Genomic DNA, 57,501 nt, shown 5'->3' with positions numbered 1-57,501 from the left:
AGCCGTCGGAGAACACCGCCGAGTTCAGCGTCGCGTAGAAATTGTCCGAGGTCGGAACCACCGAGCCCAGATATTTCTGCACCAGCTCGGGATGCTCGCGGATCGCCTCCGAGATCGGCATGAAGATCACGCCGGCCTTCTTCAGCTCGGCCTTGAACGTGGTCGCAACCGAGACCGAATCGAAGACCGCGTCGACCGCGATCTTGCGCCGGGCCGGATCTTCCTCGCCGGGCTTCGGCTCGACGCCTTCGAGCATCGCGACTTCCCGCAGGGGAATGCCGAGCTTCTCGTAGGTCTTCAGAATCTCCGGATCGATCTCGTCGAGCGAGGTGACCGTCTTCTTCGGCTTCGGCGCCGCGTAGTAATAGAGGTCCTGGAAGTCGATCTTGGGATAGTCGACGCGCGCCCAGGTAGGCTCGGTCATGGTCAGCCAGCGCCGATAGGCCTCGAGCCGCCACTGGAGCATCCAGGCGGGTTCGTTCTTCTTCTCGGAGATGAACTTGACGGTCTCTTCCGACAGTCCCTTGGGGGCCTTGTCGGACTCGATCAGGGTCTCAAACCCATAACGATACTGATCGACGTCGATGCGCTTCACGCGCTCGACCGTCTCTTGCACGGCTGGCATTCTATCCTCCGCTCGCGGTTTCAAGGACCGCGGTGGATCACAAACTTGGACGAGTATTACGATGTTTTTCGGCAGAAAGCACGCGCTTAGAACCGTTCAAGCCGTGTTTCGTCGCTTAGGCTCTAAGTAGGGTATTACCAAGCTTTCGCCAAGCCTCTAACGTCCTGTTGATGTCATCTGGTTCCGTGGACCAGCCCAGACTGAGACGCACCGCTCCCTGGGCAAGGGTGGCATCATACCCCATCGCCGACAGCACGTGAGACGGCTGCACCTTGCCTGATGAACAGGCCGAGCCCGAGGACACAGCCACGCCTTCGAGATCGAAGCCGATCACGGCGGTTTCGGCCTTCAGGCCGGGGGCAGTGAAAAGGGTGGTATTTGGCAACCGCTTGATGTCATCCGCGAAGACCATCGCCCCGGCAATCCCGCGGATACCATTTTCCAAGGAATCTCTGAGGGTTGCCATCCGCTCCGCATCCTCCGGCAGAGCCTGAAGGGCCGCTCTCACCGCCGCCCCGAAGCCGGCGATGCCGGCGACATTCTCGGTTCCCGCGCGCCGGCTCAGCTCCTGCCCGCCGCCCCGCAGCACGGGTTCCAGTCCGGCGATCCCCTCCGCCAGGACCAGCGCGCCGACGCCCTTGGGGCCGCCGATCTTGTGCGCGGAAAAGGTCGCAAGGTCTGCGTCCACAGTCTTGATATCGAACGGGATTTTCCCCAGCGCCTGGATCGCATCGACGTGCAGGAGCCCCCCCGCCTCGTGGACGATACCAGCAGCCTCTGCGATCGGCTGAATTGCGCCGGTCTCGTTGTTCGCAGCCATGATGGAGACCAGCGCCGGTGGGCCGTCACCGAGCAAAGCCTGCAGACGGTCGAGGTCGATCACGCCGGCGCGTGTGACCGGGATCTGGCTGACCTTCTCCGGTGGGAATCGGCCGCCCGACAGCACCGAGGCATGCTCGACGGCCGAGACCAACAGGCGCTCGACGGGGCCGCCGGACGCCCCCCGCAGACCGGGCGACAGCGCCAACGCATTGGCCTCGGTTCCGGCTGAGGTGAAGACGACGTTCCTCGGCAATGCACCGACGGCTGCCGCGAGCGTGGCGCGGGCTTCCTCGACCAGCCGGCGAGCCTCGCGACCCTCGGCATGAACCGAGGACGGATTGCCGATCAGCTCCCAGGCTGCAAGCATCGCGGTCCGCACTTCGGCGCGGAGCGGCGAGGTCGCATTCCAGTCGAGATAGACACGACTCTGCATGAGGTATTATGTTACTCCATGGATCAAGCTGGTGTGCCCGTCCTGGAGCCCGACATGGGCCCCCGTGGAGCGCTTGGCAACTCGATTCCGAATCCCCACCGTTCAATGACGCCGCCATGACGCGCTAACATCTTGAGCCCATTGCGGGATGTTCAAGATGCTTGCTTTTTGACCCTCGCCTCATGTTAGAACGCCCGCGTCAGTTCACCGCGCGCCGCTCGCGCACCATCCGAGGGCGCCGCTCCACTCTTCCATTCGCGGTTTGATCGGCACAGCAGTCGATGAAGTCCGCACAATCGGTTGATTGCTGAAGAGCGTCTTCAAGGGATCAATCAAGAGATCATCATGCCTGAAGTCATTTTCACCGGCCCTGCTGGCCGTCTCGAAGGCCGCTATCACCCGGCCAAGCAGAAGAACGCGCCGATCGCGATGATCCTGCATCCGCATCCGCAGTTTCACGGCACGATGAACCATCAGATCGTGTACCAGTGCTACTACGCCTTCGCGCATCGCGGCTTCTCGGTGCTGCGCTTCAACTTCCGCGGCGTCGGCCGCAGCCAGGGCTCGTTCGACCACGGCACCGGCGAACTGTCGGATGCTGCCGCAGCCCTCGACTGGGCGCAGACCATCAATCCCGAAGCACGCGCATGCTGGGTCGCGGGCTTCTCGTTCGGTGCCTGGATCGGCATGCAGCTGTTGATGCGCCGTCCCGAGGTTGAGGGTTTCATCTCGATCGCGCCGCCCGCCAACCTCTACGACTTCTCGTTCCTGGCGCCCTGCCCCTCGTCGGGGCTGATCGTGCATGGCGAGAAGGATGCGGTGGTGCCGCCCAAGGACGTCAACACGCTGGTCGAGAAGCTGAAGACGCAGAAGGGCATCGTGATCGACCAACAGGTCATCCCCGGCGCCAACCACTTCTTCGACGCCAAGCTCGAGCCGCTGATGGAAACCATCACGGCCTATCTCGACATGCGCCTCGCCAACGTGCGCTAAGGCCTCAAATGGGCTCCTTCGTCGCCTTGCTGCGTGCCGTCAATGTCGGCGGCACCGGCAAGCTGCCGATGAGCGAGCTCAAGGCCATGTGCGAAGAGCTCGGCTTCGCCGCCGTGCGCACCTATATTGCGAGCGGCAACGTCGTCTTCACGAGCCGCAAGTCGGAAGCTGCAATCAAGACCGCCCTCGAAAAGCGCCTGCACGCCTACGCCGGCGCGCCGGTCGGGGTGCTCGTGCGTAGCGCCGCCGAGATGGCGCAAGTCTCGGCCGACAATCCTTTTCCAAAGGCTACGCCCAATCGCACCGTCGCGATCTTCCTCGACAGGGCGCCACCTGAAGACGCGCTTGCCAACATCCGCGGCCGGAACAGCGAAGAGCTCCGCCTCGGCCGCCGCGAGATTTACGTGCACTATGGCGACGGCATGGGGACGTCGAAGCTCGTCATCCCCGCCGCCAAGACCGGCACCGCGCGCAACATGAATACCGTCGCAACGCTCGCGAAGATGGCCGCGGAGATCTAGGCCAGCTTGAGCGCGGCGATCCCCATCAGCACGAGCGCGATGCCGGCAAGCTTCATCGCGCTCAAGGTCTCGCCGAACAGCACGACGCCCAGCAGGAAGGTGCCGGCCGCGCCGATGCCGGTCCACACCGAATAGGCGACGCCGACCTCCAGCACCTGCAAAGCGCGTCCGAGCAGGAAGACGAAGGCGGCGAGCAGCACGAGCGAGACGATGCTCCAGCCTGCGCGCGTGTAGCCTTCCGCATATTTCATCGAGATCGCCCAGCCGACATCGAGCGCACCGGCGATCACCAGCATCAGCCAGGCCATGGATTGCGACATTGGCGTGCGCTCAGGCCGCAAGCTTCAGCAGATGCGCGTCGTGGCGCACCAGGAAGGCACGCAGCAATTGCGGATAGTCCGCGCCGACCGCGGCGCGCACGCTCGGACGTCTCGCAAGCTCCACGCGCCACGCGCGGACCTTCGGCAGATCGCTGAAGATGCCGTGCTCGGTCAGTTCGTCGAACAGGTCGAAATAGCGGAAGATCGGGGCGAAGACCGCGTCCACGAGGCTGAACGCATCGCCTGCGAAGTAAGGCCCTGCGCCGAGCGCTGCCTCCACGCGCGCGAATTTCGCCGCAACCGCCTGGCGCTTGCTTTCGAACGTCGCCGGATCGGTCGTGGTCTCCAGACCCCAGAGGTCACCGAGGATCGCCGAGCCGAACTCCATCCAGGCGCGATGTTCGGCGCGCTTCAATGGATCCGCCGGATGCAGCTTGAGGCCTGCCTGCGTCTCCTCGATGTATTCGCAGATCACGTTGCTCTCGAACAACGCGACCTCGCCCTTCTCCGTCGTCACCACCAGGACCGGCACCTTGCCGAGCGGCGAGAGTTTCAAAAACCAGTCGGGCTTGTTGGCGAGATCGATGTCGATCCGTTCGAACGGCACGCCTTTCTCGTTGAGCGCGATCACGGCACGCTGCACATAGGGGCAGAGCTTGTGGCTGATGAGTTTCAGTGAAGCGGTCATGGCAATGATCCCGGCGGTTTGATGCAACTGCATCAAATATAGATGCAATTGCATTCACACGTCAAGATCGATGCATTTGCATCAACCGTCCTTGGATCCTAAGGCCCGGACCTCAGGGCCGCGCCATCACGCCGCCCGTCATCGGCATCGGCACGCCGGTGGTGGCCGGGTAGGACAGCGGCAGGCCCTTGAGGCCGCGGGCGGCCAGGAAGCCGAAGGCCTGCGCCTCGATGGCGTCGGAGGCCCAGCCGAGCGTCTCGGCGGCCTCGACGGTGGCCGACCCTACCCGCTCCCGCAGCATACGCAGCATGGTGAGGTTGCGGGCGCCGCCGCCGCAGACGATCCAGCTCCGCGGCCGGCGCGGCAGGAGCGAGATGATCCGGGCGATCGCCGCCGAAGTGAAGGCGGTCAGGGTCGCGGCGCCGTCGGCCGGCGGGACGTCGCCAAGCTTCAGCGCGGCAAAGTCGTTGCGGTCGAGCGATTTCGGTGGCGGAGCCGCGAAGAACGGCAGTTCCAGCGCCCGCGCGATCCAGGCTTCGTCCGCCTTGCCGAGCGCTGCGAACTTTCCTTCCGCATCGAAGGCCTGGTTCATGGTGCGGTACATGAAATCGTCAAGCAGCGCGTTGCCCGGTCCGGTGTCGCAGGCGATCAGCGTGTCGTTGCCGTCGATATAGGTGATGTTGGAGACACCGCCGATATTGACGACGACGATCGGCCCTTCGCGCTCCAGCGAATGGACGAGCGCCCGGTGGTAGACCGGCACGAACGGCGCGCCCTGCCCGCCGGCCTCGACGTCGGCGGCGCGGAAGTCGTGCATCACGGGGATATGGATCGCCCTGGCCAGCGCCGGCGCATCGCCGATCTGGACCGTCAGCCGCTTCTCGGGGCGATGCAGCACCGTCTGGCCGTGGAAGCCGACGATGTCGATGTCCTCCGGCTTCATCCGGTTTTGGGCGATGAAGGCTGCCACAGCCTCGGCATGGGCCAGCGTCACCGCGCGCTCGGCCTCGGCCAGAACGCCCGGGCGGGCGTCGCGTCGCGGCAGGTGCACGGCCTCGCTCAGCGCCTGGCGCAGCAGATTGCGCTCCGCCGGGCTGTAGGCCCGGTAGCCGGACGGCCCGAACGCCTTCACTTGCTTTCCGTCGGTTTCGATCAGCGCGACGTCCACCCCGTCCAGCGAGGTGCCGCTCATCAAACCGAGTGCCGTCAACATCATGGATCAGCGTCCTCAAGAGCCCCCTCCGGCATGCCGATCTTGTGCCAGAGGGACACATCTTATAATGCCACAGGCAAAGTGGCGGGTGGCAATCGAGTTCCCACGGGAGACCCTTAAATTGCACCCGAAACAGTAAACCAAGAATTGTCAGGCTCGCCGACAGATGACTGCATTTAAATCGGATTTCCTCAATACCCTGCAGGAACGTGGTTTCATCCACCAGTGCTCCGATTTCGAGGGGCTGGACGCGCTCGCCGCCAAGGGCGAAGCGACCACCTATGTCGGCTACGATTGCACCGCCCGCTCGCTGCACATCGGCAACTACCTGACCATGATGATGCTGCACTGGCTCCAGCAGTCCGGCAACAAGCCGATTACGCTGATGGGCGGCGGCACCACCATGGTCGGCGATCCCTCCGGCAAGGACGAGACCCGCGCGATGCGCACCGTCGCCGAGATCGAGGCCAACAAAGAGTCGATCCGCGGCGTGTTCGCAAAGGTGCTGCGCTACGGCGACGGCAAGAGCGACGCAATCATGCTCGACAATGCGGAGTGGCTGACAAAACTCAACTGGATCGAGATGCTGCGCGACGTCGGCCGGCATTTCTCGGTCAACCGCATGCTGACCATGGACTCCGTGCGGCTGCGCCTCGAGCGCGAGCAGGAGATGAGTTTCATCGAGTTCAACTACATGGTCTGCCAGGCCTACGACTTCGTCGAGCTCGCCAAGCGCACCGGTTGCAAATTGCAGATGGGCGGCTCGGACCAGTGGGGCAACATCATCATGGGCGTCGATCTCGGCCGCCGCATGGGCACCCACCAGCTGTTCGCGCTGACGACGCCGCTGCTGACGACCGCATCCGGCGCCAAGATGGGCAAGACCGCGCAGGGCGCGGTCTGGCTGAACGCCGACCAGTTCTCGCCGTATGATTTCTGGCAATACTGGCGCAACACCGAGGACGCCGACGTCGGCAAATTCCTGAAGCTGTTCACGACGCTGCCGATGAGCGAGATCAGGAAGCTCGAGGCGCTCGGCGGCTCGGAGATCAACGAGGCCAAGAAGGTGCTTGCGACCGAGGCGACCGCGCTCTTGCACGGCCGCGACGCGGCAAACCAAGCGGCTGAAACCGCGCGCCGCACCTTCGAGGAAGGCGCGCTGGCCGAAAGCCTGCCGACGGTGGAAATTCCGCGCGGCGAGCTGGACGCCGGCCTCGGCGTGCTCAACGCCTTCGTCAAGGCAGGCCTGGTTGCCTCCAATGGCGAGGCACGGCGCCAGATCAAGGGCGGCGGCCTGCGCGTCAACGACGAGTCCGTCAGCGACGAGAAGATGGCGCTGTCTGCGGCCAATCTGACGCCCGAGGGCGTGATCAAGCTGTCCTTCGGCAAGAAGAAGCACGTCCTGATCCGGCCTGCATAGGCGTATGAGCTTTTGATGCTTGTCAGGGCGCGCCGAAGCGCGCTCCCTGACCGGCAATGGATCAGAACACGCCCAGGGAAGCTTCGAGGGAACAAGACGAACGCACGCAGCGAGATGCGGTGCGCACCGCACTCGTCGTGCTCGCGCTGTGCTTCACGCTCGCCGTCCTCGGCCGCGGCCTCAGCGAGAGCTTCACTGTCTTTCTCAAGCCGATCTCCGAAAACTTCGGCTGGGACCGTGCGCAGGTCGTCTCGATCTACTCACTGACGTGGTTGATCAGCGGGCTGACCGCGCCACTGGTCGGGCGCCTGTTCGACCATTCCGGACCGCGCATCGTCTACGCACTCGGACTTTTCCTGCTCGGCTCGGCCTTCCTGATCGCTGCGCACGCGCAGGCGCTCTGGCAATTTCAGCTCTCGATCGGCCTCTGCGTCGGCATTGGCGTCGCCTTCATCGGCATTGTGCCGAACTCGATCCTGCTCGGCCGCTGGTTCGGGCCACGGCTGCCGACCGCGATGGCGGTGGTCTATTCGGCGATGGGCGGCGGCGTGCTGGCGCTGCTCCCGACCTCGCAGCTTTTGATCGATCATCTCGGCTGGCGTGAAGCCTATCAGGTCTACGGCTTCGCCGCGCTCGGTTTGCTCGTGCCGCTGCTGCTTCTGCCCTGGCGCATGTTCGCGCTCGGCTCGCCGCGTGTCAGCAAGAAGACCGATCCTGATTTCATCGACAACGGCTGGACGCTTGCGAGCGCGATGCGCCACCACGCCTTCTGGGCGCTGTTCTCGACCTTCTTCTTCACCGCGGTCGGCATGTATTCGATCGCCGCGCAGATCGTGGCCTATCTCATCGACGCCGGCTTTCCGCCGCTCCAGGCCGCGACCGCCTGGGGTTTTTCGGGCGTGGTGCTGGTGTTCGGCATGCTCGGCGTATCCGCGCTCGACGGGCTGATCGGGCGCCGGCCCTCGGTGCTGCTCAGCTACGCGATCTCGATCATCGGCATCGTCCTGCTCTGGCTCTTGCAGTATTATCCGAACATCATCCTGCTCACCGGCTTCGTCGTCTGCTTCGGCAGCATGATGGGCTCGCGCGGCCCGCTGATCACAGCGACCGCCATGAAGATTTTTCGCGGCAAGCGCGTCGGCACGATCTTCGGCACCATCTCGATCGGCAGCGGATTGGGCTCGGCGTTCGGCTCATGGAGCGGCGGCCTCATCCACGACTTCACGCACGGCTACAATCTCCTGCTCGTCTTCGCACTTGCGAGCGTGATCCTCGGAATGATTCCATTTCTGATTGTCCCCGCCTTGCGGGAGTAGGTCTCCCCGACGTAACCTGCATCCCTCCGCGTCACCGGGAAATTACGGGCGACACACGCTCCGCCGCGTGCGAAACCGTCGGGCGCAACCGGAGTTAAGGGACGACCTGCGATATTTTGTCCACATGACAAAAATGTCAGCGCCGAATTGACCCCGGGTGGCTTGCGAGGCCGAACTGAATACGGTCCAAGTCGCCCATTGGATGGAGGGCACAAACCAATGAACTTTCCCTATCTCACTCGCTTTGAACCGGTTCTCCTGAGCCTGTTCCGCTTCATCACCGGCCTGCTGCTGTTTCAATTCGGCGTGGCCAAGCTTTTCAAGTTTCCGCCTTTGCCGATGTTCGCGAAAGTCGAACTGATGTCGCTTTACGGCGCGGCCGGCACGCTTGAACTGGTGCTTGGCGCGCTGTTGATCCTCGGCCTGTTCACCCGCCTCGCCGCTTTCATCCTCTCCGGTGAAATGGCCTTCGCCTACTTCATGGGGCATATGCTCAAGGGCGAGACGCCGGTGCTCCTGCCGCTGCTCAACAACGGCACGCTTGCCATCCTGTTCTGCTTCGCCTGCCTCTATCTCTCGGCGGCCGGCGGTGGCCCGATCAGCGTCGATGCGGCGCTGGGCAACGAACGCGCCTCGACCGGCGGCGCATTTGCGCGACGCTGACGCGCGCAATTGACGCGCAAGTCACGGATGACACCGGCAGCTTTGCCGGTGTCATCTACCGCGAGCCCAGCACGTTCCAGATCAGGACGAGGGCCGCGACGAGCAGCGCGGACATGATGATGCGGTGAACGAATCGGTTCATTGCCGCTCCCGCCAGGCTCGATGACCACCGAAGTCCAGGATCGATCTTCTCCAGCATACGCGCTGACGTGCGCCGACGCATGTCGCTTTGCCTGCACGGTTGCGCATCAGGCTGCGAACGGTCACGCGCGCGGCCGGCGGCCGCATGCCTATGTTCATGATTGGTAAGAACTTCATGCTACCGATGCGAGCAATAACAACCATTTCGTAGAGGCTGCGATGAAGCTGCTGAGCCATCTGAAGATCCGCACCAAGCTTACCAGCATGGTCTGTCTTGCGGCTCTCACAGTCACAGCCATCATCGCGGTATCGGCCTTCCTCAGCAAGAGCCGCATGATGGAGGACCGGGTCCAGCAGATGAAGACCGCGGTCGACATGCTCTACAATCTCGCCCAGTCGGTCCAGGACGACGTCACCGCCGGCAAGCTGACGCAGGCCGAGGCCAAGGCCCAGTTCCACATGCGCGGACGGCGCATGACCTTCAACGGCAACCAGGGCTATCCGGTCGTCTACAACGCCGACACGTCCCTCCTCGTCAACGGCGCCAACCAGCAGCTCGAAGGCAAGATCACCGGCGCGATTGACGCCAACGGCGTCCTCATTGCCGACGCGATCCTCAAGGCCGGCGAACAGAATGGCGGCGGCGTGGCCTCCTATCTCTATCCCCGCCCCGGCCAGACCGAAGCGGTGCGCAAGACCGTGTTCGCGCGCAAGTTCGCTCCCTGGAACGCGACGATCAGCTATGGCCTCTATGTCGACGACATCGACGCCGATGTGCGCGCGCTGACGCTCGAGCTTGCCGCGGTCGGCTTCGGCCTGATGCTGCTGATGGCGACGTTGTCGTGGCTGATCGCCCGCGATGTGCTCGGCGCGCTCGATCGCCAGAAGACCCGCATGCAGGAGATTGCCGACGGTGCCATCGACAAGCCGGTCGAGGAGACCGGCCGCGGTGACGAGATCGGCCGCATGGCCGAGACCCTCGAAATGCTCAGGCAGACCGCTTTGACGGCGCGCACGCTGGAGTCCGAACAGGTCGCCGCCAAGAGCCGCAGCGAGCAGGAGAAGCGTGACGCGCTGATCTCGCTCGCCGACCGCTTCGATGCGTCCGTCGGCCAGCTCGTCGGCCTGATGGCCTCGGGCTCCGGCGAGCTCGAGACCACCGCCAAGTCGATGTCGTCCACGGCCGAGGGCACCAACCGCCGCGCCGCCGTGGTCGGCTCGGCCGCCACCGAAGCCAGCCAGCGCGTCCAGACGGTCGCGGCTGCCGCCGAAGAGCTCTCCTCCTCCATCACCGAGATCAGCCGCCAGGTCGCGCAATCCGCCGAAGTGACCGGCCGCGCCGTGGACAGCGCGCGCCGCACCGACACCATCGTCCGCGCGCTCTCGGACGGCGCCCAGCAGATCGAGCATGTGGCCGAGCTGATCTCCAGCATCGCGGCACAGACCAATCTGCTCGCGCTCAACGCCACCATCGAGGCCGCGCGCGCCGGTGAAGCCGGCCGCGGCTTTGCCGTCGTCGCCTCCGAGGTGAAATCGCTGGCGAGCCAGACCGCGGAAGCCACCCGCGAGATCGGCGACAAGATCGCCCAGATCCAGGGTGCGACCAAGGAGGCCGTGGACGCCATCGGCGGCATCACCGCCACCATCGAGGAAGTCAGCCGTATCGCCACCTCGATCGGCGCGGCCATCGAGGAGCAAGGTGCCGCCACCGCCGAGATCGCCCGCAGCGTCTCGCAGACCGCTGAAGCGACCAAGGAAGTCACCACCAATATCGGCGGCGTCAGCACGGCGGCGAACGAGACCGGCAATGCCGCCGGCATGGTGCTCGCGGCCGCCAGCAATCTCTCCAAGCAGGCCGAACAGCTCTCCGGCGAAGTCGGCACCTTCCTGGCCGGCGTGCGCGCGGCGTAAGCTTCCCGACGCCAATCCCTCCACATGCGTCATGGCCGGGCTTGTCCCGGCCATCCACGTTTTTATAGCCGCTCTGCACGAAGAACGTGGATGCCCAGGCCTTCGTCGCGCCGAAGCGGCTTCGGCCGCGCAGCCGGGACGAGCACCTGCGAATTTTAGTGGGTTATCGCCGCGCGAGGGTGCAGCCGCTCGAGAGCTGGCGCGTCGATCCGGTCGAGCCGTCGTTCGACTGCGACGGGAATTCCTCGAACGGCGTGTTCTGCTTGCCGGTGTTGAATTCGAAGATCTTGCGGAACACACCCGGCACCATGGCCGAAACCGGATTGACGCGCATCACCGGCGCGGCCGGCGTACCGACGACCTCGTAGGTCACGCCGATCAGGCCTTCCTTGTCGCCACCGCCCAGGAACAACCCGAGCACCGGAATCTGTCCGAACATGTTGTTCAAGCCGTACATCGGCACGAAGGTGCCGCTCATGCAGACCTGGTTGCCGGGATAGTCGATCGAGCCCTCGATGGTGGCGCCGATCATCGGGCCCTTGACGACGCCATCGCGGATCGTCAGCGCGCCGTTCTGGCGCGTGAACTCGGCGCGCAGCGCGCTGAAGGAGACGCCGTTCCCGGTGCCGTTGGGCGCGCCGGCGGCAACGCGTTCGAGCTGCGCCTCGCCCTTCACCGTGAAGTCGCGGACGTTGATGAGGCCCTCGCGCATGGTGTTCGGCTCCGACGTCGGCGGCTCCATCGCCACCACCATCTGGCCGCCGCTCGCCTTGGTGTAGGTGTCGGTGAAGCGCAGCAACGCGCCGGCATCGTTGGTCTGGAGGTAGATCACCTCGCGATTGCCCTGGGCGCGGCCGCCGCGCAAATCGGCTGCCACCGGCGTGTCGCGGCCGATCTTGCCGTTCAGCGTGAAGGCTTTGACGGTGCCGTTGCGCCGCGACATCTTGCCGTCGACGCTGCGCATCGCCTCGCCGTTGAAGCCCGCGACGGCACCGAGCTTCACGTCGATGTCGAAATCGACGTTCTTCATCTTGTTCTTGGCGTCGTCCTTGGAATTGCCCGAGATCGCCGACTTCAGGAAACCGCGGCCGTCGAACACATCCCCGCGCATCGTGCCCCGCACCACCCCGTCCTGGCCACGCTCCACCTTCAACGAGGCCTTGTCGCCGTCGGACGGAGCGTAGGTCGGGAAGTTCGCGTTCATGAGGTCGCCGTTCGGATCGACTTCAAGCGAGCCCTTGATCGAGGCGCCGCCGCCTTCGACGACGATGTCCTCCAGACGCGTTGATTGCGCCGTCGGCACCACCTTGAAGCTGGCCTTGGCCGATTTGCCCGGCAGCTTGACCCAGCCGGGCAGGATGTTGTCGAGCTTGACCGAGGTCAGGTCCGCCTCGACACCGAGCTTCGTCGTCTGGTCGGGACCTCCGGCGATCTTGCCCGACAGCTTGATCGGCAGCGATCCGCTCACGGCAGGGCTGAGGTCGAATCCGAGACGCGCGCGGCTCGCATCGTCGAGCGTGGCCTGCAATTTGACGTCAGCGTCGCCCTCGGTCGGCTTGCGGTAGTCCAGCGAAGCCGCCTGCCCGTTGATCTTGACGTCGCCCTTGACCTGATAGCCCTGGTTGTTGGCTGATATCTTGAGGTTGTTGGCCTCCAGCTTCTGATTCATCACCAGCTTGTCGGCGGCAAAGCCGCTGAGGTCGGCGCTGACGGCGTAGCTGGTGTCGCCCTTGGTCAGCGCGCCCTTGACCGGCAAGCCGAGCTGGATGTTCGCCGAGAACGTTCCCTTGCTGGTGTTGGGATCGACGAACGTCGCCGACAGATCGCTGAGCCGATCATTGGAAAGGATTTCGGCGGCTGCCGCCACGGGGCCGTCGGCGCGGAACCTGGTCCGCGATGGCGACGGCTTGGGCGCCATATCCGGCACCTCGAAGACGAAGTCGGAGATCGTGACCTTGCGGCCCGCCGGCGTATCGGCAATGCCCTGCCCGATATTCACGGTCGCGGTGCGCCCGGTCACACGCGCCTTCAAATCGGCATCGTGCACCACCGGCATGCCATCCACGGGGCGGACCGCGACGCCACTCGCGACGATGTTGACCGACAGGCCATCGTCGGGAATGGGCGGGCCCTTGCGCGGGAGGTTCTTCGTCGGCGAATTGACGCCGATCTCGATGCGCTGGAGCGTGCCGCGCTCGATCCGCTCGATCACCCATTCGCGCAACTCGGGAACGACGAGCGTCGGCCACATCCGCTTGAGCGCGGAGGCCGACATCGGCGTTCCCGCAAAGCCCAGCGTCAACCGCGGCTCGCCCGAATAGTCGATGGCACCGGTGCCGGCGACGCCGATCTCGCCATTGCTGATATCGGCTTGCGTCAGCAGCATGCGCTTGTGGTCGGTATCGAAGCGGAAGCCGATCGCGATGCGGTTGAAGACCAGCGGGGGCTCGTTGTCGATGCCGCCCAGCAGGATCGAGCCGCCGCTGAAGCCAAGCTGCCAGTCGTTGATGGTGCCGTTGGGCGGCTCGAGATGGGCCAGAAGCGTCAGGCGGTTCGCGCCCGAGAGAATCTTGAACGGAGCGACCAATACCCGCCGGTTCGAATCCCACTCGACGTTGATCTCGGCCGAGTCGATCGCCATCGGATAATCTGGCGTGTCGGTGTCGATGATGTTGCCCGCACCGACCGCGATCTTGCCGCGGAAGAAGGTCGGCACGCCGTCGCGGCTGAGCTCGCCCTTGAGCTCGCCGGTCAGCGGCAGGTCGGCGGTGTAGGTGAAGTCCTTCACCCGGAGCGCCAGCAGGATGTTGGCGGTGGAAAGCTTATCGGCGCGGATGTCGACCGAACGCACACCATTCTCGGCAGGGCCGATCGTGGCGCGCAGCGACCACGGGCGCGCGCCCTCCTCGCCGAGACTGAGCGCGACGCCGCCATGGCTCGGCCGGCGCAGGCTGAGCGTGATGTTCTCAAAGCTCCATTTGCTGCCGCGCTGCTGATCGTCGACGATCAGATTGCCGTTCTTCAGACCGATCTCGTTGAGGTTCTGGCCGTCGAGGCCGGTCATACTCAGACTGTCGAGCCAGTCGAGGCCCTGAAGAATGCCGCTCGGGGCAGCGGCCTGGGGAGCGGCCTGCGATGCGTCCGGGCTTGCAGGTCCGGTGGCGAATGGCGGCGGCGGGACACCGTTGCGCGGGAATGTCGGCGGCAGGCCCGCTTCCTTCTTGGATGCGACGCCGGTTGCCAGCGGTTTTGCGGTGTCGCCGGCGGACACGGTGACGGTGCCGTCGGGCGCGATGCGGATCGCGAGCTCCGCGTCCACGAGATTGAGGCTCTCGGCGCGCAGGTGCCCCATCAGGAGACCTGCCCCCGACAGCTTCACCTCGGCCTTCGGCGCGGTGGCGACGATGGCGTGGTCGTGGTCGCGGACGACGATGTCGCGGATGCGCACGGCGATGCGGATCCGCCCGGCCCGCTCGATCTGGGTGCCGCCGACCTCCACGGTGTTGCCGTGGCCGATATTGTCCTCGATGGCAGCAGCGAGCCAGGGTGTCGCGATGTCGAGATTGATGGGACCCGCACCAAGCCGCCACCACAGCGCGCCGAAGCAGCCGACGAAAATAACGGCGAGGGCCCCGACCACGATGGCCAGCCGCTTCAGCCAGCGATCAGCCGCCAGCCAGCGGCGCATTGACGCAAACCCGTCACCGAAACGATGGAAGCCTGAATTGGAACGCGACAACAGCCGGCGCGCCCGATAGCCCGCCGCTGCTTCCTGATCCGGATCCCAGTCGGCGTCGTCCCATTCCTGCGGCTGCTGTTGACCGCCGCGCCGATCGAAATCCCGATTGTAATCCTGGGGCGACGTATTCCTTGCCATTGCCTCTCGATACAGGCGCCCATCGTAGGATTGAGCACCGCCGGGACCGCAGCCGTCCGCGGGAAGCGAAGCTCCCCGCGCCGGCATTGCCGCCATACCTCGAATGTTCCTGCTGTTCGTCATTTCGCCCCGGGCGCGCGTTCAACGAGCAGTGGGGTGGTGCGTGGAATTCCTTGTAACCATACCCCGGCGTCGCCAGACTTGCCCAGACGAGGGCGATTCCGGCACACCGGACGAGAGCTGCAATACCGCTTTGGTTGACCCGCCGAAAGCGACGAAAGGAAGGCGTATGTCCAAGAAATCCCGAAAGAAATCGTCCAAAACGCCCTCCGGCATCGCAACGGCTAAAAAGAAGACCCCGACCAAGCGGGCAACGACTCAAACAAAGTCCGCAAAAACACAGCGGACGCAGGCGAGCAAATCAACCAGGACCGTAGCAAAAGCAGGATCACATAAGGCCGCATCGAAACAGTTAAATTCCTCCAAATCGGCCTCCGCGCCCGCGAAGGCGAAGCCGGCCCTGACCGAAGGCCAGAAGGCGCCCGCCTTCCGGCTGCCCCGCGACGGCGGCGATGTGGTCTCGCTCGCCGACTATGCCGGTCGGAAGCTCGTCCTGTTCTTCTACCCCCGCGCCGACACGCCCGGCTGCACCCGGGAGGCGATCGATTTCACGCGGCTGGCGGACGCTTTCAGCGCTGCCGGCACGGCCCTGCTCGGCATCTCCGCCGATCCGTTAAGGGCCCAGGAGAAGTTCCGCGACAAGCACAGCCTCGGCATGCCCCTCATCTCGGATGAGAAACACGAGATGCTGGAGGCGTACGGCGCCTGGGGCGAAAAATCCATGTATGGCAAGAGCTTCCTCGGAGTTCTTCGCACCACGATACTGCTTGGCCCCGACGGCAAGGTAGCCAGGGTCTGGCGCAATGTCCGCGTCGACGGCCACGCCGACGAGGTGCTGGAAGCGGCAAGAGGCCTTTAACCAATCCGTTAAATTCGAGTGGTTCCATTTCCGGAAAATTAACCATGACTGGCCCAGATTGCTGCGGCAATTAGGCCGTACGGACTCATCCGACCGGCGCGGGAGTGCCGATGTCGAAAAGTTCTGCCCAATATTCGCAGTACCCCCAACATCACGCGCACGACCACGGACGGCCCCTCCATCGCCGTCCTGCCGCCGCCGTGGCTGCAGCCGCGATCCCTCTTCCCTCGACCGACGACGCCTACACCATCGTGCACCACGGCAAGCAGGTCCGCCTCGGACCTGTGGTGTTCTGGATCGTGGTCGGCACCGTCGTGCTGCTCGGACTCTGGTCGGCCGCGACCGCGACCTATTTCGCCTTCCGCGACGACGTCCTGACCCGGCTGATCGCGCGCCAGGCCGAGATGCAGTACGCCTACGAGGACCGCATCGCCGAGCTGCGCGCCAAGGTCGACCGCACCACCAGCCGGCAGCTGCTCGATCAGGAGCAGTTCGACCAGAAGCTCGACCAGATCATGAAGCGCCAGACGGCGCTGGAGTCCCGGGCCACGGCGCTCGGGGCCATGCCCGACGTGACGGGATCAATCCCCCGCGTGGCTCCGCAGCGCGGCGATTCGAGCCAGGGCGCGACGCAGGGTACGCCGAAGCCGTCGCCGATCAGCGACACCGTGATCTTTGTGGCACCGCCCGATCGTGAAGCGCGGCTTGAGTCGCGCGCGCCGACCGTCGCGGCACCGCCGACCAGCCAATTCGCCAAGAACCAGGGTTTCGACAACGTCCTGGTCCGGCTCACGACCTCGCTTGACCAGGTCGAGCGTCGCCAGATGGCAACGCTCAGCGCGGTCGAGGAAGGCATGGATTCACGCATGCGCCGGATGCGCGGCGTCGTCAGCGACCTCGGCCTCAATCTCGCCAGCCTCGAAGCCGCCGTGCCGCGCTCTGCGATGGGCGGTCCTTTCGTGCCCGTCAAGCTGACGGCCAATGCCGGGCCGTTCGAGAAGCAGCTCAACCGCATCAATGTCACCCGCGCCGAGATGGATCGGCTCAATCGCACGCTGGCGCTGGTGCCCTACCGCAAGCCCGTCATCGGCGAAGTCGAATTCACCTCCGGCTTCGGCGTGCGCAGCGATCCGTTCCTGGGCCGGCCCGCGATGCATACCGGTCTCGATTTCCGCGCCGCGACCGGCGATCCCGCCCGCGTCACCGCCAACGGCAAGGTGGTCTCGGCTGGCTGGTCCGGCGGTTACGGCCGCATGGTCGAAGTCGATCACGGCAACGGGCTGTCGACCCGCTACGGCCATCTCTCCGAGATCAACGTCAAGGTCGGCGAGATCGTGAAGCTCGGCCAGGTCATCGGCCTCGTCGGCTCGACCGGCCGTTCCACCGGCCCGCACCTGCATTACGAAACCCGCATCGACGGCGAAGCGGTCGATCCGCAGAAGTTCTTGCGCGCCGGGGTGCGGCTCAGCGCGGGCTAACAAGCCCGCGCCACGCGCTTTCAGCGTGGCCGCGCCTACCGCCGGCCGCCGCCCATCCCGCCTCCGGGACCTCCGAAGCCGCCACCGCCCATTCCACCGCCGGGTCCCATGGGCCCACCGCCGGGCGAACCAAATCCACCGGGGCCTGACGGCCCGCTCGGGCCCGTCGGCGCGGAGCCGGGATTCGCACTTGGGCCAGGTCCTGGGCCAGATCCCGGCGCAGGTCCACCACCGGGCGCGCCGGGCTGGCCACCGCTCGGAGTGGTGGCGCCGCGGTTCGGATGCAGGATCGAGCCGCCGGGCGACCGATTGGGATTGCCGCCACCGGATGGAGGGGCTCCCGGCCCCTGGCCTATGGCCTGAGCCGACTCCACCTGGAAGCCGCGCGAGCGATCGAACACGCCGTTGACCACCATGCGGGCTTCGCCGGCGGCCGGGCCGAAGCGCGAACCGTCACGAGCCACGAAGCCGGAGCCGAGCTGGAGGTTCGATCCCACGCGCTGCACATAGGCCTCGATCGAGAGGCGGCTTGCGCCGACGAGATCCGAGAAGTCGTCGATGCGCGTGCGCGCAGCCTGCATCGTGCCCTGGCTCGAACGGCCCTCGATCTGGGCGCGCTGGCCAACCAGCAGTGGATCGACCCCGCTCAGCCTCAGCCCGCCAATATGCAAGCCGTCAGGCCCGCGCTCGACGAGACCGGTGACACGCTCGGTCGCCTCGCGCCGCGGCTCGATCAGGCTTGCGACGATCACGCCGTCGGTCCGGCGCAGGCCGTAGACGGCCACCTGCGTGCCCGCACGAAGCTTGCTCTCCTTGTCGCTTGTGACGATCTTCTGGCCGAGCACCGTCAGCTCGTTGCCCTTCACGGCTTCGATCGGACCTGCGACCTCGCTCGCGATCGTGATGTTGCGCGTCACGAGCGTGCCGTCGGCCTGACGGGTCGCGACCACGCGCGCGAGCTGACCGATGCGCAGAGCCTTGGGGCTCGCGGCCTCGCCGTCGATCCGGACCGGCACGTCGCTCGCATAAGTGACGCGCTCGCCGTTGACGTAGATGCTGCCAAAACGCTGGATCACGCCGACGATGCCGGTGCCGCCGATGCCGTGGTCGTCACCGCGCCTGATTCCGGTGCCGCCGATGCCCTGATCGGTGCCGCGCTTGACCTGCGCGTGGGCCATCGCCGTACCGGCGAGCCAAAATCCTGTCAGCAGCAGACGGCGGGAGATCAGCGGCGGCCGGCTCATGAAGAACCACCCTCCTTGCCGCTTTCCTTGCTGCTGTCCTTGCCGCCTTCCTTGGCCTCTGCCTCGCCATCTGCATCTTCGCTGTAGATGTAGATGCCGAAATTCCAGCGGGCGTCACCGCCCTTGTCCTTGCCGAGCGCGCGGTTGGCCTCGCGGTTGGCGGTCTTCAGCGCGTCCATCGCGAGCTCGCGCGAGCGTGCCTCGAGGCGCTTGGCAAGCTTCGGCGAGATGTTGTTGTAGTGCACCGCGCGCTCGAGGAAGCGCGGCGCCGCGCCTGAGACGTTCTGTGCGGCGGCCGCGATATGGTCGTGCAGATTGCGGCCGAGATAGTGCCACTTGCTGTCGTCCTCGCCGCTCGGGACGAAGGCCGCCTCGACCAGCTCGATCTCGTCGGAATCGTTGATGGTGACGAGCTTGCGGTCGACCCATTCGTCGAGCACCGCGCGCGGCCGCACGTCCTTGGTGACCGAGGCGACCAGCTGCTCGAACGACGGCGCATCGCCCTCGGCCGTGCGCGGCAACGCCAGCGGCTCACCCTTCGCATCGGTGAATTCGGGCGCAGCAAGCCAGCGCGCGATCACGGCGCTCGTCAGCGACACCGCGGCCGGCGCCTCGTGCACCGGCGCGCCGGCACCGCGCAGCCGCGCCACCTCCTTGCGATGGATCCCGGTGAGCAGGCTGACACGGCTGTCGGTCTGCTCCTTCCCCTCCAGCGCAAAATCGTGCTCGGCGACGTTGACGAACAGCTCGCGAAGCAATTTCGCCAATGCCGGAAAGGTCATGCCGCTGCGAATGCAGAGCCGCACAAGCGGGCGCAGCAGCCGCGCCAGCGGCGCGTGCAGCTTCGCGGCAGTCGGCTGCGGAGCCGCTGCTTTGGACCCGGACTTGGCATTCATGTCCGAACTGTACCCGCGCCCCACGTGGGACACAATCCCACTTTTTTCTCCCTTCCGATTGACGTGGTAAATTTTCCCACATATACGGGACACCACTGAGGGCGCGACGTAAAGGGACTCACACCCATGGCTGACCGCTTGGTCCGCAATTCCAACTCACTGCGTGCTGTGCCGGCTCCTGACTGGGGGCACGGCGCAATCGAGCCGATGCTGCCGGCGCTGTTGCGCGGCGTGATCTTCATCTCGGTGCTGGCCGCACCGTTCGTCGCGGCCCTTCTCGCAGGCTGACACCATCATGCATCACACCAGCGAAACTCCGCGCCGCCCGTCGGTGCTGCACATCTTCAAGATCTATTATCCCGACCTGTTCGGCGGCACGCTGACCGTGATCCGCGACATCTGCGCCAGCCTGAAGGACAGCTTCGCCTCCGCCGTGCTGGTCTGCTCGCAATCGGCCGAGCGGCGCGAGATCGTCGTCAATGACGTGCCGGTCGAGCGCGTCCGCTCCTTCGGCAATCTCCTGTCGCTTCCCGCCGCTCCTACCTATCCCTGGCGGCTCTGGCGCAAGATCGCCGAGCACGATTTGCTCGCGCTCCATGGCCCCTTCCCGCTCGCCGACCTCGTTTTCGCCTTCGGCTTCGGCGCCAATCGGCCGCTTGTGGTGCATTGGCATGCCGACATCGTCACCCATGCCGGCCTGCGCTGGTTCATCGAACCGTTGATGCGGCGGACACTGCGCCGGGCGACAGCGATCATCGTCTCGGACCATGCGCTGATCGAGAACACGCCGTTGCTGCGGGAATTCATCGACAAATGCCACGTCGTGCCGTTCGGCATCGACACCTCAGGGTACGACTGGCCGAAGATCGAGCCGCACCACGTGAACGATCGCGGCCGGCTCGTGCTCGCCTGCGGCCGGCTCGTGCCCTACAAGGGCTTTGACGTCCTGATCCGCGCCGCCGTCAACCGCAAGTTCGAGGTCTGGATCATCGGAGAAGGCACCGAGCGGCCGCGGCTCGAGCAACTGATCCGCGAGCTCGGCCTCGGTGACCGCGTCCGCCTGCTCGGTTCGGTGAACGACTGCGAGCGCATCAAGCTGATGTGCCTGTCCGACGTCTTCGTCATGCCGTCGGTCACCAATGCCGAGACCTTTGGCCTGGTCCAGCTCGAGGCCATGGCCGCCGGCCGCCCTGTCGTGAACACGGCGCTCGACACCGCGGTGCCGCGCGTCGCGCGCCACGGCATGGAGGCGATCACGGTGCCGCCGGGCGATGCCGAAAAGCTCGGCGATGCCATCGACACGCTGATCAGCGATCCCGAGCGCCGCCGCCGCATGGGACTGTCAGCCCGGACGCGCGCCCTGACCCGCTATTCCGCCCCAGCCTTCAGGGAAGGCATGCAGGCCGTCTACCGCGACGCCGTCACCGCGTCGTGCAAGGAACCTGCAACCACCGCCGAGCCACCGCAGGCGACCGGCTGGCTGGACACCGTCCGGATCGCGGCCGCACTGGCCTGGTCGGACATGCGCCACCGCTACGTGCGTTCGCTGCTCGGCCCGTTCTGGATGTCGCTTCAGATGGCGATCGTGGTCGCAGTATTGGGCTCGGTGATCGGCCAGATGTCGAACGCCGACATGCTGGCGCGCCTACCGATGCTGGCGCTGTCGATGACGGCCTGGACCTTCCTCAACAGCGTCGTGCTCGATGCGACCACGGCGCTTCAGAATTCCGCGAGCCTGATCCGCGACCGGGCGCTGCCGCCGGTGATCTTCCTGCTGCAATGCACCTTCCGCCAGGCGCTGTTCGCGCTGCATAACGCCTGCGTGCCGCTGGTGCTGTGGCTGCTTCTCTCGCCCCACGACCTCTCTCACGCGCTGGCGGCGCTGCCCGGCCTGCTGCTGTTCATAGCCTGTACCTTCGCCTTGAGCCTCGTCCTCGGCGCGACGGCAACGCGCTATCGCGACCTCAAGCCGATCGTCGAATCCACGCTGATGCTCGCCTTCCTCGCCTCGCCCGTGATCTGGTCCGCCGAGATGATCAATCACCGCTCGACGGTAATGCGGCTCAATCCGCTGACGCATCTGTTCGCGGTGTGGCGCGAGCCGCTTGCAGGCGGCCACATCGATCCCGCCAGCATCGTCTACGTCCTCATCACGCTGGCGCTGCTGATCTTTGCGAGCGTGCTGACGCTGGTCCACCTGCGCAAAGCCGCATTCTGGATTTGACCCATGGTCTCGATCAGCCTGCACAACGTCTGTCTCGACTATCCACTCTACGGCGCCTACGACTTCTCGCTGAAGCGACGGCTACTCGGCCACCTCATCCGCGAACCGGGCGAGATGCGGATCATCCGCGCCGTCGACAACGTCTCGATCGAGGCCGAAGCCGGCGCCCGTATCGGGCTTGCCGGGCCCAACGGCTCCGGCAAGTCGACGCTGCTGCGCCTGATCGCCGGTGTCTATCCGCCGAGCAGTGGCCGCGTCACGGTCCGGGGCAACGTCGTGCCCCTGCTCGGCCTGAACGCCGGGGTCAATCTGGACTTCGTGGCGGAGGACAACATCGCACTGCTGCTGCGGATCAGCGGTCGCAAGCCCACACGCAGCGTGATCGACGAGATCTGGGCCTTCACCGAGCTCGAAGCGCGCATGCAGCGCCTGCCCTTGCGGATGTTCTCCTCGGGCATGCTGATGCGGGTGTTGTTCGCGACCGCCACCGCTTTCCCGGCCGACATCCTGCTGCTCGACGAATGGCTCAGCGTTGTCGACGAGCATTTTGCGGAGAAGGCCGAGAGGCGGCTGCAAAACCTGGTCTCGCAGGCGGCGATCGTGATCATCGCCTCGCACGACCTGCCGCTGCTGCGCCGCACCTGCTCCAGCATCATCAACCTCGATCACGGCCGCATCGCCTCGACCATCGCGGTCGAGCCATCAGCCACGCACGCCTTTGAGCTCCGAGAGAAACGCGCATGAAACAGAACATCCTGGTCGTGTCCGAGTCGCTCGGACAGCCCAATCACAAGCGCTGCATCTTCCACTTCACCCGGGAATTGGTACGGTCGCTCGCGTCGGAAGGCCACGAACTCACCCTGCTGGTGGAAACCTCGAAGCGTTACCGCAAGCTATGTCGGCGCGAGCGACGCACGAAGCTGTTTCCGGCGCAGTCGCGCAACATCGAGCTGCTCGCTCTTTATCGCTTCCTCGACGAGGTCAACGTGAGCGGGCCGGTGATGCTCAGCGGCGCGCGTCGCAGGTTCGACTGGCTCCGCCACAAGGCCACCATGCTGCTGTCGCGGGACAATATCCTCTGCCTCCTGCGCGCGATCGGCCTGCTTGGTCTGCAGGCCCGGCTGATCGAGAACCGGACCGCCGCGCTCGAATACATTCCGCCGGATATGCGCCATCTCGAACTGTTCAGCGAATTCCAGCTCGAGCCCGGATTCTTCAACTATCAGGACTCCTCGGCCTTCTTCCTGCTGCCGCCGCCGCGGATCGACGCGCGCGACTATGATCTCATCGTCGTTGACACCCCGACGCGGGTCGCGATCAGGCGCAAGCCTAACGCCAAGGTGATCTGCGTCGTCCACGATTTGCTGCCGCTCACCGACCTCAAACTCAGCGACATCGCCACGCGCCAGTTCCTGGCGCGGATCGGCACCAGCCTGCGCCAGGCTGACGAGCTCGCCTTCGTTTCAAACTATAGCATGATGCGGTTCAGGGAACTGTTGCCGCAATTTGCGCACCTGCCGGCGCGGGTCGTGTATCCCCGCACCCGGTTCGACGCCCCGGATGTCCTCCACCTCCCAGCCCTGTCGGGGCGTCCGGGGCGGCCGAACTTCGTCATCATCGTGTCGAACGAGCCGCGCAAGAACGTCGCCACCGTCATTCGTGCCTTCCGCAACGTCCCCCAGGCCGATCTCGTGGTGATCGGTCATGCGGGCCAGATCAGCCGGATGCGCAACCTGCCGCCAAATGTCCGCTTCGCCGGCTATGTCGACGAGCATGAAAAGGCCGCCATGATCGCGGAGGCGCACGGGCTGATCATGCCGAGCCTGGCCGAAGGCTTCGGCATACCGATCATCGAAGCACTGGCCGCGAACACGCCGGTGCTTTGCTCCGATATCGCGGTGTTCCGCGAAGTCGCGGGCGAGCTCGCCGACTATTTCGATCCGTTCTCGACCGATGCGATCGCAGCTTCAATCACCCGCGTGCTGACGCGGCAGGAGGAATGCCGCGGCCGCATCCGCGCGAGGCGACACGAGCTCGCCGAGCGCTTCGGCTACGAGACCCAGGCGCGCGACTTCCTCGGGCATGAGATGCCCAGGGAAAGCCTGGCCGCCGCGCAATAAGCGTCGTTGCACATGACTGCTGAAACCGCGGTATGGTCCGGCCCGGTCGGTCGACAAGCGTTGCGCGCCCGATGGCAAGCCGTGGGCAAATCGCCAGCTCTGATCGGGGTCGCCGATGGGCTCGCTGTGCTGATCGCGGCGTCGCTGCCCTGGTCGACCACAGCGCCTTCGATCTTCGTCGGGCTCTGGCTGCTGGTGGTGACGCCGACCATCGACTGGCGCGACTATGGACGCCAGCTCGCACGGCCTGCGTTCGCCCTGCCCTTTGCCTTCCTGCTGCTCGCGCTTCTCGGCACGCTCTGGTCGGACGGCGCGTGGGCCGACCGGTTGCATGCGATCAAGCCGGTCGCAAAGCTCGTGCTCACTCCAGCACTGCTCTATCACTTCAGCCGATCCAAACGCGGTTTCTGGGTTTTCCTTGGCTTTCTCGCGTCCTGCGCGCTGCTTGCCGTCTATTCCTGGATCGTGCTGCACGATCCCGCCTGGAAACTCACCGCGACCGCGTCGGCCGGCGTTCCCGTCAAGAACTACATCGACCAGAGTCAGGAATTCACGCTGTGCGCCTTTGCGCTCGCACTGCCGGCGTTGACCTTCTGGCACCGCGGAAACGTGGTCACGACAGCCGTCTGTTTGGCCTTGTCCCTGCTGTTCGTCACCAACATGGTGTTCGTCGCCTCCGCCCGCACGGCGCTGCTGTGCATCGCGGTGCTGCTCGGACTGTTCGCCTGGAGGCATTTGAGCCGGCGCGCGGCGCTGGTCCTGCTCGCGGGCACGATAGCCGCGAGCGCGCTGGCCTGGACGACCTCGCCCTATCTGCGCCACCGCATTGCGGACATCGCCGTCGAATACCGCCACGGCCATGAGGACATCAGCCGAGCCTCGACCGCCCAACGCCTGACCTATTGGCGCAAGGCGCTTCACGCCTTTGCCGAGGCGCCCCTGACCGGTCACGGCACCGGGTCGATCAAGCGCCAGTTCGAGCGCGCCGCCACCGGTGGAAGCCGCCTCGATGCGGAGATCGTCAGCAATCCCCACAACCAGACCCTCAATGTCGCGATGCAATGGGGCGTACTCGGCGTCGTCCTGCTCTACGCCATGTGGATCGCCCACCTTCGCCTGTTCCTGGACGAAGGCCTTGCCGCCTGGATCGGGCTCGTCGCCGTGGTGCAGAACATCGCGAGCTCACTTCTGAACTCGCATTTGTTCGATTTCCACGAAGGCTGGATGTATGTGCTCGGCGTCGGCGTCGCCGGCGGCATGGTGCTGAAGGCAAGAGCCGGACCGCATCTGCACTATGAGGCCAGCATCGAGGGTGAAGCGGCCGGTCCGCAGAAATTTCTGCGCGCCGGCGTGCGGCTCAGCGCCGACTAGGCCTTTTACTCCGCCGCCACGCAAGCCGCCTGGGGGGAAGCCAGCGCAAAGACGCCAAAATCGGGCACCACCATTTCGAGTTCGCGGCGATAGCTTTCGTAGCTGAGCGCTCCCGGCCGAATGAAGCCGAGTTGAAGCGTGTGATCGACCACACGCCTGAGAACGATCGGAGCGCTCGCCGGCGTAAACTGGGCGCCACCGGGATTGGACAGCGTCGTGATCAGACCGCGTGCGGGCTCGTTTCTCTTATCGGGACGTGACACCATGATCAGACGTATCGCTCCCTTCTCGAGGGTGACGAAGTTCAGGAACGGGCGTCCATCCGGGATGTAGACACGGCCCCTCTGCGTGTGCCCAGCATCAACACGTTCGCGTTCCTCGAACATGAGACAGGACTCGGTTTCGTCCCAATGAATGCCGATGATGTAGGCACTGATGATCTCGGGGTTGGAGAACGCGGGCCTGAAGCAGACGTAATCCCCCTCGAAGGTCTCGACTCCTGCGCGATCGCGGTAGCCAAGATCATCGGCGACGTCGAACCTAGACGTCACTGGCGGAGGTTCGAGTCCGCCGGCAATCGACGGCGCATCGTGCAATGGAAACTCCTTGTGCGGACTGGTGGCTATCCGCTCAGCCGTGACGTTGCGTATGCGCTCGGACTCATTGAAAACCGCGAGGACCATGCCGCCGACGATGAAGCCGGTTAAGCCAGTGCTTAACGCCACCAGTTGGATCGCATCCTGCGGATGTACATAGAACAGAGCCAGTACTTGCTGGCCGATCATATGCGCGACCAGCCACCCCGCACAGGTCAGCGCGGCGCCGTTCGCGAGAGCCCCGAGGGCCGCCACGCGGTACCAGCTCATCCGCGAACATCCCATGTAGGAACAAATGAGCCCGAGGGAAATCGTACAGATGAAAGGCGTGATGACGCCGTATAGCCGCTCGATGAACTGCCTAAGAACGTCCTGATATCCTCCTCCCTGCATCAGGGCGGACACTAGTGGAATGCCGATCCGGAGCGCAATCGACAGCCCCACGACGACGAGACCGGCGACAACCAACTCGGCGATAGGCGGATATCCAGGTGTGTTGCCTTCCTTGCGTCCGATGAAGCGTTGCGCCACGACGATTGCGCCCAGGACTGCGAAGCCGATCGAAGCGCCGAACGTGACCGCAATCGTCAGCACCTTGTCGACGTCGATCGGAAGTGTTCCCGGCATGAACACCATCATGCCAATGCTCCAGGCCGTGACGAGGAAGATCGTTGTCGCCCATTGATCCAGCCCAAAGGTCGGCCCCGGACTGTAGGCGAAGCCCATCCTCGCTAGCCGCTGCAATCGGCCGCTATGGGTCCTTTCGCAAAACAGGACATAGCGAGACACGAGACCGCAAGTGAGGTTGGTGACCTCAGCAATGTTGCGGTTCAAAGCGTCCTTCAATTCCGGGGTTGGAAGCGGCGACGTGAAAAAGGCAAGACCGGCGTGCATCATCTCTTCGTAACGGGCATCCGCACGAGCCGCCACCGCGTCGCCCAATTGTATGATCATGGCGTAGGCGGATCGGCCATAGCCATTTCCGGTGAAGTCGAGTGCCGCGGCATTCTGCCGGGGTCCGACGAACAGGTTGTAAAGGCCGATGGCTCTTGTGAAGCGGTCGGGAAGAGTACCGTCCCTGCTGAAACTCAACGCTTGCGGACCGATATTCTCCGAAACGATTTTGGTCACCTTGCTTCGAAGGTCGTCGCGCGGGACGAAACCCGTGGTTTGCGCGAGTTCAAATGCGAGTCGGTCGGCTTCACGCGGAATCGCGGCCAATCTGACACAAAATGCGCGCGCGGCCCGGTCGATCCGTGCCACCTGCCGGAATTGCGAAGCGACGACGATGATGAGCACGGCCACGATCGGAGCATATTGAGCCAGTTGCGCCTGCGCCTTTGGATCTACCGCCTTCACCTGGCCGACGATGAAGTCGAACCCGATGCTGCCCTGGACGAGTCCGATCATGACGACCAGCCAGAGCGGTATCATCAGGGCGTAGTAGAATATCACCCCCCAGAAGAACAGCGCGAAGGTCGTACCGGACCGATTGGTGGGCGGAGAGTTGAAGCGAGCCCAGGCAACGACAAAGAGTGCCAAGATCGCAATAATCCATTGGCTCTTCGTAACGATCGCTTCAATGATGTCCATGTTACGCGCTCCCACATAGCAGGCGACGCTTGCATGAATGGCTCTGCCCTCGCCGAGGCAGGGCACAATTCAGATCAGGGACATCGTGGAGACGCAGCGCGCGTCGACACAGGTGCCCGAACAATAGGGAAGACTACGCTGGGCCGACCCGGCTGCAATGTGAAGTAGAACACACCCGGGAGGACATTTCTTTAGCGGAGTTGGACACCGCGACCGCTGTTGGTCACATACAACCGAACTACGGACTCCGCTCGTGGCCGACCTCGCCGGTGATGACGTCGCCGAACAGCTCCCAGGCCTGCCCGTTGAAGCGCATCAACTGCATCTGCTCGATCGGAAAGTAGTCGTCGGCGGAGGTGTTGACCATGATCCCGGGCAGCATCAGGTCGGTGTGGAAATTCTTCAGGCTAGTGGCCTGCTTCATCACGTTCTCACGGGTGAGATTGTCACCGCACTGCTTCAACACCTGCGCCATCGCCTCGGCCTGCACATAGCCGTAGATGTTGTTGGCGTTGGCCTTGTCGCCATCGGGATAATATTTGTCCATGAATTCGCGCCACTTCACCACCGCCGGGTCCTTGTCCCAGGTCGGGTCGGTCGGATCCTTCAGATAGACGGTCGAGATGATGTCTTTGGAATAGTCGAGCCCGGCGGGCTTGAGCACCGAGGCGACCGAGGTCGCGGTATTGGCGAGGAAGAACTTTGGTTTCCAGCCGAGCTCGCCGACCTTCCGGATTGCCTGCGCCGAGCCCTTCGGGGCGGCCCATGAGAAGAAAATGTCGGCACCCGAGTCATGCAGCGCCACGATCTGCGAGTCGATCGAGGGATCGCTGACCTCATAGGACTTGTCGGCGATGATCATGCCGGCCTTGTCGCCGAGCCCGTCCTTCAGGCCCTTGAACTGGTCCTTGCCGGCGTCGTCGTTCTGCCAGAACACGGCGACCTTGCTGTTGGGGAAATGATCGCGAATGTATTTTGCGTAGATCCGCCCCTCGCTCTGGTAGTTCGGCTGGAAACCCATGGTCCACGGGAAATTCTTGGGGTCCCCGAACTTGGTGCCGCCGGAGGCGACGAACAGCTGCGGCACCTTCTTGGCGTTCATGTATTTCATGATCGCGGAGTTCGAGGGCGTGCCGAGCGGCTGGAAGATCAGCAGCACCTCGTCGCTCTCGACCAGCTTGCGCGCCTGCTCGATCGCCTTCGGCGGTGAGTAAGCGTCGTCATAGCTGATGAAGTTGATCTTGCGGCCGTTGATTCCGCCCTGGTCGTTGATCATCCTGAAATAGGCGGCCTCGGTCTTGCCGATCACGCCATAGGACGACGCCGGCCCGCTATAGGGCATGATGTTGCCGATCTTGACTTCGGTATCGGTGGCGCCGGGATCGTATTTCTTCTGCGCCAAGGCCGGTGCCGTGACGAGCACGCCGGCAGCAAGAATGGCGAGGGCAGCAAGGCTTTCGCGACGACCCGGCATCGTTCTCTCCCCTATGTTTTGTAGTCTTGTTTTGCTGAGAGTGTCGCAAGGCCGTTCGCCGCTGGCAAGCGCCGCGATTTTCCGCGCCGTGAAACGACGGACCCGGAACCTACGCGATGCGCCGCAGCAGTGTCAGCGCGCGCCCGTCGATCACGAGCAGTGCGCTGCCGATGACGATGGCGCCCGCGATCTCGCGCGCGGAGATCGGCTCACCGAGCACCAGCCATCCCAGAAGGATGGCGGTGACGGGAATGAGCAGCGTCACGAGCATCACATTGGTCGCGCCCGAGCGCCGCAGGATCTGAAAGAAGACGATATAGGCGAGCGCCGTCGAGAGGGCGGCAAGGCCAAGCACCGCGAGCCAGGTCGTCAGGCCCGGCATCGAAAGGTACCACGGCTGCTCCACTGCGCCGGCGACGACCGCCATCATCACCGTCGACGCCATCAGTTGAAACGTGGCCGTTCCCAGCGGAGGCGTGTCCTTCAGCAGCCGCCGCGCGGCCAGCGCCGCAAAGCCATAGCTGAACGCGCCGCCCAGGCAGAGCAGGATGCCGAACCCCTGCCCCGGCCTGGTCTCGATGCCCCATCCCCGCAGGATGATCACGCCGGCGAGGCCGAGCGCCACGCCGGCCACCCGACGGATCTGCAGGGCCTCTTCGCCGGCCGCCGCCATCACCATCACCGTGAAGAGCGGCGTGGTCGCGTTCAGGATCGAGGCCAGTCCGCTCGGAATGAAGGTCTGGCCGAGCACGATCAGCGAGAACGGGATGACGTTGTTGAGCAGCCCGATGGCGACGAACGGCTTCCAGCCCGTCACTCCCTTGGGAAGCCCGATGCCCTGCATCCGGAGCAATGGCAGGAGAATGGCCGCGCCTAGTGCGACGCGCAGGAACACGAGCGTCAGCGGCGGCAATTCCCGCAGCGCCGCGCCATTGAAGAAGAACGATCCGCCCCAGAGAACCGAGAGCACCGCGAGCAGCGACCAGTCTCGCGCGTCGATCCTGTTGTCGTTCAGGGACATGTGTTTCACCTCGACGGCCGAGCCTGCCGCCTAGGACGGCGCGAGACAGTCCGCCACCCGATTTCCGACAAATTTGCTCAGGAGGGGCGCCGCGAGCGAGCTTCACCGGCAATATCGGCGATCACCGCTCCAATCACCAGCGCGCCGCCAATGAGCGCGTGAACGGCGGGCAGTTCGCGAAAAGCGACCCAGATCCAGAACGGCATCAGCGGCGTTTCCAGCGTCGCGATCAGCGAGGCCTGCCCTGATGGCAGCAAGCGCGAGCCGAGCATGTAGAAGGTCAGGCCGAGCGCGACCTGAAGGCAGCCGAACATCGCGAGGATGGCAAGGCCGTTGCCGCCGACATGAGCGATGTCGTGGGCGAAGGGAAGGCTGACCAGGCTCCCCAAGAAGTTCGACAGCGCCGCTGCCGCCACCATCGACGTCTCGCGATGGCGCCGGACCACGACCGTCATGGCGGAGATGGCGAGCACCATCAGGCAGCTTAACGCCACGCCGCCGAGATCGGCGCCGGCCTGAACGCCGCCGACCGTGATCACCACGCCGGCAAAGGCAATCAGGCTCGCGGTCAGCGTACGCCACGTCGCGGCTTCGCCGAGCCACAGCCACGCCAGCGCAGCCGCAACGAAGGGCTGGGTGGCGATCAGCACCGCCACATTCATGACCTTGGTCATCTGAAGCGCGGGAATGAACGAGACCATGCCGACCGCGGACAAGGACGCGACGAGCAGGCCGCCCTTCCCCGGCACGACCAATTGCCACAGCGCAGCGCGGCCCTGCATCACGACAAGAAACACGCTGATCAGGCTGCCCGCGAACAGGCCGCGCCAGAACAGGATGGTCCAGGGATCGAACGGCAAGAGGCGCGTGAAGAACGGCGCCGTGCTCCAGGCAACTGCGGCAGCGATGACGAGGGCAATGCCGAGACCGCGATCCGAACGAGGCTGCCCCATGTTGATGCGCCCAGCTAGGTCGGCTTCTTCGGCCGCGACACCAGCTCGATCATCTTGCCTTCATCGTCGTCGGGCATTGCGGCCTTGGCCTGCGCGTAGGACTCGACCGCGGCGCGCGAGACCAGCGGCTTGTCGGCGAGCAGGCTTTCGGCGAGCTTTACCGCATAGGCGGCATCCTTGTGCCGCAGCGCCGCCGTAAAGGTCGCGCCGCTGAAATCGCGGGCGACCATGCGCTTGGAATGACGCTGCACCTGCGGGCTGGCGGCGACGCCGGCCTGGATCGATTCCAGCACCAGGTTCATGTCGAGCCCGGCCTGTTCGGCGATGGCGAGGCCTTCGGCAAGGCCCGCGATCTGGATCGCACCCAGGAGATTGTTGATGAGCTTGTAGACCGTGCCGGAGCCGACCGCGCCGAAATGGCGGACGGTCGAGCCGATCGGTTCGAGGAACGGCCGCGCACGTTCGAGATCAGCTGCGTCGGCGCCGGCGAGCAGCGTCAGCTTTCCGGCCGCGGCCGCATCCGGCAATCCCGTCACGGGGCAGTCGATGTAGATCAGCCCGCGCGCGTTCAGTTCGCGGCCCATCTCGCGGGCGTGGTCATAGGAGACGGTGGAGCACTCGATCGCAATGGTGCCGGCCTTTGCCGTCTTGGCCGCGCCCTCAGGCCCGAGCCAGACCGCGCGCGAGGCGTCGTCATCGGCGACCATGGTCACGACCGCATCGGCATCGATCGCGGCATCCTCAGGCGACGTCGCCCAATGCGCACCGCGCGCGATCAGGTCGTCCGCTTTTGCCTTGCTGCGATTCCACAGCGTCACCGTGAATCCGGCATCGAGATAGCGGCCGGCCATGCCGTGGCCCATCCGCCCCAACCCGATGAAGGCGACGCGGGACATCAGTCGACGTCCTCGATGTCGGCGCCGGTGGTGCCGAAGGCGCGCTGCGCCAGGGTTGCGGCCATGAAGTCGTCGAGCTCGCCGTTCAGCACGCCCGATGTGTCGGACGTCTGCACGCCGGTGCGCAGGTCCTTCACCATCTGGTAGGGCTGCAGCACGTAGGAGCGGATCTGGTGGCCCCAGCCGATATCGGTCTTGGCGGCCTGGTCGGCGGCGGCCTTCTCCTCGCGCTTCTTCAGCTCGATCTCGTAAAGCCGCGCGCGCAGCATGTCCCAGGCCTGCGCCCGGTTCTTGTGCTGGGAGCGGCCGGCCTGGCAGACCACGGCAACGCCGGTCGGAATATGCGTCAGGCGCACCGCGGATTCGGTCTTGTTGACGTGCTGGCCGCCGGCGCCGCCCGAGCGCATGGTGTCGACGCGGACGTCGGCTTCCTTGATGTCGATCTTGATGCTGTCGTCGATGACGGGGAACACCTGCACGCTCGAAAACGAGGTGTGCCGCCGCGCGTTGGAATCGAACGGCGAGATGCGCACCAACCGGTGCACGCCCGCCTCCGTCTTCAGCCAACCATAGGCGTTGTGGCCCGAGACCTGGATCGTCGCGGACTTGATGCCGGCCTCTTCGCCCTCGGACTCTTCGAGGAATTCGACCTTGAAGCCGTGCGTCTCGGCCCAGCGCGTGTACATGCGCAGCAGCATCTGCGCCCAGTCCTGGCTCTCCGTGCCGCCGGCGCCGGCATGGACTTCGAGATAGGAATCGAAACGATCGGCCTCGCCTGACAGCAGCGCCTCGAGCTCGCGCCGTGCGACTTCCTTCTTGAGGTTCTTCAGCGCGGCTTCGGCCTCAGCAACGACACCCGCATCGCCCTCGGCCTCGCCGAGCTCGATCATGCCGATGTCGTCTTCGAGCTCCTGCTCGACCTTGCCGATGCCCGAGAGCGAATCCTCAAGCGAGGTGCGCTCCTGCATCAGCTTCTGGGCTTTCTGGGGATCGTTCCAGAGGTTGGGATCTTCTGCGAGCTTGTTCAGCTCAGCGAGGCGCGCCGTCGATTTCTCGACGTCAAAGATGCCTCCTCAGCAGCCCGACTGACTGCTTGATCTCTTCTACCAACCGTTCGATTTCGGCGCGCATGTTGTTCTCTGATCTCGCGGAATCCCGCGTGCAATTCAGATCGGGATGTAGCGGCGGCGGCTGCAAAGCGCAACCGCCGGAACCGCGATCGTCCGTCTTATCCGCTAGTACAGCCCGCCGGTGCCCGGCCGCATGAAGAAGCCGGAATCCGGCTGCTGCTGCTGCGACGCCGGCACGCCGCCGCGCCCGTCGGCATCAGCAACGCCGATCACCGAATAGTTGTCCGGCGGCGCCGTGCCCGGCTTGAAGGCTTCCAAAATGGTTCCGCCGGTCTCGCCGGGACCGGCGCGCATGCCGGTCTTGGAGACGACGCGCACGAGCTTGATGCCGGCCGGCACCTTGAACGGAACGGCGGGCTTGTCGGCGAGCGCAAGCTTGAGGAAGTCGCGCGCGATGGGTGCGGCCAGATGGCCGCCGGTCGCGGCGTTGCCCCTACCGAGCGCGCGCGGCTTGTCGTAGCCCATATAGATCGCGACGGCGACGTCGGGCGAGAAGCCGACGAACCAGGCGTCCTTGGCCTCGTTGGTGGTGCCGGTCTTGCCGGCGATCGGCTTGCCGACCTCCTTGACCACGGTTGCGGTACCGGCCTGGACCACGCCTTCCATCAGCTCGGTGATCTGATAGGCGGTCATGGAATCCAGCACCTGCTCGCGGCGGTCGATCAGCTGCGGCTCGACCTGATTCTTCCAGCCGCCCGGCGCGTCGCAGCCGCGGCATTCACGCTGGTCGTGCTTGAAGATGGTGCGGCCGTAACGGTCCTGGATGCGGTCGATCAAGGTCGGCTTCACCCGGCGACCGCCATTGGCGAGCATCGAATAGGCCGTGACCATGCGCATCGCCGTGGTCTCGCCGGCGCCGAGCGCGTAGGACAGATAGTTCGGCAGTTCGTCATAGACGCCGAAGCGGCGCGCATATTCGCCGATCAGGGGCATGCCGATGTCCTGCGCGAGGCGCACCGTCACGGTGTTCAGCGACTGCCGCAGCGCGTTGCGCAGCGTGACGGGTCCCTGGAATTTGCCGGACGAGAAGTTTTCGGGCCGCCACACGCCGGCGCCCTGGCCCTGGTCGATTTCGATGGGCGCGTCGAGCACCACGGTCGAGGGCGTATAACCGTTGTCGAGCGCGGCCGAATAGACGATCGGCTTGAACGACGAGCCCGGCTGCCGGTAGGCCTGCGTGGCGCGGTTGAACTGGCTCTGGTCGAACGAGAAGCCGCCGACCATCGCGAGCACGCGGCCGGTCCAGGGATCCATCGCCACCATCGCACCGGACACTTCGGGGATCTGGCGCAGGCGGTACTGGCCTTCGACCGGCTGTCCCTCCTTGGTGTAGAGCGGATCGGCATAGATTACGTCGCCGGGCTGCAACACCTGCGCCACCGACGTCGGGGTCTTGCCCTTGGCATTGCCCTGGGCCGCCCTCGCCCAGCGCACGCCGTCGACCGTGACGATGCCGGTCTCGCGCTGCTTGCTGATGGCGCCGCCGAGCTCGCGGTTCGGCTGGAAGCCGATGCGCGCCGACTGGTCGCTGGTCTCCAGCACCACCGCCATGCGCCATGGCGAGATGTCGGAAAGCGACTTGATCTCGGCGAGCTTCACGCCCCAATCGCCCGAAATATCGAGCTTGCTCATCGCACCGCGATAGCCCTGCTGCTCATCATAGTTCACGAGGCCGGCGACCATGGCCTTGCGCGCCATGACCTGGATCTTCGGATCGAGCGTGGTGCGGACGGACAGACCGCCTTCGTAGAGCTTCTTCTCGCCGTAGCGCTCGAAGATGTCGCGGCGGACTTCCTCGGCGAAATATTCGCCGGCGAAGGTGTGGGCACCGTTGGAACGGTTGGTGACGGCCAGCGGCTCCTTGCGCGCCTTGTCGGCGTCGGCCTGCTTGATCCAGCCGTTCTCCAGCAGACGGTCGATGACGTAGTTGCGGCGCTCGATGGCGCGGTCGCGGTTGCGCACCGGATGCAGCGTCGCGGGCATCTTCGGCAACGCGGCCAGATAGGACGCTTCAGCGACCGTCAGCTCGTTCACCGACTTGTCGAAATACACCAGCGAAGCGGCCGCGATGCCGTAGGCGCCGAGGCCGAGATAGATCTCGTTCAGGTACAGCTCGAGGATCTTGTCCTTCGAGTAGGTCTTCTCGATGCGCATCGCCAGCAAGGCTTCCTTGATCTTGCGGGCGAAGGAGACCTCGTTGGTCAGAAGGAAGTTCTTGGCGACCTGCTGGGTGATCGTGGAGGCGCCCTGCGGACGCCGGTTCGAGCCGTAGTTCTGGATGAAGAGCACGCCGGCGCGCGCCATGCCGGTGTAGTCGATGCCGCCATGCTCGTAGAAATTCTTGTCCTCGGCCGCGAGGAAGGCGTTGATCACGAGCTTCGGCACCGCCTGGATCGGCAGGTACAGCCGGCGCTCCTTGGCGTATTCGCCGAGCAGCGAGCCGTCGACCGCGTGCACGCGGGTCATCACCGGCGGCTCGTAATCCTGAAGCTGAGAGTAGTCCGGCAAGTCCTTGGAGAAATGCCAGATCAGGCCTGCCACGGCCCCGACACCGACAAGGAACACCACCGTTCCCGCGGCGAACAGGAAGCCCATGAACCGCACCAGCAAGCGCATTATATGTTTATCCGTTCAAACTCTGGATCAGCTCAAGGCACCCAAAACAGGCGCCAACTCCACGTCGCGAATTCACCGGCCTACTCAATTACATCAGTGCCGGACCCAAGACGCTTGCCGAACGGGATTCTCGCCGATTCCGGAACCCCCTGCGGCATTTTTATAAAGCGCCCGCTGTGGCCAAACTAGGGCTTTTGCAACGGGACGGAAAATCCCTCTCAATTCGACGTCCCCCGGTCGTCAATTCGACGATCCCCCGGTCGTCAATTTGACGATCCGGCCGTGGCCATCCGCTTGGTCAGGAACCCGTCGATCGCCTGCGCCATCGAGCTCACGGCCTTGGACCGCCAGCCCTCGGAGACCAGATGCTCGAGGTCGCCCTTGTTGGAGACATAGCCGATCTCGACCAGCACCGACGGCACGTCCGGCGCCTTGAGGACCCGGAAGCCGGCCGACTTCAGGGGATGCTTGTGCATCCGCACGGACGACTTCATTTCGCCCATCAACAGGCGGGCAAAACGGCTTGAAAAGGTACGAGTTTCCCGCTGGGTGAGGTCGATCAGGATGTCCGCGACGTCGGTCGGCTCCTCCGCGAGGTTGAAACCGGCGATCGCGTCCGCCCGGTTTTCCGCGTCCGCCAGTCGCTGCGCCTCGGCGTCGGAGGCCTTGTCGGACAGCGTGTAGATGGTCGCGCCCTGCGCATCGCCCTCGGCCTTCGGCAGCGCGTCGGCGTGGATCGAGACGAACAAGGCGGCCTTGAGCCCGCGGGCGACTTTGACCCGGTCGTTGAGCGGAATGAAGGTGTCGTCGTCCCGTGTCATCACCACGCGGAATTTGCCGGTCTTTTCCAGCCGGTCACGCAGCGCCAGGCCGAAGGCCAGCACCAGGTTCTTCTCGCTCTCGCCGCTCGACTGCGTGCCGTTGTCGATGCCGCCATGGCCGGGATCGATCACAACGATCGGGCGCCCGTCGACCTTTTGCTGCCCGGCTTCCGGAGCGGCGGCGGCCGGAACCGTTGCCGGCGGCGCGTCGGCGATTGCGGGCCGCAGTTCGGGGCGTTTCTCGGGGACGAGCGACTGCACGAAGGCGGTCCGGTCGACCTCCTCCAGCTCAAGCACGAGCCGGGCCGGCTGGCCATTGGCGGCCTCCAGCACGTAGGACTTGGCGATCTTGGCCGGGCCTGTCAGGTCGAACACGATTCGCGAGCCGCCGGGCATGACCAGCCCGTAGCGGAAGGCCTTGACCAGTCCCCGCCCCTCGACCCCGGTGCCCGCAGGCAGTTGAAAATTGACTTGGGGCACATCGACCACCACCCGGTACGGGTCGGCGAGCGTCACGGCGCGGAAGGTGACGGCCTGATCGATGTCGAGGATGAAACGGGTCTGCTTGCCATCGCCGGCCAGCCGGGCGGCGGAGGCGGTCGGAAAATTCGCTACCGCAACAGAGGGTTGCGGCTGGCTTTCCGCCGCGCTCAGGCGCCAGGAATCAGCGCATACGAATGCTGCGGCGCACAGAAGCGCGCATCCCAGCAAAACCCTTTGATTTGTGCGGCTCGTCACCGATTCAGTGCCTCCGAGCGGCCCTTCTAACGCAATAGAACCACAGGGTTAATCGCCGCTTAATGACAGATATACGAAACTCCCCGACTGTGACCGCCGTGCGACGCTCCCTTGCACGGTTGGTCCATTCCACGTATGTACGGAGTGCTGACGGCCGATATTTCCGGTTGTGTCGCGTTCAGCCTCCCGGTGCAGCGCCGGAACTCTCAAGGTTTGGGAATTCCAGCGTTTTTCCGTTCCCCTCAAAGACCAGCGCGGTGCGCGGCAGCGAGGTGGAGCGGGTCAAGCCCCGGTGGCGGACGGTCCCTGGTTACCACCGCGTTTCCGGGACGGTTTTGACAGCGACGTGACTCGTTACCCGGTCCCTTAATCCCAAGGGAGCGGTTCGTAATCCCCAAGGCGAGCGCGCTCGCGCCATGCCTGGCCAGCAGCAACTGATTGAGGGGCGGCCCCGCCGCCCAATGTTTCATACGGGCCGACGCTTGATGCGCCAGACTGTGCCGACGAATTCTGAAGGACCGTTCGCGACGCTGCGGAGTGACAATCCCGCGCGCCGCTTCGGCCCTCCAGCTTCCGTTTCGGCAAGGCGCGAGAGACGGCGTTTCGGCCTTCCCCTCACCCCCGAATCAGGTGGACCGTCGCGGCACCCGGCAGCGCTAATCGCGCCCACGGTGAATCGCGCCCGCCGCCGCCAAGAGTTAAGACATGCCCAACAAGATGTTGATCGATGCTACCCACCCGGAGGAGACCCGGGTCGTCGTGGTCCGCGGCAATCGCGTCGAAGAGTTTGATTTCGAGACCGCGCAACGCAAGCAACTGCGCGGGAATATCTACCTCGCCAAGGTCACGAGGGTCGAACCCTCGCTCCAGGCCGCCTTCGTCGAATATGGCGGCAACCGCCACGGCTTCCTCGCCTTCAGCGAAATCCATCCCGACTACTACCAGATCCCGGTCGCCGACCGGCAGGCACTGATCGAGGCCGAGGAACAGGCCCATCGCGAAGCCGAGGAAGAGAGCGAGAACCGCTCCCACGGCCGCCGCCGGTCGCGCCACCGCAATTCCCGCCGCCGCAGTCAGGGCGAACGCGTCCGCAGCGACATCGTTGAGGGCCTCGAGGCCGGCGCCGATCCAGCGGCCCAGCCGGTCGAGGGCGAGGTCCTGCACACCGAGGGCGCGCCGCACGAGGGCGAGCACCTGCACGCCGAGACGGAGCATCACGGCGAGCACGAAGGCCACGAGCATCAAGACCACGAACATGGCGATCATGATCACCACGATCATGACCACGAAGGCCATGATCATCACGATCATGGGCACGACGACCATCATCACGATCATGACCACGGCCACGACAGCCAGCACGATCATCACGACCATGATCATGCCGACGAAACGCCCGCGCCTGTCGCAGCCTTCGGCGCCGAGCCCGTGGTCGCGACCGAGACCGCTTCCGAACCGCAGGAGGCTGTCGCCTCCGAAGCCCATGCCGAGGCTCTCGCCGAAGCCGTGACCGCCTCCACCGAACCGGCCGATGCCGTCTACGCTGATGGCGAAAGCACTGATGCTCGTCATCAGGAGTCCGATGAGGAAGACGACGAGGACGAGGACGGCGAGGAAGCCGAAGAGGAACACGTCGAATCCGTCGGCGGCGACGACGTGATGGAGGAAGTGCCGGAGCGCACCTTCCGCCCGCGCCGCCAGTACAAGATCCAGGAAGTCATCAAGCGCCGCCAGGTGATGCTGGTGCAGGTCGTCAAGGAAGAGCGCGGCAACAAGGGCGCGGCGCTGACCACCTATCTCTCGCTCGCCGGCCGCTATGCCGTGTTGATGCCGAACACCGCGCGCGGCGGCGGCATCAGCCGCAAGATCACCAGCGCGCAGGATCGTTCCCGCCTGAAGGAAGTTGTGCAGGATCTCGACGTGCCCGAGGGCATGGGCATCATCCTGCGCACCGCCGGCGCCGCCCGCACCAAGCCCGAGATCAAGCGCGACTTCGAATATTTGATCCGGATGTGGGAGACGGTGCGCGACCTGACGCTGAAGTCGCAGGCCCCGACCCTGGTCTACGAGGAAGGCTCGCTGATCAAGCGCTCGCTGCGCGACCTCTACAACAAGGAGATCGACGAGATCTCGGTTGCCGGTGAGTCCGGCTACCGCGAAGCGCGCGACTTCATGAAGATGCTGATGCCCGCCAATGTCAGCGCGGTGAAGCAATATCGCGACGGCCAGCCGCTGTTCTCGCGCATGGGCGTCGAGAGCCAACTGGACGCGATGTTCTCTCCGACCGTGCAGTTGCGCTCCGGCGGCTACATCGTGATCAACCAGACCGAGGCGCTGGTCTCGATCGACGTCAACTCCGGACGATCGACCCGCGAGCACCATATCGAGGACACCGCGCTCAAGACCAATCTGGAAGCGGCCGAAGAGGTCGCCCGCCAGCTCCGTCTGCGCGACCTCGCCGGCCTGATCGTCATCGACTTCATCGACATGGACGAGAAGCGCAACAACCGCGCGGTCGAGCGCAAGCTGTCCGATTGCCTGCGGCAGGACCGCGCGCGCATCCAGGTCGGCCGCATCTCGCATTTCGGCCTGCTCGAGATGTCGCGCCAGCGCATCCGCGCCAGCGTGCTGGAATCCTCGACCGATCCCTGCCCGCATTGCGGCGGCACCGGCCATGTCCGCTCGGTCTCCTCGGTTGCGCTCCAGCTTTTGCGCGGCCTCGAAGAGATCCTGATGAAGGGCGCGACCCACAATCTCGTGGTCCGCACCCGCACCGACGTCGCGCTCTATGTGCTGAACCACAAGCGCGGCCATCTGCGCGACCTCGAGAACGGCTTCAAGGTCACGCTGGCCGTCATCGCCGACCCCAGCGTCAGCGGACCGCAGGCCTATCTCATCGACCGCGGCGAGCAGGTGCATACGCTGGAAGCGGCGAAGGCGCTGCTGGCGGCACAGGCCGCCGCAAGCCCGCCGCCCGTAGCCGAAGAAGTCTATGACGACGAGGAATTCGATCCGGAGCTGGAATCCGAGGTCGAGACCGAAGAAACCGAAGGCCTCGCCGAGGAGCAGGCTGGCGGCGAAGCGGCTTCCGACCAGGATGGCCAGCGCCGCAAGCGCCGCCGGCGTCGGCGCGGCCGCGGTGCCCCGCGCGACGGCGAGTTGCGCGAGGATGGCGCTCCGGCGTCTTCCGAAGCGGCCGTGGCGGCCAGCGAAGGTGAAGAGGATTCCGAGTCCGAACAGGACGGCGAGGAAGGTGAGGACCAGGCGGCCCGCAGCGAGCAGCAGGGCAACGGCGATCGCCGTCGCCGGCGTGGTCGTCGCGGTGGACGCCGCCGTCGCGGTGGCAACGAGGAAGGTCTCGCCGGCTCCATCGGCGACGAGCTCGCAGCCAATGCGCCGTCGGAAGCGACCGATGCCGTCGCCGATTTCGACAGCTTTGGCGGCGAGGCTGCGCCCTCGATCGCGCAGGCCGAACACACCACCGCCGAGCCTGAGGTCAGCCAGCCCGAGCCGCGCGCCGAGGTGCAGATTGAGGCGCCGGCCCAGCCTGAGCCCGCTCCTGCCGCCGCGGACGAAGAGCCGGCCGACGACAAGGCTGCGCGTCGCCGCTCCACGGTCCGGGAAAAGGTGAGCTTCCTGTCGAGCAGCGCGAGCGAGCCGGCAACACCGGTTGCGGCAGCGCCAGAGCCGGTTGCCCCGCCCGCACCAGCCGCTGAACCCGCGCCGGAAGCGGCAACCGAAACTCCGGCCGCGCCGCGTCGCGCCGGCTGGTGGTCTCGCCGGTTCGGCGGCGGCGAGTAGAGCGAACAAAGCAGTTGAAACCGCCCGGCCAAACCGGGCGGTTTTGATTTAGCGAGGTCAGTTTCGATGCAAAGCGCAATTGTTCTCGGCGGCGGCATGATCGGCGTGAGCGCGGCGCTGCACCTCCGGCAGCGCGGCTGGTCGGTCACGCTCGTCGACCGCAGGGAGCCGGGCCGCGAGACCAGCTATGGCAATGCCGGGATGATCCAGGCCGAAGCCGTGCGCCCCTATCCGATGCCGCGCGACCTCGCTTCGCTCCTGAAGATCGCGACCGGCCGCACCAACGACGTGCGCTACAGCCTGTCGTCGCTTCATCTCCATATCGAGCCCCTGCTCCGCTACTGGTGGCATTCGGCGCCGAAGCGGCATCGCGAGGCGATCGACGCCTGGGCGCGGCTGATCGCCTACGCGACGGCGGAGCACGACATCCTCATTCGCGAAGCCCATGCCGACAATCTGATCCGCCGCGCGGGCTACCGGCATCTGCATCGCGACGCAGCCTCCTTCGATCTCGCCGTCAAGGCGGCGGAACAAGACCAGCGCGAATTCGGCGTGAGGTTTCGCGCGCTCTCGGGGGCCGAGCTCGCCAAGGCCGAACCGATTCTGCGCGACGACCTGCCCGGCGCGATCCATTGGCTCGACACCTGGACCGTGTCCGATCCCGGCGCACTGGTCACGGCGTATGCCGAGCTGTTCGAGCGCCTCGGCGGCACCATCGTGCTCGGCGATGCCCAGACCTTGCGGCAGACCGCGACCGACTGGTCGGTCGATACGGACCAAGGAACCATAGACGCTGCGGCCGCCGTCGTGACGCTGGGGCCCTGGTCGCCCAATCTGCTGCACAAATTCGGATACCGCATTCCGCTGGTGCGCAAGCGCGGCTACCACATGCATTACAGCGGCGGCGCATCACTCGATCTGCCGCTGGTCGACAAGGCCGGCGGCTACGCCATGGGTCCGATGGCGAAGGGCATCCGCATCACCACGGGTGCGGAATTGACCGGCATGGACGCGCTCGCAACGCCCGTGCAGCTCGCCAGTGCCGAAGCTTCCGCGCGAGAGCTGATCGACCTCGGCAAGCGGGTCGAGCCCGACCCGTGGTTCGGCACCCGCCCCTGCACGCCCGACATGCTGCCGGTGCTCGGGCAAGCGCCGCGTCACCCGGGCCTCTGGATGAATTTCGGCCACGGCCACCAGGGCTTTACGCTCGGGCCCGCGACCGGCCGCCTGCTCGCCGAGATGATGAGCGGCGAGACGCCGGCGATCGATCCGACGCCATACCGGCCTGAGCGCTTTTAGCTGTCGGCGCGCTCGGCCAGCATCTTCCTGATGCGGTCGGCGTCTTCAGGCGTCGCCGGATTGTAGACGATCATGCTGAGATCGGAGCGGCCCTCGACATTGAAGCTCGAATATTCGAACGACATCGTGCCGTGAACGGGATGCCGCAGCCGCTTGGTGCCGTCGCCATGATGGCGCACGTCATTGTCGCGCCAGAGCGCCGCGAATTCCGGACTTGTCCGACAGAGCTCGTCGACGAAATCGGCGACATGCGAGACGGCACCTGCTCGCGCCGCGTCTGCCCTGAATGCGGCCACCACGAAGCGTGCCACACTGTCCCAGTCATATTGCGCGGCGCGCACGCGCGGATCGCAGAAGATGAAGCGCAGGATGTTGCGCTGTCCCGGCGGGATCGCGCCGTAGTCGGTCAGCACGACGCTTGCGGCGCGATTCCAGGCGACGACGTCCCAGGTCGCGGTGCGTACCAGCGCCGGGCTGAATGAGAGCGCATCGAGCACGCGTTGCAGCCGCGGTGAGACGCCTTCGCTCGCCTGGTAGCGCACCTCGGGCTGGCGGCCGAGGCCGATCAGGAACAGGTGCTCGCGCTCGACATCGGTCAGCATCAACGCGCGCGCGATCCGGTCGAGCACGTCGGCCGACGGCGCCCCGCCGCGGCCCTGCTCCAGCCAAGTGTACCAGGTCGAGCTGATATTGGCGCGCTGGGCCACTTCCTCCCGGCGCAGACCCGGCGTGCGCCTGCGGCTGCCGGAGAAGCCGAACGCGGCTGCATCGAGCCGGGTGCGACGGTCCTTCAGATAGACCCCAAGCAGGTTCTCGGCGGCAGTGCTCTCGCTCATCCTGTTAGCGATTATACCCTGATAACGTCACTACTTTACCCGGATAACTCTAACGCAGATGGTTCTCTCCACCAACCCCAGGAGAATTCGCATGCGTGTTTTCGTTACCGGTGCCACCGGCTTCGTCGGCTCCGCCGTCGTTCGAGACCTGATGGCCGCCGGCCATAGCGTGCTCGGCCTCGCCCGCTCCGATGCCGGCGTCGCAGCGCTCACCACGATGGGCGCCGAGATCCATCGTGGGTCGCTGGAGGATCATGCGTCCTTACGCAGCGGCGCCGCCGCTTCGGACGGTGTCCTGCATCTCGGCTTCAACCACGACTTCTCGAAATTCGCCGACAATTGCGAGCTCGACCGTCGCGCGATCCTGGCGCTCGGCGAGGAACTCAAAGGCTCCGACCGCCCTCTCATCGTCACATCAGGTGTGGCGCTGCTGGCGCCCGGACGGCTCGCGACCGAAGACGATGCGGCGGCCCGCCACTTTCCGCGCGTCTCGGAAGCCACCGCCGAAGACCTCGCAGAGCGCGGCGTCCGCACCGGCATCGTGCGGCTGCCGCCCACGACCCATGGCGAGGGCGACCACGGCTTCGTGCCGCGCCTGATCGCGCTCGCCCGGGAGAAAGGCGCCGCCGCCTATATCGGTGAAGGCCAAAACCGCTGGCCGGCCGCGCACCGCCTCGACGCCGCGCGCGTCTATCGTCTCGCGCTGGAGCAAGGTGCGACCGCGCGGCGCTATCATGCGATCGCCGAGGAAGGCGTGCCGTTCAAGGCGATTGCCGAGTTGATCGGCCGAAGGCTCGGCGTCCCCGTCGTGTCCAAATCGCCTGAGGAAGCAGCCGCGCATTTCGGCTGGTTCGCACAGTTCGCCGGCATCGACGTTCCGACCTCAAGCGCCAGGACGCGCGCTTTGCTCGGCTGGGCGCCGAAAGAAAAAGGGCTGATCGAGGATCTCGACCAGCCCTACTACTTCAAGGTCTGACGGCGCGCGGCGCCGCCACCGGCAGATCAGTCCGTCGTGACGGCCGTTTCCAGGTCGGTCGGATCGATCTGCCTGGCGAGGTTGGCGTTGAGCTTGTCGCGGTCGAGCTCACCTTCCCACCAGGCGACGATCACGCAGGCCACGCCGTTGCCACAGAGGTTGGTCAGCGCGCGGCACTCGCTCATGAACTTGTCGATTCCGAGCACGATCGCCATGCCCGGCACGAGGCGCGGATCGACCACGGCGAGCGTCGCGGCCAGCGTGATGAAGCCCGCGCCGGTGATGCCGGAGGCACCCTTCGAGGTCAGCATCGCCACCACCAGGATGGTGAGCTGCTGGCCGAAGGTGAGATCGAAGCCAAGCGCCTGCGCGATGAACAGCGTCGCCAGCGTCATGTAGATGTTGGTGCCGTCGAGATTGAACGAATAGCCCGTGGGCACCACGAGGCCGACCACCGACTTCGAGCAACCGAGGCGCTCGAGTTTCTCCATCAAGGAAGGCAGCGCGCTTTCCGAGGACGAGGTGCCGAGCACGATCAGCAGCTCGTCCTTGATGTAGGCGAGGAACTTGAAGATGGAGAAGCCGGCGAGGCGCGCGATGGTTCCGAGCACGACGAATACGAACAGCGCCGCGGTGACGTAGAACGTCGCGATCAGGCCGACCAGGTTGAGGATCGCCCCGGTGCCGAACTTGCCGATGGTGTAGGCCATTGCGCCGAAGGCGCCGATCGGCGCCGCGCGCATCACGATGGAGATGACTCCGAACACCGCATGCGCGGCGTCATCGATGAAGCTGCGGATGGTATGGCCGCGCTCGCCGAGGCCCATGATGGCGAAGCCGAACAGCACCGAGAACAGCAACACCTGCAGGATCTCGCCTTGCGCGAAGGCGCCGACCACGGTGTCGGGGATGATGTGCAGGATGAAGTCGACCGACCTCTGGCCCTCGGCCTGCTTGGCGTAGTTGGCGACGGCCTGCGCGTTGGCGGCGGCGCTGCCGAAGCCCGCACCCGGCTTCACCAGGTTGCCGATGATGAGTCCGATCACCAGCGCGAAGGTCGAGACGACCTCGAAATAGACCAGCGCCTTGACGCCGATGCGGCCGACCTTCTTTGCGTCCTGGATATGCGCGATGCCGGAGACCACGGTGCAGAAGATGATCGGCGCAATCACCATCTTGATCAGCTTGATGAAGCCGTCGCCCATCGCCTTGATCCACTCGTTGGTGGCGAGCGACGGCCACAGCCAGCCGACCAGGGCGCCGAGCACGATGGCGATCAGCACCTGGACGTAGAGAACCTTGTACCAAGGCTTGGCGGCGGCCGGCGCGACCGGCGCCCCCGCCATCGTTGTCGTCGTCATTGTTTCACTCCCCCTCAAACTCAGAGCCAGCCAAGATCAACTTGGCCGGCTCTGTCAATCGGAACTGCTCGGAATGGTGCGCTTTACCCGCGTCGATCGACGATCCGGCGGGCCGCCGGCATCAGCGCGGCGCCCAGCGCGTTCTTGACCACCGATGCCGCAATGAACGGCGCGACGCCGACCGCCCAAGCCTTGGTTGCGCCAAGGCCGATGACGTAGGCCAGCCAGCCGAAGCCGGCGATGAAGATGACGACATGGGCGAGCGCCATTGCTCCAAACAGGAACACGACGTTGCGATCCCAGCCGCGCTCGGCCAGCCAGCCGGTGATGAAGGCAGCCAGCACGAAGCCATACAGGTAGCCGGCAGTCGGGCCGACCAGCGGTGCAATTCCACCGACCGGGCCGGCGAACACCGGCAGCCCCATCGCGCCTTCGGCGAGGTAGGCGATCATGGTTGCGCTGCCAAGGCGCCAGCCATAGGCGGCGCCGATCATCAGCACGACCAGCGTCTGCAGGGTCATGGGCACGTAAGGCAGTGGCAGATTCACCTTGGCTGATAGCGCCATCAAGGCGGTGCCGAGCGCAATCAGCACGACGGCGCGAAGTGCGCCGACGGTTTCACCCGGACGGGTCGGCCACATCAATGCGGCGAGAGGAGAATGCGGCGTGGCGACGGACGCGAGGGAACGGTCAGACAAAGTTGAACTCCGCAGGGCTGGTGTCGAAACGGCTGTCGAAAACTCGCGGCTATTTAAGCCAGTGAGCGATCCGGTCAACTGCCTCCCGCATCTCCGCTGCCGAACGCGCATAGGAGAGCCGTATGAACGAACGACCATGGATCGGATCGAAATCGAGACCCGGCGTGGCCGCAACGTGCGCCTGCTCCAGCATCTGCTTGGCAAACTCGAAACTGTCCGAGGTGAAGTCCGAGACGTCGGCATAGAGATAGAAGGCGCCGTCGGCAGGCAGGAACTTGCTGAGGCCCGCATTGGGCAATCCCTCGATCAGGATGCGCCGGTTTTCCTGATAGCCGTGCTTGATCTCCTCCATCTCGGCCGCGCCGTCGAAGGCCGCTTCGGCCGCGATTTGCGACAATGACGGCACCGAGATCGACAGGTTCTGCTGCAGCCGCTCGATCGGCCGCACCAGGATCTCGGGCACGACCATCCAGCCGACGCGCCAGCCCGTCATGCAAAAATATTTCGAGAACGAGTTGATCACGAGTGCGTGCTCCGACAGCGCCGCCGCCGTTGCCGCCGGAAACGCGTAGTCGAGCCCGTGATAGATTTCGTCCGAGATGAAGCGGATGCCGGCGTCTTCCGCCGCAGCGATCAGGCCGGCGAGCGCCTCGCGGGACATCATCGTCCCGGTCGGATTGGCGGGGCTACCGACCAGCACGCCCTTGAGCGGCGCCTTGCGATGCGCCGCCAGCAGCGCCTCGCCGGTCAGCGCGTGGCGCGTGTCATTGGTGGTCTCGATCAGCACCGGCTCGCAACCGAGCGCGGTGAGGATGTGGCGGTAGGGCGGATAGCCCGGCACCGTCACGGCGACGCGGTCGCCGGGCGCGAACATCGACAGGAAAGCCAGGATGAAACCGCCGGAGGAGCCTGTCGTCACCACGATCCGCTCGGGGCTGACATCACAGCCATAGGCATCGCGATAGTGGCGCGCGATGCGTTCGCGCAATGAGGGGATGCCGAGCGCGGAGGTGTAATCGATCCGCCCCGCCTCGAGCGCCGCATGGGCGGCCGCGATCGCGGTCTGTGGGGCGCCGGTTGCGGGCTGGCCGACCTCCATGTGGATGACATGGCCGCCTGCCGCCTCGATTCGGGCCGCGGCGGCCATCACGTCCATCACCATGAACGGGGGAACATCGCTGCGGCGGGAGGGCTCGAGCCACTGCCCCACCCGGTTCCTCAATGTCGCATCGTGCATCGAATTCTGCTATTCGCTGGCGAACCGGTCGGTTCGGTCCCGGAAACGGGGCGCTTGCGCCCCAGACTGGCCGCATTGTACGGCTCATAAGGGCATATCTCGTATCCGGTCCGCCGCCAATCGCCAAAAACCAATCACGAAACTGCTTGATCAAGACCGTTTGACCCAGACCGCCTGATGTTGCTCCAGATCGCATTGCGCAAGAAGGCCTCCGCCCTCACCGCCCTCGTCACTGCCGCGGCGATCGCGCTGTTGCCGATGCCGGCCGCGCATGCGCAGGCCAAGGGACCGCCGATCCTGCGCGACACCGAGACCGAGCAGCTGCTGCGCGAATACACGCGCCCGATCCTGCGCGTTGCCGGTCTGGAAAAGCAGAACATCCAGATGGTGATCATCAACGAAAGCTCGTTCAACGCGTTCGTCGCGGACGGCCGCCGCATCTTCGTCAATTACGGCGCGATCATGCAGTCGGAGACGCCGAACCAGATCATCGGCGTGCTCGCGCACGAGACCGGGCATCTGGCCGGCGGCCATCTGTCCAAGCTGCGCGAACAGCTCGCCAACGCACAGACCCAGATGATCATCGCCATGCTGCTCGGGGCCGGAGCGATTGCCGTGGGTAGCACCCGAGGCAGCAACAGCGCCGGCAACAACGGCCTCGCCAATGCCGGTGCCGCCGCCATCGCCGGACCGCAGGAGATGATCCGCCGCACGCTGCTGTCCTATCAGCGCCAGCAGGAGGAGAACGCCGACCGCGCCGGCGTGAAATTCCTGACCGCGACCCAGCAGTCTCCGAAGGGCATGTACGAGACCTTCAAGCGCTTCACCAGCGAGAGCCTGTTCGCGTCCCGCGGCGCCGATCCCTATCTCCAGTCGCATCCGATGCCCGCCGAGCGCGTCGCGTCGCTTCAGGAATTCGCCAGTTCCAGCCCCTATTGGGACAAAAAGGACGATCCCGCGCTCCAGCTCCGCCACGACATGGCGCGCGCCAAGATCTCCGCGTTCATGGAGCGGCCGGAGACGGTCTACCGCCGCTATCCCCAGACGAACGACAGCATGCCGGCGCGCTATGCCCGCGCCATCAGCACCTATCTGCACGGCGATTTACGCAGCGCCCTGGCCCAGATCGACGCGCTGATCCAGGTCCAGCCGAACAACCCGTATTTCTACGAGGTGCGCGGCCAGGCCCTGCTGGAGGGCGGCAAGCCGGCCGAAGCGATCCCTGCCCTGCGCAAGGCGGTGCAGCTGTCCAACAACGCCCCCCTCATCGAGATGTTACTTGGGCAGGCTCTGGTTGGATCGGATAATAAGGCCTACACCGATGATGCCGTTCGGATTCTCCGGGCCGCGGTGGCACGGGAACCGGAGGCTGCGCTCGGCTATATGCAGCTCGCGATGGCCTATGGCCGGAAGGGCGACTATGCCGAGGCGGATCTGGCGTCGGCGCAGGCCGCTTATCTGCGCGGCGACAACAAGACCGCCCGCGAGCTCGCCACGCGCGCGAAAACCCGTTTCGCCGTCGGCACGCCCGGATGGGTCAAGGCCGACGACATCGTGGCGGCCAAGCCGCCGCGCAACTAACGCGACCAAGACGACGCCTGACACCACGACGTCACGACACCGAGCTTAAGTCCGCCGGGACGTTTTCCGAAACCAGCTTTCGATAAGAGGATTTGCCTATGCCTTCGCTGCGCCTGCTTGCTCCCGCGCTGTTCGCGCTCGCCATGTTCGGCGCAGCCGTTCCCGCGTCGGCCGACAGCTTCTCGGATGCCCAGCGCACCGACATCGAGGCGATCATCAAGAATTATCTCGTCACCCATCCCGAGGTGCTCGAGGAAGCGATGACCGAGCTCACCAAGCGCCAGGCCGCGGCCGAAACGCAGAAGCACGAAGCCAGCATCGCGCAGAACTCCGATGCGATCTTCAACTCGCCGCGCCAGGTCGTGCTCGGCAACAAGGACGGCGACGTCACCTTCGTCGAGTTCTTCGATTACAATTGCGGCTACTGCAAGCGCGCGATGGGCGACATGCTCGACCTCATGAAGGCCGATCCGAAGCTGAAGGTCGTGCTGAAGGAGTTTCCGGTGCTGAGCCAGGGCTCGGTCGAAGCGGCGCAGGTCGCGGTCGCCGTGCGCATGCAGGATCCCACCGGCAAGAAGTACCTCGACTTCCACCAGAAGCTGCTCGGCGGCCGTGGCGCCGCCGACAAGGCGCGCGCGCTGCAGGCGGCCAAGGAAGCCGGCCTCGACACCGCCAAGATCGAGAAGGACATCGGCAGCCCCGAGGTGCGCGCCACCATCGAGGAGAATTTCAAGCTCGCCGAAGCGATGGGTATGAACGGCACGCCGAGCTACGTGATCGGCAAGCAGATCGTGATCGGCGCCGTCGGCCTCGAAGGCCTGAAGGAAAAGATCGGCGTTGCCCGTTGCGGCAAGGCGACTTGCTAACAAGGCGACCTGCTGATCCCGCATTTCACAATCTGCGCATGCGACGAGGCCGGCTGAACAGCCGGCCTTTTTCGTTGACCGCAGCTTTGCGCGAATTCTGGCGCGAATCCGGCGCGCGCATTCATCTCGCGTTTAAGAAACAAATACCCCGGAACCGCCGATGTTCCGGAACAACTCAAATCTCCTTTCGTTGGTGGCGCGGGCAATGACGCAAAGAAACACGTGAGGAGAAATTTGATGTCTAACCGCTTTATGATCTCGGTCGCCGCGCTCGCGCTCGTCGCAGGCACCGGGCTGGCGAACGCACAGGGCACCATGAACCGCGATAGCGGTGGCGGGGCCGGCGCGCAGCCGACGCAACATTCGCAACCCGCCGGTGGCGCAGCTGAACGTGGCGCGATGGGCAAGGAAGCCGCTCCCGAGAGGGGCACCGTCGGCCAGGCTGGCGGCGCCATGAAGCCCGGCGGAGCAGCCGAGGAGAAGTCGTCTGGCGCGACGGAGAAATCCGGTGCGATGGAAAAGTCAGGCGGGATGGAAAAATCCGGCACGATGAACAAGAACGCGGCTGACGAGAAGGCCGGCGCGACGAAGGGTGAGCACGCCCAGGGCGCGCAGGACAAGTCCAAGAGCACGATGGACAAGTCCCAGATGGACAAGTCCAAGAGCACCGAGACTGACACCAAGAGCGGCAACATGAACGCCCAGACCAAGGGCGCGGACAGCAAGGCTGCCGACACCAAGTCTCAGACCACGACCGGCGCCGCGCCTGCGACCGCTGCGGCACCGCCTGCCGAGAAGCGGACCGAGATCTCAACGGCGATCAAGTCGACCAAGATCGAAGAGACCACGAACGTCAACTTCAACATCTCGGTCGGCGCCGCGATCCCGGCATCCGTTCGCTTCCATCCGCTGCCGCCCCGGATCGTGGAAATCTATCCGGAGTGGCGCGGCTATGACGTGATCTACGTCCGCGGACAGTACATCATCGTCCGTCCGCAGACGCGCGAGATCGTGTACATCATCGAAGGCTAAGCCGCTTGGCTGACGCCCGATAAGCCCTTGCCGAGAGATCGGCAGGGGCTTTTGGCCTATTGGGCGGCCTCCCCTGCCTATCCCGCCCGGCAGCCACGATTAGAACTGGTTAACAAGCAATTTCCGTAGCTTCCGCACAGGTTTTTGCACCCCGGATGAGCTGTTTGAAGCCCCCTGGGAGGTCCTTCAAGGCTTCCCCTAGGGCGCTTTGTTACCTATAACCCCCGCCACGCCGAAGCACCTCTTGCGGGATTGGAATGGCCGAACCAGCAACCGACACGATCCTCGTTCTCAACGGGCCGAACCTCAACATGTTGGGGACGCGCGAGCCCGAGAAGTATGGCCACGCGACGCTGGCCGACGTCGAAACGCTGTGCCGCGAAGCGGCGGCGGCGTACGGCCTCAAGGCCGACTGCCGGCAGTCCAACCGCGAAGGCGAGTTGATCGACTTCATCCACGAGGCGCATGCCCGCAAGATGAAGGGCATCATCATCAATGCCGGCGGCTATTCGCACACCTCGATCGCGCTGCACGACGCGCTGCTCGCGGTGCAGATCCCGACCGTCGAAGTGCACGTGACCAACATCCACGCCCGCGAGAGCTTCCGTCACCATTCCTACACCGCGCGCGCGGCCTTCGCCTCGCTCTGCGGTTTCGGCATCGAGGGCTACCGCCTCGCGATCCAGGGCCTTGCCGCCAAGCTCGGCATCAAGCCCAAAGCCTGACGCTCCCTCTTCACACAGAACATTCGGATCAGAACATGGCGCGCCAGCCAGACGACAAAGCAGCCGTAAAGTTTTCCAGCGAGGATTCCGCGCTCGTCCGCGAGCTCGCACTTCTGCTCGATGAGACCAGCCTCACCGAGATCGAGATCGAACGGGCCGGCCTTCGCCTGCGCGTCGCCCGCAACATCAGCGTAGCCGCCACCATGCCGATGCAGATGGCGGCCGGTCCCGCCGTCCTGCCGGCGGCCGCAGCTGCCGCCGCGCCAGCCGCGGCCGACCTGTCGAAGCATCCGGGCGCGGTGATCTCGCCGATGGTCGGCACCGCCTATTGGGCGCCGGAGCCCGGCGCCAAGCCGTTCATCGAGGTCGGCAGCAAGGTCTCGGTCGGCCAGACGCTGCTGATCATCGAAGCCATGAAGACCATGAACCAGATCCCCTCGCCGCGCGCCGGCACGGTGACGCAGATTCTGGTCGAAGACGGCCAGCCGGTCGAGTACGGCGAGCCGCTCGTCATCATAGAGTAATGGTCGTGGGCGGTCAGCCGCCCTAGCCGCCTCCCGCGCGCCAGTCCCTTAAGGACACCATGTTCGACAAGATCCTCATAGCCAATCGCGGCGAGATCGCCCTTCGCATCCTGCGCGCCTGCAAGGAGCTCGGGATCGCGACCGTCGCCGTGCACTCCACTGCCGACGCCGACGCCATGCATGTGCGCCTGTCGGACGAGAGCGTCTGCATCGGGCCGCCGCCGTCCAAGGACAGCTATCTCAACGTGCCCGCGCTGCTCGCGGCCTGCGAGATCACCGGCGCGGATGCCGTGCATCCCGGCTACGGCTTCCTCTCCGAGAACGCGCGCTTCGCCGAAATCCTTTCCGAGCACAATCTGCATTTCATCGGCCCCAAGGCCGAGCACATCCGCCTGATGGGCGACAAGATCGAGGCCAAGAAGACGGCCAGGAAGCTCGGCATTCCCGTGGTGCCCGGCTCGGACGGCGCGGTCGGCCCCGAGGACGACGCGATGGCGATCGCCAGGAAGATCGGCTTCCCCGTGCTGGTCAAGGCAGCCGCCGGCGGCGGCGGCCGCGGCATGAAGGTCGCGCAGAGCGAGGCCGACCTCCAGGTGGCGCTGTCGACGGCAGCCAACGAGGCCAAGTCCGCCTTCGGTGACGCGTCCGTCTATCTCGAAAAATACCTCCAGAAGCCGCGTCACATCGAGATCCAGATCCTCGGTGACGGTCGCGGCGGCGCGATCCATCTCGGCGAGCGCGACTGCTCGCTGCAGCGCCGCCACCAGAAGGTCTGGGAGGAAGGCCCCTCGCCGGTCCTTGCCGCCGCTGCACGCGCCAAGATCGGCGAAACCTGCGCTAAGGCGATGCGCGAGATGAAATATCTCGGCGTCGGCACAATCGAATTCCTGTTCGAGGACGGCGAGTTCTACTTCATCGAGATGAACACCCGCATCCAGGTCGAGCATCCCGTCACCGAGAGCATCACCGACATCGACCTCGTGCTGGAGCAGATCCGCATCGCTGCCGGCGGCGATCTGCCGGCCAAGCAAAGCGAGATTCAGATCATCGGCCATGCGATCGAGTGCCGTATCAACGCCGAGAACCCGCAGAGCTTCCGTCCCTCGCCGGGCCGCATCACGCAATATCACCAGCCCGGCGGGCTCGGCGTGCGCATCGATTCCGCGGTCTATCAGGGCTACACCATCCCGCCCTATTACGACTCCCTCGTCGGCAAGCTCATCGTCCACGGCAAGACCCGCGCCGAATGCCTGATGCGGCTGCGCCGGGCGCTGGACGAGATGGTGGTCGAGGGTATCGAGACGACGCTGCCGCTGTTCCGCGACCTGGTGCGCCAGGACGACATCATCAACGGCGACTATCATATCCACTGGCTGGAACAGTACCTCGCGGGCAAGGAACCGGTCGCGGGGTGACCCCTCTCCTCCCGTGGAACCCTTTGGCCCCCATCGCGTTCTGGACGGGGACAGTTCCGAGGGGGCCTTTTGAGTTCCGTTGACGTGACGAAGCGAGACCGTCGTGACGACTGAAGCGCAACGACGGCGCTCCATGTGGCAGATCCTGCTGTTCTCGGCGGGTCTTCTGGTGTTGACCGTGATCAGCGCCGGCTCCGTCTACCTGGTCAACAAGGCCAGAGACGATAGCAAATGGGTGATCCACACCATCGAGGCGGAGAACCAGATCAACGCCCTGCTGCTGGAAATCCGGCGTGCCGAGAGCGCCGCCCGCGGCTATCTCCTGACCCAAGGGGCGGATTTCAAGGCCGACCATGAGAAAGCCGTGGCAGCGATCATACCTGCCCTCGACAAGCTCACGCGCCTGACCCGCGATAATCCGGACCAACGCGGCAACATCGAGAAGCTGAGCGCGGCTATCGAAATCCGGCTGGGGCAATTCAAGCAGGAGTTGGACTTCATCGGCCAGAATCGGCCGGACAAGGCCATAGCGCAGGTCCGCGAGGCCGCCTCCACCGACACCACGGCCGAGATCAGCAAAGTCGCCGTCTCCATGATCCAGGAGGAGGAGCGTCTGTTCCGGCTCCGATCGGCCAATTCCGACCGCAGCCAGACGCTGGCGGCCTCGATGACCGGCATCGGTTCGGGCCTCGTGGTGCTGCTGACCCTGATCTCGATCTGGCTGGTGCGGCGCTCGGTGCTGGCCCGCGACGAGGCCGAGACGCGCCTGCGCGACGCCTACGCGAATCTCGAGACCGTCGTCGACGAACGCACGGCAGACCTGCGCGAGGCCAACAACGAGATTCAGCGCTTTGCCTATATCGTCAGCCACGATCTTCGCTCGCCACTCGTCAACATCATGGGCTTCACCAGCGAACTCGAAGAGCTCAGCGGCGACATTTTCCGCCGTATCGGCGGCCTCACCCATGTCCCGGCCGATGGCCCGCCGCTAGCTGACGGCGAGGTCACGCTCGAAGGCCCCGACAAGCAGCTTTCAACGGATTTTTCCGAAGCGCTCGGCTTCATCAAGTCGTCGATCGCCAAGATGGACCGCCTGATCTCGGCGATCCTCAACCTCACCCGCGAGGGCCGGCGCGAATTCGTGCCCGAGAAGATCGACACCCGCGAGCTGATCGAAGCCATCGTCTCGACGCTGGCGCATCAGTCCGCCGAAGCGCAGGCCGAGATCCATGTCGCGCCGCTGCCGGATCTCGTCAGCGACCGCCTTGCGCTGGAGCAGATCTTCTCCAATCTGATCGACAACGCCATCAAATATCTCAAGGCCGGCGCCCCCGGCGAGATCAGAATCCGCGGGCGCACCAAGCTTGGCTACGCTATCTTCGAGATCAGCGATAATGGCCGCGGGATCGATCCGAAAGATCACCAGCGGATTTTCGACCTGTTTCGCCGGGCGGGAACCCAGGACAAGCCTGGTCAGGGCATTGGTCTTGCGCATGTGCGCGCACTTGTGCGCCGCCTCGGCGGTACCATGTCGGTATCATCGGAACTGAATACGGGCAGCACCTTCACCATCACGCTGCCCATCACCTGGAACGCAAGCAACCGGAACGCCGACCAATGACTCAACCCGTCACCATCATCATGATCGAGGACGACGAGGGCCACGCCCGGCTGATCGAGCGCAACATCCGCCGATCCGGCGTCAACAACGAGATCATCCCCTTCGCCAACGGCACGGACGCGGTGAAGCACCTGTTCGGCGCCGACGGCAGCGGGCTCGTGCAGAAGGGCAATGCGCTCCTGATCCTGCTCGATCTCAACCTCCCCGACATGACCGGGATCGACATCCTGAAACAGATCAAGGAGAACAAATATCTGAAGGCCTCGCCCGTGGTGGTGCTGACCACCACCGACGACAGCCAGGAAATCAAGCGCTGCTACGAGCTTGGCTGCAACGTCTACATCACCAAGCCCGTGAACTACGAGAATTTCGCCAATGCCATCCGGCAGCTCGGCCTGTTCTTCTCGGTCATCCAGGTCCCGCCCGCCGCCTCATGAACCAGCACCCGCCTACACTGCTCTACATCGACGACGACGCGGCGCTGGCCCGCCTGGTCGAGCGCGGCCTGACGCGGCGCGGCTACAAGGTCATTCATGCCGCAAGCGGCGAGGAAGGCCTGGAGCGTATCCGTCGCGCGGGGACCCAAAACAGCGCCGACAGCTGCATCGACGTCGTGGCGCTCGACCAGTACATGCCCGGCCTCGACGGGCTGGAGACGCTCGAGCAGATCATGGCGATCGCAGGCGCGCCGCCGGTGGTGTTCGTCACAGCGTCGCAGGATTCCAGCATCGCGGTCACCGCGCTGAAGGCTGGCGCGGCCGATTATCTCGTCAAGGACGTCAAGGGCGACTTCATCCCTCTGCTCCACGTCGCCGCCGACGGCGCGCTGCGCCAGGCCGAATTGCAGAAGGCGCGCGAGGAAGCCGAGGCCGAGATCCACGCATCGCGCGACCGCTACGCCGCGCTCGCTGCCGAACGTGAGCTGCTGCTCCGCGAGGTCAATCACCGCGTCGGCAACTCGCTCCAGATCATCGCCTCGCTGCTGCATCTCCAGGCGAACTCCGCAGGCCAGGAAGAGGTCAAGGCGGCGCTGACCAACGCGATGGGCCGCGTCGCCGCGGTCGCGCAGGTGCACCGCCGGCTCTACACCTCGCAGGACCTGAAGAGCGTGGTGCTGAACCAGTATCTGGATTCGCTGCTCGAGGATCTCCGCCGCTCGGCCGAAGGCAACCGGATGTCGCGCCTGACGGTGAAGGCCGAGCCGATCGAGATCGATCCGGACCGCGCCGTCGCCGTCGGCATCATCGTCAACGAGCTGGTGATGAACGCGGTGAAATACGCCTATCCCGACGGCGCCGGCCCCATCCATGTCGAGCTGACCTCGCAGGGCGAGGATCTGCTGCTGGCGATCACCGACGACGGCGTCGGCGACAAGGTCAAGGCGGATCCACGCTCGACCGGCATGGGCCAGCGCATCGTCGCGGCGATGGCCACCAAGCTCGACGCCACCGTCGAGCGCGACCCCGCCCATTCCGGAACTCGCGTCATGCTGAGGTTCCGCCGCACGCCCGCGGCCCCCGACAAGACCAACAACGCCGCCGCAGGCTGACCCTCGCCCCCTTCGCAACACCTCCACGATCCTGCTATTGTTGCGCCATGACTTCGCGCGACTCCGCTTCGTCTGAAATCACGCCGGCCGTGCTGTTGCGTGCCTATGCCTGCGGCATCTTTCCGATGGCCGAGAGCGCCGACGATCCGACCCTGTTCTGGGTCGAGCCGGAATTGCGCGGCGTGATCCCGCTCGAGGGATTTCGTGTGGCCTCGCGGCTCGCGCGCACCGTCCGTACGGACGCCTTTCGCGTCACCGTCAACACCGCGTTCAAGGCAACGATCGCCGGCTGCGCCGCGCCGCAGGCGGGGCGCGAGGACACCTGGATCAACAAGCGCATCCGCGACCTCTATGGCGGCCTCTACGAGCTCGGCCATTGCCACAGCGTCGAGGCCTGGCAGGGCGACGACCTCGTCGGCGGGCTCTACGGCGTCAGCCTGGGACGCGCCTTCTTCGGCGAGAGCATGTTTCACACCGCGCGCGATGCCTCGAAGGTCGCGCTGGTGCACCTGGTCGCGCGGCTGATCCATGGCGGCTTCGAGCTGCTCGACACGCAATACGTCACTGATCATTTGAAGAGTTTTGGCGCGGTCGAGATTTCGCGTCGGCGCTACACCGCACTGCTCGACAAGGCCCTCGCCGGCGACCCCGGCGATTTCCTGAGGCTGTCAGCCGGTGACGCGATCCCGGGCGCGCGCGCGCTCGACATCGTCGCCTCGCGGCCATAATCGGTGATGGGGCCTAGCACTACTTTGGCAGAATGTGTTTGCGCCCCTGTTTTTCAAGGATTTGCTTTCGGCAATATGGGCACTGCTGAGACGGCGGCCGAAGGATGAGATCGACGATGGCGTGACGTACGGCGGGCATGGTTGGCTGGGGCGGAGGCC

The 57,501-nt window shown here is 65.1% G+C and carries 47 protein-coding genes (1 of these 47 only partly in view); 26 read left to right on the top strand and 21 right to left on the bottom strand.

Annotated elements, in window-relative coordinates; translation table 11 throughout:
* Both sufB and AB4Z51_RS05845 read right to left on the bottom strand, forming a co-directional pair.
* Positions 1-625, bottom strand: partial view of a Fe-S cluster assembly protein SufB gene (gene sufB, locus AB4Z51_RS05850; RefSeq protein WP_135213508.1) — the beginning only. The gene continues 872 nt to the left of window position 1, outside the view; only the first 625 of its 1,497 coding nucleotides appear in the window; its start codon is at positions 623-625; its stop codon lies off the left edge, out of view.
* 115 nt (positions 626-740) lie between these two features.
* Entirely contained in the window at positions 741-1,880 is a 1,140-nt protein-coding gene (locus tag AB4Z51_RS05845; protein ID WP_135213507.1) for a cysteine desulfurase family protein, read from the bottom strand.
* A 345-nt stretch (positions 1,881-2,225) separates the two neighbouring features.
* Here AB4Z51_RS05845 and AB4Z51_RS05840 point away from each other — a divergent pair, with 345 nt between their 5' ends.
* Positions 2,226-2,873: an alpha/beta hydrolase gene (locus AB4Z51_RS05840; protein WP_014495555.1), complete on the top strand. Its 648-nt coding sequence runs from the start codon at positions 2,226-2,228 to the stop codon at positions 2,871-2,873.
* An 8-nt stretch (positions 2,874-2,881) separates the two neighbouring features.
* Positions 2,882-3,394: a DUF1697 domain-containing protein gene (locus AB4Z51_RS05835; protein ID WP_135213506.1), complete on the top strand. Its 513-nt coding sequence runs from the start codon at positions 2,882-2,884 to the stop codon at positions 3,392-3,394.
* Here the strand turns inward: AB4Z51_RS05835 and AB4Z51_RS05830 are convergent.
* The 3 genes from AB4Z51_RS05830 to AB4Z51_RS05820 form a co-directional block, all read right to left on the bottom strand.
* Positions 3,391-3,714 carry a DMT family transporter gene (locus AB4Z51_RS05830; RefSeq protein WP_135213505.1) on the bottom strand — a complete coding sequence of 108 codons (324 nt, stop codon included), beginning with the start codon at positions 3,712-3,714 and terminating at the stop codon, positions 3,391-3,393. The two genes, AB4Z51_RS05835 and AB4Z51_RS05830, sit on opposite strands and share 4 nt — an antisense overlap.
* A gap of 10 nt (positions 3,715-3,724) precedes the next feature.
* The gene (locus AB4Z51_RS05825) at positions 3,725-4,402 is read right to left on the bottom strand and encodes a glutathione S-transferase family protein (protein ID WP_135213504.1); all 678 of its coding nucleotides are present in this window, start codon (positions 4,400-4,402) and stop codon (positions 3,725-3,727) included.
* 112 nt (positions 4,403-4,514) lie between these two features.
* A complete protein-coding gene (locus AB4Z51_RS05820) occupies positions 4,515-5,618 on the bottom strand; it encodes an anhydro-N-acetylmuramic acid kinase (protein WP_441497157.1) in 1,104 nt (367 codons plus the stop codon).
* A gap of 163 nt (positions 5,619-5,781) precedes the next feature.
* Here AB4Z51_RS05820 and tyrS point away from each other — a divergent pair, with 163 nt between their 5' ends.
* The 3 genes from tyrS to AB4Z51_RS05805 all read left to right on the top strand — a co-directional run bounded on the left by tyrS (position 5,782) and on the right by AB4Z51_RS05805 (position 9,014).
* On the top strand, positions 5,782-7,035 hold the full coding sequence (gene tyrS / locus AB4Z51_RS05815) for a tyrosine--tRNA ligase (protein WP_135213502.1): 1,254 nt from the start codon (positions 5,782-5,784) through the stop codon (positions 7,033-7,035).
* A 56-nt stretch (positions 7,036-7,091) separates the two neighbouring features.
* Complete coding sequence (locus tag AB4Z51_RS05810) at positions 7,092-8,351, top strand: MFS transporter (protein WP_071914326.1); 1,260 nt, start codon at positions 7,092-7,094, stop codon at positions 8,349-8,351.
* 219 nt (positions 8,352-8,570) lie between these two features.
* A complete protein-coding gene (locus AB4Z51_RS05805) occupies positions 8,571-9,014 on the top strand; it encodes a DoxX family protein (RefSeq protein WP_135213500.1) in 444 nt (147 codons plus the stop codon).
* Positions 9,015-9,069: 55 nt separating this feature from the next.
* Here the strand turns inward: AB4Z51_RS05805 and AB4Z51_RS05800 are convergent, their stop codons facing one another.
* Positions 9,070-9,213, bottom strand: coding sequence for a hypothetical protein (locus tag AB4Z51_RS05800; protein WP_166096413.1), 144 nt, complete (start codon positions 9,211-9,213; stop codon positions 9,070-9,072).
* Positions 9,214-9,374: 161 nt separating this feature from the next.
* On the opposite strand from AB4Z51_RS05800, the gene AB4Z51_RS05795 reads away from it, so the two are divergent.
* The gene (locus tag AB4Z51_RS05795) at positions 9,375-11,066 is read left to right on the top strand and encodes a methyl-accepting chemotaxis protein (protein WP_085401071.1); all 1,692 of its coding nucleotides are present in this window, start codon (positions 9,375-9,377) and stop codon (positions 11,064-11,066) included.
* Positions 11,067-11,229: 163 nt separating this feature from the next.
* On the opposite strand, the gene AB4Z51_RS05790 is transcribed toward AB4Z51_RS05795, so the two are convergent.
* Positions 11,230-15,030, bottom strand: coding sequence for a YhdP family protein (locus AB4Z51_RS05790; RefSeq protein ID WP_441497169.1), 3,801 nt, complete (start codon positions 15,028-15,030; stop codon positions 11,230-11,232).
* A 202-nt stretch (positions 15,031-15,232) separates the two neighbouring features.
* Between AB4Z51_RS05790 and AB4Z51_RS05785 the strand changes: the two genes are divergently transcribed.
* Positions 15,233-15,922, top strand: a complete 690-nt coding sequence (locus AB4Z51_RS05785; protein WP_135213498.1) for a peroxiredoxin — start codon at positions 15,233-15,235, stop codon at positions 15,920-15,922.
* Between the two features lie 110 nt (positions 15,923-16,032).
* Positions 16,033-17,400, top strand: a complete 1,368-nt coding sequence (locus tag AB4Z51_RS05780) for a peptidoglycan DD-metalloendopeptidase family protein (protein WP_441497156.1) — start codon at positions 16,033-16,035, stop codon at positions 17,398-17,400.
* A 35-nt stretch (positions 17,401-17,435) separates the two neighbouring features.
* On the opposite strand, the gene AB4Z51_RS05775 is transcribed toward AB4Z51_RS05780, so the two are convergent.
* Both AB4Z51_RS05775 and AB4Z51_RS05770 read right to left on the bottom strand, forming a co-directional pair.
* A complete protein-coding gene (locus tag AB4Z51_RS05775) occupies positions 17,436-18,644 on the bottom strand; it encodes a DUF5666 domain-containing protein (RefSeq protein ID WP_135213496.1) in 1,209 nt (402 codons plus the stop codon).
* A complete protein-coding gene (locus tag AB4Z51_RS05770) occupies positions 18,641-19,540 on the bottom strand; it encodes a DUF6502 family protein (protein WP_441497155.1) in 900 nt (299 codons plus the stop codon). Before AB4Z51_RS05770 ends, AB4Z51_RS05775 begins: the two co-directional genes overlap by 4 nt.
* A gap of 126 nt (positions 19,541-19,666) precedes the next feature.
* On the opposite strand from AB4Z51_RS05770, the gene AB4Z51_RS05765 reads away from it, so the two are divergent.
* The 5 genes from AB4Z51_RS05765 to AB4Z51_RS05745 are packed head-to-tail and all read left to right on the top strand — an operon-like array spanning position 19,667 to position 25,255.
* Entirely contained in the window at positions 19,667-19,828 is a 162-nt protein-coding gene (locus tag AB4Z51_RS05765; protein WP_014495568.1) for a hypothetical protein, read from the top strand.
* A 7-nt stretch (positions 19,829-19,835) separates the two neighbouring features.
* Positions 19,836-21,764 (top strand): glycosyltransferase, encoded by a 1,929-nt coding sequence (locus AB4Z51_RS05760; protein WP_135213494.1) that lies wholly within the window; start codon positions 19,836-19,838, stop codon positions 21,762-21,764.
* A 3-nt stretch (positions 21,765-21,767) separates the two neighbouring features.
* Positions 21,768-22,508, top strand: a complete 741-nt coding sequence (locus AB4Z51_RS05755) for an ABC transporter ATP-binding protein (RefSeq protein ID WP_135213493.1) — start codon at positions 21,768-21,770, stop codon at positions 22,506-22,508.
* On the top strand, positions 22,505-23,884 hold the full coding sequence (locus AB4Z51_RS05750; RefSeq protein WP_441497154.1) for a glycosyltransferase family 4 protein: 1,380 nt from the start codon (positions 22,505-22,507) through the stop codon (positions 23,882-23,884). Before AB4Z51_RS05755 ends, AB4Z51_RS05750 begins: the two co-directional genes overlap by 4 nt.
* A 12-nt stretch (positions 23,885-23,896) precedes the next feature.
* Entirely contained in the window at positions 23,897-25,255 is a 1,359-nt protein-coding gene (locus AB4Z51_RS05745) for an O-antigen ligase family protein (RefSeq protein ID WP_441497153.1), read from the top strand.
* A gap of 5 nt (positions 25,256-25,260) precedes the next feature.
* On the opposite strand, the gene AB4Z51_RS05740 is transcribed toward AB4Z51_RS05745, so the two are convergent.
* From AB4Z51_RS05740 to AB4Z51_RS05705, 8 genes are all read right to left on the bottom strand, one after another.
* Positions 25,261-27,444 carry a hypothetical protein gene (locus AB4Z51_RS05740; protein ID WP_085401081.1) on the bottom strand — a complete coding sequence of 728 codons (2,184 nt, stop codon included), beginning with the start codon at positions 27,442-27,444 and terminating at the stop codon, positions 25,261-25,263.
* Positions 27,445-27,682: 238 nt separating this feature from the next.
* A complete protein-coding gene (locus AB4Z51_RS05735) occupies positions 27,683-28,918 on the bottom strand; it encodes an ABC transporter substrate-binding protein (RefSeq protein WP_441497152.1) in 1,236 nt (411 codons plus the stop codon).
* Between the two features lie 109 nt (positions 28,919-29,027).
* Positions 29,028-29,939: a DMT family transporter gene (locus AB4Z51_RS05730; RefSeq protein WP_135213490.1), complete on the bottom strand. Its 912-nt coding sequence runs from the start codon at positions 29,937-29,939 to the stop codon at positions 29,028-29,030.
* A gap of 77 nt (positions 29,940-30,016) precedes the next feature.
* Positions 30,017-30,892: a DMT family transporter gene (locus AB4Z51_RS05725; RefSeq protein ID WP_135213489.1), complete on the bottom strand. Its 876-nt coding sequence runs from the start codon at positions 30,890-30,892 to the stop codon at positions 30,017-30,019.
* Between the two features lie 14 nt (positions 30,893-30,906).
* Positions 30,907-31,788: an NAD(P)-dependent oxidoreductase gene (locus AB4Z51_RS05720; protein WP_135213488.1), complete on the bottom strand. Its 882-nt coding sequence runs from the start codon at positions 31,786-31,788 to the stop codon at positions 30,907-30,909.
* Positions 31,788-32,919, bottom strand: a protein-coding gene (prfB, locus tag AB4Z51_RS05715) for a peptide chain release factor 2 (RefSeq protein ID WP_135213487.1) whose coding sequence is annotated in 2 segments (ribosomal slippage) — positions 31,788-32,849 and positions 32,851-32,919 — 1,131 coding nt in all. Because the reading frame shifts where the segments join, the coding sequence is not laid out codon by codon here. Before prfB ends, AB4Z51_RS05720 begins: the two co-directional genes overlap by 1 nt.
* 104 nt (positions 32,920-33,023) lie before the next feature.
* Positions 33,024-35,534: a penicillin-binding protein 1A gene (locus AB4Z51_RS05710; RefSeq protein ID WP_071914354.1), complete on the bottom strand. Its 2,511-nt coding sequence runs from the start codon at positions 35,532-35,534 to the stop codon at positions 33,024-33,026.
* A gap of 263 nt (positions 35,535-35,797) precedes the next feature.
* On the bottom strand, positions 35,798-37,093 hold the full coding sequence (locus tag AB4Z51_RS05705) for an N-acetylmuramoyl-L-alanine amidase (protein ID WP_441497151.1): 1,296 nt from the start codon (positions 37,091-37,093) through the stop codon (positions 35,798-35,800).
* 705 nt (positions 37,094-37,798) lie between these two features.
* Between AB4Z51_RS05705 and AB4Z51_RS05700 the strand changes: the two genes are divergently transcribed.
* Positions 37,799-40,894: an Rne/Rng family ribonuclease gene (locus AB4Z51_RS05700; RefSeq protein ID WP_135213485.1), complete on the top strand. Its 3,096-nt coding sequence runs from the start codon at positions 37,799-37,801 to the stop codon at positions 40,892-40,894.
* Positions 40,895-40,960: 66 nt separating this feature from the next.
* Positions 40,961-42,193, top strand: coding sequence for an NAD(P)/FAD-dependent oxidoreductase (locus tag AB4Z51_RS05695; protein WP_135213484.1), 1,233 nt, complete (start codon positions 40,961-40,963; stop codon positions 42,191-42,193).
* Here the strand turns inward: AB4Z51_RS05695 and AB4Z51_RS05690 are convergent.
* Positions 42,190-43,029, bottom strand: a complete 840-nt coding sequence (locus AB4Z51_RS05690; RefSeq protein ID WP_135213483.1) for a helix-turn-helix transcriptional regulator — start codon at positions 43,027-43,029, stop codon at positions 42,190-42,192. The two genes, AB4Z51_RS05695 and AB4Z51_RS05690, sit on opposite strands and share 4 nt — an antisense overlap.
* 91 nt (positions 43,030-43,120) lie before the next feature.
* On the opposite strand from AB4Z51_RS05690, the gene AB4Z51_RS05685 reads away from it, so the two are divergent.
* Positions 43,121-44,005, top strand: coding sequence for an SDR family oxidoreductase (locus tag AB4Z51_RS05685; protein ID WP_135213482.1), 885 nt, complete (start codon positions 43,121-43,123; stop codon positions 44,003-44,005).
* 26 nt (positions 44,006-44,031) lie between these two features.
* Here AB4Z51_RS05685 and AB4Z51_RS05680 read toward each other — a convergent pair whose 3' ends face one another.
* The 3 genes from AB4Z51_RS05680 to AB4Z51_RS05670 form a co-directional block, all read right to left on the bottom strand.
* Entirely contained in the window at positions 44,032-45,366 is a 1,335-nt protein-coding gene (locus tag AB4Z51_RS05680) for a dicarboxylate/amino acid:cation symporter (RefSeq protein ID WP_135213481.1), read from the bottom strand.
* Positions 45,367-45,449: 83 nt separating this feature from the next.
* Positions 45,450-46,007, bottom strand: coding sequence for a biotin transporter BioY (locus tag AB4Z51_RS05675; protein WP_063983547.1), 558 nt, complete (start codon positions 46,005-46,007; stop codon positions 45,450-45,452).
* 106 nt (positions 46,008-46,113) lie between these two features.
* The gene (locus tag AB4Z51_RS05670) at positions 46,114-47,301 is read right to left on the bottom strand and encodes a pyridoxal phosphate-dependent aminotransferase (protein WP_135213480.1); all 1,188 of its coding nucleotides are present in this window, start codon (positions 47,299-47,301) and stop codon (positions 46,114-46,116) included.
* Positions 47,302-47,478: 177 nt separating this feature from the next.
* Here AB4Z51_RS05670 and AB4Z51_RS05665 point away from each other — a divergent pair, with 177 nt between their 5' ends.
* From AB4Z51_RS05665 to aat, 10 genes are all read left to right on the top strand, one after another.
* Complete coding sequence (locus AB4Z51_RS05665; protein ID WP_135213479.1) at positions 47,479-48,882, top strand: M48 family metalloprotease; 1,404 nt, start codon at positions 47,479-47,481, stop codon at positions 48,880-48,882.
* A 98-nt stretch (positions 48,883-48,980) separates the two neighbouring features.
* On the top strand, positions 48,981-49,748 hold the full coding sequence (locus AB4Z51_RS05660) for a DsbA family protein (RefSeq protein WP_135213478.1): 768 nt from the start codon (positions 48,981-48,983) through the stop codon (positions 49,746-49,748).
* 237 nt (positions 49,749-49,985) lie between these two features.
* Positions 49,986-50,780, top strand: a complete 795-nt coding sequence (locus tag AB4Z51_RS05655; protein ID WP_063983551.1) for a DUF1236 domain-containing protein — start codon at positions 49,986-49,988, stop codon at positions 50,778-50,780.
* 257 nt (positions 50,781-51,037) lie between these two features.
* The gene (aroQ, locus tag AB4Z51_RS05650; RefSeq protein WP_135213477.1) at positions 51,038-51,505 is read left to right on the top strand and encodes a type II 3-dehydroquinate dehydratase; all 468 of its coding nucleotides are present in this window, start codon (positions 51,038-51,040) and stop codon (positions 51,503-51,505) included.
* 35 nt (positions 51,506-51,540) lie between these two features.
* Positions 51,541-52,029, top strand: coding sequence for an acetyl-CoA carboxylase biotin carboxyl carrier protein (accB, locus tag AB4Z51_RS05645; RefSeq protein ID WP_063983552.1), 489 nt, complete (start codon positions 51,541-51,543; stop codon positions 52,027-52,029).
* Positions 52,030-52,088: 59 nt separating this feature from the next.
* Positions 52,089-53,444 (top strand): acetyl-CoA carboxylase biotin carboxylase subunit, encoded by a 1,356-nt coding sequence (gene accC, locus AB4Z51_RS05640; RefSeq protein ID WP_135213476.1) that lies wholly within the window; start codon positions 52,089-52,091, stop codon positions 53,442-53,444.
* 103 nt (positions 53,445-53,547) lie between these two features.
* Positions 53,548-55,065 carry a sensor histidine kinase gene (locus tag AB4Z51_RS05635; protein WP_094184055.1) on the top strand — a complete coding sequence of 506 codons (1,518 nt, stop codon included), beginning with the start codon at positions 53,548-53,550 and terminating at the stop codon, positions 55,063-55,065.
* Positions 55,062-55,502, top strand: coding sequence for a response regulator (locus AB4Z51_RS05630; protein ID WP_135213475.1), 441 nt, complete (start codon positions 55,062-55,064; stop codon positions 55,500-55,502). The genes AB4Z51_RS05635 and AB4Z51_RS05630 overlap by 4 nt, the downstream gene beginning before the upstream one ends.
* Positions 55,499-56,614 (top strand): sensor histidine kinase, encoded by a 1,116-nt coding sequence (locus AB4Z51_RS05625; RefSeq protein ID WP_135213474.1) that lies wholly within the window; start codon positions 55,499-55,501, stop codon positions 56,612-56,614. Before AB4Z51_RS05630 ends, AB4Z51_RS05625 begins: the two co-directional genes overlap by 4 nt.
* A 47-nt stretch (positions 56,615-56,661) precedes the next feature.
* Complete coding sequence (aat, locus tag AB4Z51_RS05620) at positions 56,662-57,342, top strand: leucyl/phenylalanyl-tRNA--protein transferase (RefSeq protein WP_135213473.1); 681 nt, start codon at positions 56,662-56,664, stop codon at positions 57,340-57,342.
* Positions 57,343-57,501: the final 159 nt, after the last annotated feature.

The organism is Bradyrhizobium sp. 2TAF36 (assembly GCF_052114925.1).
GTDB lineage: Bacteria > Pseudomonadota > Alphaproteobacteria > Rhizobiales > Xanthobacteraceae > Bradyrhizobium > Bradyrhizobium barranii.
The sequence above is the reverse complement of the archived record's forward strand: the minus strand, read 5'-3'. Positions and strand labels throughout refer to the sequence as shown.

Excerpts from the sequence above, each read along its gene's own strand:
- AB4Z51_RS05845 (WP_135213507.1), bottom strand. The coding sequence starts at position 1,880 with ATGCAGAGTCGTGTCTATCTCGACTGGAATGCGACCTCGCCGCTCCGC.
- AB4Z51_RS05765 (WP_014495568.1), top strand. The coding sequence starts at position 19,667 with ATGGCTGACCGCTTGGTCCGCAATTCCAACTCACTGCGTGCTGTGCCG.
- accB (WP_063983552.1), top strand. The coding sequence starts at position 51,541 with ATGGCGCGCCAGCCAGACGACAAAGCAGCCGTAAAGTTTTCCAGCGAG.
- AB4Z51_RS05690 (WP_135213483.1), bottom strand. The coding sequence starts at position 43,029 with ATGAGCGAGAGCACTGCCGCCGAGAACCTGCTTGGGGTCTATCTGAAG.
- AB4Z51_RS05820 (WP_441497157.1), bottom strand. The coding sequence starts at position 5,618 with ATGATGTTGACGGCACTCGGTTTGATGAGCGGCACCTCGCTGGACGGG.
- AB4Z51_RS05625 (WP_135213474.1), top strand. The coding sequence starts at position 55,499 with ATGAACCAGCACCCGCCTACACTGCTCTACATCGACGACGACGCGGCG.
- aat (WP_135213473.1), top strand. The coding sequence starts at position 56,662 with ATGACTTCGCGCGACTCCGCTTCGTCTGAAATCACGCCGGCCGTGCTG.
- AB4Z51_RS05655 (WP_063983551.1), top strand. The coding sequence starts at position 49,986 with ATGTCTAACCGCTTTATGATCTCGGTCGCCGCGCTCGCGCTCGTCGCA.
- AB4Z51_RS05680 (WP_135213481.1), bottom strand. The coding sequence starts at position 45,366 with ATGACGACGACAACGATGGCGGGGGCGCCGGTCGCGCCGGCCGCCGCC.
- AB4Z51_RS05775 (WP_135213496.1), bottom strand. The coding sequence starts at position 18,644 with ATGAGCCGGCCGCCGCTGATCTCCCGCCGTCTGCTGCTGACAGGATTT.
- AB4Z51_RS05770 (WP_441497155.1), bottom strand. The coding sequence starts at position 19,540 with ATGAATGCCAAGTCCGGGTCCAAAGCAGCGGCTCCGCAGCCGACTGCC.
- AB4Z51_RS05710 (WP_071914354.1), bottom strand. The coding sequence starts at position 35,534 with ATGCGCTTGCTGGTGCGGTTCATGGGCTTCCTGTTCGCCGCGGGAACG.
- AB4Z51_RS05700 (WP_135213485.1), top strand. The coding sequence starts at position 37,799 with ATGCCCAACAAGATGTTGATCGATGCTACCCACCCGGAGGAGACCCGG.
- AB4Z51_RS05795 (WP_085401071.1), top strand. The coding sequence starts at position 9,375 with ATGAAGCTGCTGAGCCATCTGAAGATCCGCACCAAGCTTACCAGCATG.
- AB4Z51_RS05685 (WP_135213482.1), top strand. The coding sequence starts at position 43,121 with ATGCGTGTTTTCGTTACCGGTGCCACCGGCTTCGTCGGCTCCGCCGTC.
- AB4Z51_RS05805 (WP_135213500.1), top strand. The coding sequence starts at position 8,571 with ATGAACTTTCCCTATCTCACTCGCTTTGAACCGGTTCTCCTGAGCCTG.
- AB4Z51_RS05810 (WP_071914326.1), top strand. The coding sequence starts at position 7,092 with ATGGATCAGAACACGCCCAGGGAAGCTTCGAGGGAACAAGACGAACGC.
- AB4Z51_RS05830 (WP_135213505.1), bottom strand. The coding sequence starts at position 3,714 with ATGTCGCAATCCATGGCCTGGCTGATGCTGGTGATCGCCGGTGCGCTC.
- AB4Z51_RS05785 (WP_135213498.1), top strand. The coding sequence starts at position 15,233 with ATGTCCAAGAAATCCCGAAAGAAATCGTCCAAAACGCCCTCCGGCATC.
- AB4Z51_RS05730 (WP_135213490.1), bottom strand. The coding sequence starts at position 29,939 with ATGTCCCTGAACGACAACAGGATCGACGCGCGAGACTGGTCGCTGCTC.
- AB4Z51_RS05760 (WP_135213494.1), top strand. The coding sequence starts at position 19,836 with ATGCATCACACCAGCGAAACTCCGCGCCGCCCGTCGGTGCTGCACATC.
- AB4Z51_RS05695 (WP_135213484.1), top strand. The coding sequence starts at position 40,961 with ATGCAAAGCGCAATTGTTCTCGGCGGCGGCATGATCGGCGTGAGCGCG.
- AB4Z51_RS05725 (WP_135213489.1), bottom strand. The coding sequence starts at position 30,892 with ATGGGGCAGCCTCGTTCGGATCGCGGTCTCGGCATTGCCCTCGTCATC.
- AB4Z51_RS05670 (WP_135213480.1), bottom strand. The coding sequence starts at position 47,301 with ATGCACGATGCGACATTGAGGAACCGGGTGGGGCAGTGGCTCGAGCCC.
- AB4Z51_RS05750 (WP_441497154.1), top strand. The coding sequence starts at position 22,505 with ATGAAACAGAACATCCTGGTCGTGTCCGAGTCGCTCGGACAGCCCAAT.
- AB4Z51_RS05665 (WP_135213479.1), top strand. The coding sequence starts at position 47,479 with ATGTTGCTCCAGATCGCATTGCGCAAGAAGGCCTCCGCCCTCACCGCC.
- AB4Z51_RS05660 (WP_135213478.1), top strand. The coding sequence starts at position 48,981 with ATGCCTTCGCTGCGCCTGCTTGCTCCCGCGCTGTTCGCGCTCGCCATG.
- AB4Z51_RS05790 (WP_441497169.1), bottom strand. The coding sequence starts at position 15,030 with ATGCCGGCGCGGGGAGCTTCGCTTCCCGCGGACGGCTGCGGTCCCGGC.
- AB4Z51_RS05675 (WP_063983547.1), bottom strand. The coding sequence starts at position 46,007 with ATGTGGCCGACCCGTCCGGGTGAAACCGTCGGCGCACTTCGCGCCGTC.
- AB4Z51_RS05740 (WP_085401081.1), bottom strand. The coding sequence starts at position 27,444 with ATGGACATCATTGAAGCGATCGTTACGAAGAGCCAATGGATTATTGCG.
- tyrS (WP_135213502.1), top strand. The coding sequence starts at position 5,782 with ATGACTGCATTTAAATCGGATTTCCTCAATACCCTGCAGGAACGTGGT.
- AB4Z51_RS05745 (WP_441497153.1), top strand. The coding sequence starts at position 23,897 with ATGACTGCTGAAACCGCGGTATGGTCCGGCCCGGTCGGTCGACAAGCG.
- AB4Z51_RS05800 (WP_166096413.1), bottom strand. The coding sequence starts at position 9,213 with ATGCTGGAGAAGATCGATCCTGGACTTCGGTGGTCATCGAGCCTGGCG.
- AB4Z51_RS05720 (WP_135213488.1), bottom strand. The coding sequence starts at position 31,788 with ATGTCCCGCGTCGCCTTCATCGGGTTGGGGCGGATGGGCCACGGCATG.
- AB4Z51_RS05630 (WP_135213475.1), top strand. The coding sequence starts at position 55,062 with ATGACTCAACCCGTCACCATCATCATGATCGAGGACGACGAGGGCCAC.
- AB4Z51_RS05780 (WP_441497156.1), top strand. The coding sequence starts at position 16,033 with ATGTCGAAAAGTTCTGCCCAATATTCGCAGTACCCCCAACATCACGCG.
- AB4Z51_RS05840 (WP_014495555.1), top strand. The coding sequence starts at position 2,226 with ATGCCTGAAGTCATTTTCACCGGCCCTGCTGGCCGTCTCGAAGGCCGC.
- AB4Z51_RS05735 (WP_441497152.1), bottom strand. The coding sequence starts at position 28,918 with ATGCCGGGTCGTCGCGAAAGCCTTGCTGCCCTCGCCATTCTTGCTGCC.
- AB4Z51_RS05755 (WP_135213493.1), top strand. The coding sequence starts at position 21,768 with ATGGTCTCGATCAGCCTGCACAACGTCTGTCTCGACTATCCACTCTAC.
- AB4Z51_RS05825 (WP_135213504.1), bottom strand. The coding sequence starts at position 4,402 with ATGACCGCTTCACTGAAACTCATCAGCCACAAGCTCTGCCCCTATGTG.
- aroQ (WP_135213477.1), top strand. The coding sequence starts at position 51,038 with ATGGCCGAACCAGCAACCGACACGATCCTCGTTCTCAACGGGCCGAAC.
- accC (WP_135213476.1), top strand. The coding sequence starts at position 52,089 with ATGTTCGACAAGATCCTCATAGCCAATCGCGGCGAGATCGCCCTTCGC.
- AB4Z51_RS05835 (WP_135213506.1), top strand. The coding sequence starts at position 2,882 with ATGGGCTCCTTCGTCGCCTTGCTGCGTGCCGTCAATGTCGGCGGCACC.